At 48.9% G+C, this 57192-nt stretch carries 60 protein-coding genes, 2 tRNA genes and 1 other annotated feature (2 of these 63 running past the window's edge); of the genes, 32 read left to right on the top strand and 30 right to left on the bottom strand.

The genetic code is table 11. The annotated features are described in order from the left end of the window. Positions 1-547, top strand: partial view of a cob(I)yrinic acid a,c-diamide adenosyltransferase gene (gene cobO / locus FH968_RS00920; RefSeq protein WP_139876518.1) — the 3' portion only. The gene continues 44 nt to the left of window position 1, outside the view; only the last 547 of its 591 coding nucleotides appear in the window; its start codon lies off the left edge, out of view; the stop codon is at positions 545-547. A gap of 45 nt (positions 548-592) precedes the next feature. On the opposite strand, the gene rluB is transcribed toward cobO, so the two are convergent. The 3 genes from rluB to FH968_RS00935 form a co-directional block, all read right to left on the bottom strand. Further along, positions 593-1477 carry a 23S rRNA pseudouridine(2605) synthase RluB gene (rluB, locus tag FH968_RS00925; RefSeq protein WP_139876519.1) on the bottom strand — a complete coding sequence of 295 codons (885 nt, stop codon included), beginning with the start codon at positions 1475-1477 and terminating at the stop codon, positions 593-595. Between the two features lie 95 nt (positions 1478-1572). Continuing rightward, positions 1573-2193, bottom strand: coding sequence for an L-threonylcarbamoyladenylate synthase (locus FH968_RS00930; protein WP_139876520.1), 621 nt, complete (start codon positions 2191-2193; stop codon positions 1573-1575). Positions 2194-2201: 8 nt separating this feature from the next. Beyond that, on the bottom strand, positions 2202-3086 hold the full coding sequence (locus FH968_RS00935; protein ID WP_370451461.1) for a PHP domain-containing protein: 885 nt from the start codon (positions 3084-3086) through the stop codon (positions 2202-2204). Between the two features lie 145 nt (positions 3087-3231). After that, positions 3232-3329, top strand: a sequence feature (Trp leader region). 22 nt (positions 3330-3351) lie between these two features. Between FH968_RS00935 and FH968_RS00940 the strand changes: the two genes are divergently transcribed. Genes FH968_RS00940 through trpA form a run of 5 tightly spaced genes read left to right on the top strand, consistent with a single transcriptional unit; the run spans position 3352 to position 9884 of the window. Continuing rightward, positions 3352-4914: an anthranilate synthase component 1 gene (locus tag FH968_RS00940; RefSeq protein ID WP_139876522.1), complete on the top strand. Its 1563-nt coding sequence runs from the start codon at positions 3352-3354 to the stop codon at positions 4912-4914. Next, a complete protein-coding gene (gene trpD, locus FH968_RS00945) occupies positions 4914-6509 on the top strand; it encodes a bifunctional anthranilate synthase glutamate amidotransferase component TrpG/anthranilate phosphoribosyltransferase TrpD (protein ID WP_139876523.1) in 1596 nt (531 codons plus the stop codon). The genes FH968_RS00940 and trpD overlap by 1 nt, the downstream gene beginning before the upstream one ends. Before the next feature lie 3 nt (positions 6510-6512). Further along, the gene (gene trpCF, locus FH968_RS00950; RefSeq protein ID WP_139876524.1) at positions 6513-7874 is read left to right on the top strand and encodes a bifunctional indole-3-glycerol-phosphate synthase TrpC/phosphoribosylanthranilate isomerase TrpF; all 1362 of its coding nucleotides are present in this window, start codon (positions 6513-6515) and stop codon (positions 7872-7874) included. 7 nt (positions 7875-7881) lie between these two features. Next, entirely contained in the window at positions 7882-9075 is a 1194-nt protein-coding gene (gene trpB, locus FH968_RS00955) for a tryptophan synthase subunit beta (protein WP_139877206.1), read from the top strand. Further along, positions 9075-9884 (top strand): tryptophan synthase subunit alpha, encoded by an 810-nt coding sequence (gene trpA / locus FH968_RS00960; protein WP_139876525.1) that lies wholly within the window; start codon positions 9075-9077, stop codon positions 9882-9884. The genes trpB and trpA overlap by 1 nt, the downstream gene beginning before the upstream one ends. A 46-nt stretch (positions 9885-9930) precedes the next feature. Here the strand turns inward: trpA and FH968_RS00965 are convergent, their stop codons facing one another. The 5 genes from FH968_RS00965 to FH968_RS00995 form a co-directional block, all read right to left on the bottom strand. Next, on the bottom strand, positions 9931-10107 hold the full coding sequence (locus tag FH968_RS00965) for a hypothetical protein (RefSeq protein ID WP_189388932.1): 177 nt from the start codon (positions 10105-10107) through the stop codon (positions 9931-9933). Positions 10108-10963: 856 nt separating this feature from the next. Further along, positions 10964-11320, bottom strand: a complete 357-nt coding sequence (locus FH968_RS00970) for a hypothetical protein (RefSeq protein WP_139876526.1) — start codon at positions 11318-11320, stop codon at positions 10964-10966. Positions 11321-11577: 257 nt separating this feature from the next. Beyond that, a tRNA-Gly gene (locus tag FH968_RS00975) sits at positions 11578-11652 on the bottom strand. Between the two features lie 5 nt (positions 11653-11657). Beyond that, positions 11658-11733: transfer RNA gene (locus tag FH968_RS00980), tRNA-Thr, on the bottom strand. 420 nt (positions 11734-12153) lie between these two features. Continuing rightward, entirely contained in the window at positions 12154-12354 is a 201-nt protein-coding gene (locus FH968_RS00995) for a hypothetical protein (protein WP_139876527.1), read from the bottom strand. A 284-nt stretch (positions 12355-12638) separates the two neighbouring features. Here FH968_RS00995 and yahO point away from each other — a divergent pair, with 284 nt between their 5' ends. Continuing rightward, on the top strand, positions 12639-12914 hold the full coding sequence (gene yahO, locus FH968_RS01000) for a DUF1471 family periplasmic protein YahO (protein ID WP_139876528.1): 276 nt from the start codon (positions 12639-12641) through the stop codon (positions 12912-12914). Positions 12915-13051: 137 nt separating this feature from the next. Next, the gene (locus tag FH968_RS01005) at positions 13052-13309 is read left to right on the top strand and encodes a HigA family addiction module antitoxin (protein ID WP_139876529.1); all 258 of its coding nucleotides are present in this window, start codon (positions 13052-13054) and stop codon (positions 13307-13309) included. 14 nt (positions 13310-13323) lie between these two features. Here the strand turns inward: FH968_RS01005 and FH968_RS01010 are convergent, their stop codons facing one another. Beyond that, positions 13324-13530: a hypothetical protein gene (locus FH968_RS01010; protein ID WP_139876530.1), complete on the bottom strand. Its 207-nt coding sequence runs from the start codon at positions 13528-13530 to the stop codon at positions 13324-13326. Positions 13531-13589: 59 nt separating this feature from the next. Continuing rightward, on the bottom strand, positions 13590-14222 hold the full coding sequence (gene ompW / locus FH968_RS01015) for an outer membrane protein OmpW (RefSeq protein WP_139876531.1): 633 nt from the start codon (positions 14220-14222) through the stop codon (positions 13590-13592). 276 nt (positions 14223-14498) lie between these two features. On the opposite strand from ompW, the gene FH968_RS01020 reads away from it, so the two are divergent. From FH968_RS01020 to yciA, 4 genes are read left to right on the top strand one after another with little or no spacing between them, the layout of a single operon-like run. Next, on the top strand, positions 14499-15242 hold the full coding sequence (locus tag FH968_RS01020; protein WP_139876532.1) for a YciC family protein: 744 nt from the start codon (positions 14499-14501) through the stop codon (positions 15240-15242). A gap of 59 nt (positions 15243-15301) precedes the next feature. Next, positions 15302-15838 carry a septation protein A gene (locus tag FH968_RS01025; protein WP_139876533.1) on the top strand — a complete coding sequence of 179 codons (537 nt, stop codon included), beginning with the start codon at positions 15302-15304 and terminating at the stop codon, positions 15836-15838. Positions 15839-15871: 33 nt separating this feature from the next. Beyond that, complete coding sequence (locus tag FH968_RS23590; RefSeq protein WP_189388934.1) at positions 15872-16027, top strand: hypothetical protein; 156 nt, start codon at positions 15872-15874, stop codon at positions 16025-16027. 18 nt (positions 16028-16045) lie between these two features. Further along, on the top strand, positions 16046-16447 hold the full coding sequence (gene yciA / locus FH968_RS01030) for an acyl-CoA thioester hydrolase YciA (protein ID WP_223271255.1): 402 nt from the start codon (positions 16046-16048) through the stop codon (positions 16445-16447). Between the two features lie 50 nt (positions 16448-16497). On the opposite strand, the gene dcp is transcribed toward yciA, so the two are convergent. The 5 genes from dcp to guaD are packed head-to-tail and all read right to left on the bottom strand — an operon-like array spanning position 16498 to position 24456. Next, positions 16498-18546, bottom strand: a complete 2049-nt coding sequence (gene dcp / locus FH968_RS01035; RefSeq protein WP_139876534.1) for a peptidyl-dipeptidase Dcp — start codon at positions 18544-18546, stop codon at positions 16498-16500. A gap of 37 nt (positions 18547-18583) precedes the next feature. Continuing rightward, entirely contained in the window at positions 18584-19354 is a 771-nt protein-coding gene (gene xdhC / locus FH968_RS01040; RefSeq protein WP_139876535.1) for a xanthine dehydrogenase accessory protein XdhC, read from the bottom strand. Next, on the bottom strand, positions 19351-21696 hold the full coding sequence (gene xdhB / locus FH968_RS01045; protein ID WP_139876536.1) for a xanthine dehydrogenase molybdopterin binding subunit: 2346 nt from the start codon (positions 21694-21696) through the stop codon (positions 19351-19353). The genes xdhC and xdhB overlap by 4 nt, the downstream gene beginning before the upstream one ends. Beyond that, positions 21686-23128: a xanthine dehydrogenase small subunit gene (xdhA, locus tag FH968_RS01050; RefSeq protein WP_139876537.1), complete on the bottom strand. Its 1443-nt coding sequence runs from the start codon at positions 23126-23128 to the stop codon at positions 21686-21688. Before xdhA ends, xdhB begins: the two co-directional genes overlap by 11 nt. Then, positions 23125-24456, bottom strand: a complete 1332-nt coding sequence (gene guaD, locus FH968_RS01055) for a guanine deaminase (RefSeq protein ID WP_139876538.1) — start codon at positions 24454-24456, stop codon at positions 23125-23127. The genes xdhA and guaD overlap by 4 nt, the downstream gene beginning before the upstream one ends. 357 nt (positions 24457-24813) lie before the next feature. On the opposite strand from guaD, the gene ydfG reads away from it, so the two are divergent. Together ydfG and FH968_RS01065 are read left to right on the top strand one after the other, a co-directional pair. Next, entirely contained in the window at positions 24814-25563 is a 750-nt protein-coding gene (ydfG, locus tag FH968_RS01060; RefSeq protein WP_139876539.1) for a bifunctional NADP-dependent 3-hydroxy acid dehydrogenase/3-hydroxypropionate dehydrogenase YdfG, read from the top strand. A 92-nt stretch (positions 25564-25655) separates the two neighbouring features. After that, positions 25656-26342 carry a GntR family transcriptional regulator gene (locus tag FH968_RS01065; RefSeq protein WP_139876540.1) on the top strand — a complete coding sequence of 229 codons (687 nt, stop codon included), beginning with the start codon at positions 25656-25658 and terminating at the stop codon, positions 26340-26342. Between the two features lie 31 nt (positions 26343-26373). Here FH968_RS01065 and FH968_RS01070 read toward each other — a convergent pair whose 3' ends face one another. From FH968_RS01070 to FH968_RS01090, 5 genes are all read right to left on the bottom strand, one after another. After that, positions 26374-27825, bottom strand: a complete 1452-nt coding sequence (locus FH968_RS01070; RefSeq protein ID WP_139876541.1) for a mannitol dehydrogenase family protein — start codon at positions 27823-27825, stop codon at positions 26374-26376. A 139-nt stretch (positions 27826-27964) separates the two neighbouring features. After that, positions 27965-29365, bottom strand: a complete 1401-nt coding sequence (locus FH968_RS01075) for an MFS transporter (RefSeq protein ID WP_189388936.1) — start codon at positions 29363-29365, stop codon at positions 27965-27967. Between the two features lie 64 nt (positions 29366-29429). Next, the gene (locus FH968_RS01080; protein WP_139876542.1) at positions 29430-30443 is read right to left on the bottom strand and encodes a Zn-dependent oxidoreductase; all 1014 of its coding nucleotides are present in this window, start codon (positions 30441-30443) and stop codon (positions 29430-29432) included. 13 nt (positions 30444-30456) lie between these two features. Continuing rightward, positions 30457-31671 carry a starvation-sensing protein RspA gene (rspA, locus tag FH968_RS01085; RefSeq protein ID WP_139876543.1) on the bottom strand — a complete coding sequence of 405 codons (1215 nt, stop codon included), beginning with the start codon at positions 31669-31671 and terminating at the stop codon, positions 30457-30459. A gap of 189 nt (positions 31672-31860) precedes the next feature. After that, positions 31861-32187: a YnfA family protein gene (locus tag FH968_RS01090; RefSeq protein ID WP_139876544.1), complete on the bottom strand. Its 327-nt coding sequence runs from the start codon at positions 32185-32187 to the stop codon at positions 31861-31863. Between the two features lie 111 nt (positions 32188-32298). Here FH968_RS01090 and FH968_RS01095 point away from each other — a divergent pair, with 111 nt between their 5' ends. Together FH968_RS01095 and speG are read left to right on the top strand one after the other, a co-directional pair. After that, the gene (locus FH968_RS01095) at positions 32299-32649 is read left to right on the top strand and encodes a DUF1283 family protein (RefSeq protein ID WP_139876545.1); all 351 of its coding nucleotides are present in this window, start codon (positions 32299-32301) and stop codon (positions 32647-32649) included. Between the two features lie 52 nt (positions 32650-32701). Beyond that, positions 32702-33259, top strand: coding sequence for a spermidine N1-acetyltransferase (gene speG / locus FH968_RS01100; protein WP_139876546.1), 558 nt, complete (start codon positions 32702-32704; stop codon positions 33257-33259). 55 nt (positions 33260-33314) lie between these two features. On the opposite strand, the gene FH968_RS01105 is transcribed toward speG, so the two are convergent. After that, complete coding sequence (locus FH968_RS01105) at positions 33315-34355, bottom strand: oxidoreductase (RefSeq protein ID WP_139876547.1); 1041 nt, start codon at positions 34353-34355, stop codon at positions 33315-33317. Positions 34356-34630: 275 nt separating this feature from the next. On the opposite strand from FH968_RS01105, the gene FH968_RS01110 reads away from it, so the two are divergent. From FH968_RS01110 to gstA, 10 genes are all read left to right on the top strand, one after another. Next, positions 34631-35071, top strand: a complete 441-nt coding sequence (locus FH968_RS01110; RefSeq protein ID WP_139876548.1) for a DUF2569 domain-containing protein — start codon at positions 34631-34633, stop codon at positions 35069-35071. A gap of 78 nt (positions 35072-35149) precedes the next feature. Next, positions 35150-35731: an electron transport complex subunit RsxA gene (gene rsxA, locus FH968_RS01115; protein ID WP_139876549.1), complete on the top strand. Its 582-nt coding sequence runs from the start codon at positions 35150-35152 to the stop codon at positions 35729-35731. After that, on the top strand, positions 35731-36309 hold the full coding sequence (gene rsxB / locus FH968_RS01120; protein WP_139876550.1) for an electron transport complex subunit RsxB: 579 nt from the start codon (positions 35731-35733) through the stop codon (positions 36307-36309). The genes rsxA and rsxB overlap by 1 nt, the downstream gene beginning before the upstream one ends. Next, positions 36302-38371: an electron transport complex subunit RsxC gene (gene rsxC / locus FH968_RS01125; RefSeq protein WP_139876551.1), complete on the top strand. Its 2070-nt coding sequence runs from the start codon at positions 36302-36304 to the stop codon at positions 38369-38371. Before rsxB ends, rsxC begins: the two co-directional genes overlap by 8 nt. Further along, the gene (gene rsxD / locus FH968_RS01130) at positions 38372-39421 is read left to right on the top strand and encodes an electron transport complex subunit RsxD (RefSeq protein WP_139876552.1); all 1050 of its coding nucleotides are present in this window, start codon (positions 38372-38374) and stop codon (positions 39419-39421) included. Positions 39422-39430: 9 nt separating this feature from the next. Beyond that, positions 39431-40057 (top strand): electron transport complex subunit RsxG, encoded by a 627-nt coding sequence (rsxG, locus tag FH968_RS01135; RefSeq protein ID WP_139876553.1) that lies wholly within the window; start codon positions 39431-39433, stop codon positions 40055-40057. Continuing rightward, positions 40054-40740 carry an electron transport complex subunit E gene (locus FH968_RS01140; RefSeq protein WP_139876554.1) on the top strand — a complete coding sequence of 229 codons (687 nt, stop codon included), beginning with the start codon at positions 40054-40056 and terminating at the stop codon, positions 40738-40740. The genes rsxG and FH968_RS01140 overlap by 4 nt, the downstream gene beginning before the upstream one ends. Next, positions 40740-41375 carry an endonuclease III gene (gene nth / locus FH968_RS01145; protein WP_139876555.1) on the top strand — a complete coding sequence of 212 codons (636 nt, stop codon included), beginning with the start codon at positions 40740-40742 and terminating at the stop codon, positions 41373-41375. Before FH968_RS01140 ends, nth begins: the two co-directional genes overlap by 1 nt. 617 nt (positions 41376-41992) lie before the next feature. Continuing rightward, a complete protein-coding gene (gene dtpA, locus FH968_RS01150) occupies positions 41993-43501 on the top strand; it encodes a dipeptide/tripeptide permease DtpA (RefSeq protein ID WP_139876556.1) in 1509 nt (502 codons plus the stop codon). A 108-nt stretch (positions 43502-43609) separates the two neighbouring features. Beyond that, positions 43610-44212 (top strand): glutathione transferase GstA, encoded by a 603-nt coding sequence (gene gstA / locus FH968_RS01155; RefSeq protein WP_139876557.1) that lies wholly within the window; start codon positions 43610-43612, stop codon positions 44210-44212. A gap of 63 nt (positions 44213-44275) precedes the next feature. Here gstA and pdxY read toward each other — a convergent pair whose 3' ends face one another. From pdxY to anmK, 5 genes are all read right to left on the bottom strand, one after another. After that, positions 44276-45136 (bottom strand): pyridoxal kinase PdxY, encoded by an 861-nt coding sequence (pdxY, locus tag FH968_RS01160; protein ID WP_139876558.1) that lies wholly within the window; start codon positions 45134-45136, stop codon positions 44276-44278. A gap of 100 nt (positions 45137-45236) precedes the next feature. Next, positions 45237-46511 (bottom strand): tyrosine--tRNA ligase, encoded by a 1275-nt coding sequence (tyrS, locus tag FH968_RS01165; RefSeq protein ID WP_139876559.1) that lies wholly within the window; start codon positions 46509-46511, stop codon positions 45237-45239. Between the two features lie 142 nt (positions 46512-46653). Then, entirely contained in the window at positions 46654-47310 is a 657-nt protein-coding gene (gene pdxH, locus FH968_RS01170) for a pyridoxamine 5'-phosphate oxidase (RefSeq protein ID WP_139876560.1), read from the bottom strand. 57 nt (positions 47311-47367) lie between these two features. Continuing rightward, positions 47368-47691, bottom strand: coding sequence for a C-type lysozyme inhibitor (mliC, locus tag FH968_RS01175; protein ID WP_139876561.1), 324 nt, complete (start codon positions 47689-47691; stop codon positions 47368-47370). An 89-nt stretch (positions 47692-47780) separates the two neighbouring features. Continuing rightward, positions 47781-48905 (bottom strand): anhydro-N-acetylmuramic acid kinase, encoded by a 1125-nt coding sequence (anmK, locus tag FH968_RS01180; RefSeq protein ID WP_139876562.1) that lies wholly within the window; start codon positions 48903-48905, stop codon positions 47781-47783. A 284-nt stretch (positions 48906-49189) separates the two neighbouring features. On the opposite strand from anmK, the gene slyB reads away from it, so the two are divergent. Continuing rightward, on the top strand, positions 49190-49657 hold the full coding sequence (slyB, locus tag FH968_RS01185; protein ID WP_139876563.1) for an outer membrane lipoprotein SlyB: 468 nt from the start codon (positions 49190-49192) through the stop codon (positions 49655-49657). Between the two features lie 92 nt (positions 49658-49749). Here the strand turns inward: slyB and slyA are convergent, their stop codons facing one another. Beyond that, positions 49750-50190: a transcriptional regulator SlyA gene (gene slyA / locus FH968_RS01190; RefSeq protein ID WP_189388948.1), complete on the bottom strand. Its 441-nt coding sequence runs from the start codon at positions 50188-50190 to the stop codon at positions 49750-49752. A 190-nt stretch (positions 50191-50380) separates the two neighbouring features. On the opposite strand from slyA, the gene FH968_RS01195 reads away from it, so the two are divergent. Genes FH968_RS01195 through FH968_RS01205 form a run of 3 tightly spaced genes read left to right on the top strand, consistent with a single transcriptional unit; the run spans position 50381 to position 53494 of the window. Then, on the top strand, positions 50381-50602 hold the full coding sequence (locus tag FH968_RS01195; protein WP_139877219.1) for a DUF1656 domain-containing protein: 222 nt from the start codon (positions 50381-50383) through the stop codon (positions 50600-50602). Between the two features lie 4 nt (positions 50603-50606). After that, positions 50607-51464 carry an HlyD family secretion protein gene (locus FH968_RS01200; protein WP_139876564.1) on the top strand — a complete coding sequence of 286 codons (858 nt, stop codon included), beginning with the start codon at positions 50607-50609 and terminating at the stop codon, positions 51462-51464. Between the two features lie 8 nt (positions 51465-51472). Further along, entirely contained in the window at positions 51473-53494 is a 2022-nt protein-coding gene (locus FH968_RS01205; RefSeq protein ID WP_139876565.1) for an FUSC family protein, read from the top strand. A gap of 2 nt (positions 53495-53496) precedes the next feature. Here the strand turns inward: FH968_RS01205 and sodC are convergent, their stop codons facing one another. The 3 genes from sodC to FH968_RS01220 form a co-directional block, all read right to left on the bottom strand. Beyond that, the gene (sodC, locus tag FH968_RS01210; protein WP_139876566.1) at positions 53497-54018 is read right to left on the bottom strand and encodes a superoxide dismutase [Cu-Zn] SodC; all 522 of its coding nucleotides are present in this window, start codon (positions 54016-54018) and stop codon (positions 53497-53499) included. Between the two features lie 81 nt (positions 54019-54099). Then, entirely contained in the window at positions 54100-54996 is an 897-nt protein-coding gene (locus FH968_RS01215; protein WP_139876567.1) for an aldo/keto reductase family oxidoreductase, read from the bottom strand. A gap of 57 nt (positions 54997-55053) precedes the next feature. Beyond that, complete coding sequence (locus tag FH968_RS01220; protein WP_139876568.1) at positions 55054-55293, bottom strand: DUF1289 domain-containing protein; 240 nt, start codon at positions 55291-55293, stop codon at positions 55054-55056. A gap of 158 nt (positions 55294-55451) precedes the next feature. On the opposite strand from FH968_RS01220, the gene eptA reads away from it, so the two are divergent. Together eptA and FH968_RS01230 are read left to right on the top strand one after the other, a co-directional pair. Beyond that, positions 55452-57080 (top strand): phosphoethanolamine transferase EptA, encoded by a 1629-nt coding sequence (gene eptA / locus FH968_RS01225; protein ID WP_139877221.1) that lies wholly within the window; start codon positions 55452-55454, stop codon positions 57078-57080. 72 nt (positions 57081-57152) lie between these two features. After that, positions 57153-57192, top strand: the 5' end (the start) of a protein-coding gene (locus FH968_RS01230) for a TetR/AcrR family transcriptional regulator (protein WP_139876569.1). Its footprint extends 560 nt past the window's final position; only the first 40 of its 600 coding nucleotides appear in the window; it begins with the start codon at positions 57153-57155; the stop codon falls past the right edge of the window.

The raw sequence follows: 57192 nt of genomic DNA on the forward strand, positions 1-57192 counted from the left end.
AAAAGTTGATGCCCGTGTAGCGGCAGCCCAAGAAGAACGCGGCATTTTGATGGTCTTTACCGGAAACGGGAAAGGTAAGACTACCGCAGCGTTTGGTACCGCAACACGCGCAGTCGGACACGGCAAAAAAGTGGGTGTTATACAATTTATCAAAGGCCAGTGGCCAAATGGCGAACGTAATTTACTGGAGCCATTGGGGGTTGAATTTCAGGTGATGGCAACGGGCTTTACCTGGGATACTCAAAACCGTGAAACCGATACCGCAGCTTGCCTGGAAGTATGGCAACACGCGAAGCGGATGCTCGCAGACAGCTCGCTAGATATGGTCATCCTCGATGAAATAACCTATATGGTGGCATACGACTATTTACCGCTGAAAGAAGTGCTGGCGGTGCTTACACAACGCCCTGAGAGCCAGACTGTGATTATTACGGGCCGCGGTTGTCATCGGGATATTCTTGAAGTGGCTGATACAGTCAGTGAACTGCGGCCAGTCAAACACGCGTTTGATGCCGGTATAAAAGCGCAGATTGGTATCGACTATTAAAAAAAACCCCTCGAGCGAGGGGTTTACTGTTCCTAGTGGCTGCTTTTAGCTGCTGCGTCCACCGCGGCGGCCACCACCACCACCAGTAACTTGTGTATGGCGCTTCACCGCACGGCGAATCTGGTTCGCTTTCATACGGCGACGATCTTTTTCAACCGCCACTTTGCTTTCAGTCTCTTCTGGCAACTCTACCAATTTACGCAGGTAGTTGGTTTGCCCAAGATCCAGTTCAGTATAACCGCCACGCGGCAGGCCTTTCGGCAACTGAATATCACCGTAACGTACACGGATAAGACGACTAACCTGCACACCTACCGCTTCCCACAGGCGACGCACTTCACGGTTGCGGCCCTCAGTCAGGGTAACGTTGTACCATTGGTTAATGCCTTCACCACCGGTGAATTTAATGGTTTTAAACGCAGCAGGGCCATCTTCGAGCTGCACGCCACGGCCCAGTTGCTTCACTTTATTGTCGTCGATCTCGCCAAATACACGTACGGCATATTCGCGCTCAACTTCACGGCTTGGGTGCATCAAGCGGTTTGCCAGTTCACCATCAGTAGTGAAAAGTAACAAACCACAGGTATTCACATCCAGACGCCCCACCGCAATCCAGCGCGCACCGCGCAGTTTAGGTAAACGGTCAAATACCGTTGGACGCCCTTCTGGGTCATTACGCGTACACAATTCGCCTTCTGGCTTATAGTAAGCCAGCACGCGGCAAATCTGTTCTGCCGATTCTTTAATGGAGATCAGATGACCATCAATGCGGATTTTCAGGGCCTGCGTCACTTCAACGCGATCGCCTAATTTAGCAATTTTGCCATCCACGCTGACACGACCAGCAGAAATAATGGTTTCAATCTCACGACGGGAACCATGGCCAGCACGCGCCAATACTTTTTGTAACTTTTCGCTCTTATCGCTCATTGAGCTTCCTCGGGTGTCGCCTTCACAGGCGTCGAATTGGGATAATGGGGCCTATCAGCCCCATTTTAGGCCGGACAGTATAGCCGCAGACGAACTTATAAGAAAGGTTTAGCATCGCCCACGCCTTCACGGATAACTACCGGCGCATCATCAGTTAAATCAACCACTGTTGTCGGTTGCTGCCCGAGATAACCTCCGTGGATAACCAAATCGACAACCTTCTCGAGGCGGTCTTTGATTTCTTCCGGATCAGATTCAGTAAATTCGCTACCAGGCAGCATCAGTGAAGTTGATAACATCGGCTCATTCAGCACTTCAAGCAACGCCAGCGCAATGGGATTTGAAGGCACACGTAAACCAATGGTTTTACGTTTTTCCTGCAATAAACGACGCGGGACTTCTTTGGTACCTTTGAGAATAAAGGTGTAATTGCCTGGCGTATTATTTTTGATTAAGCGAAACGCCACGTTATCGACAAATGCATAAGTTGAAAGCTCCGACAAATCCCGGCACATCAGTGTGAAGTTGTGCCCATCGGGTAATTGACGAATACGACAAATACGCTCCATTGCCGATTTATCTTCAAGTTTACAGCCCAGTGCATAACCCGAGTCGGTTGGATAAACAATGACACCGCCCTTGCGAACAATCTCCACCGCCTGGTTAATCAAACGCTGTTGCGGGTTATCCGGGTGAATATAGAAAAATTGACTCATACTGCCCTCTATTTAACGATGTGGCTGCTGCCCCAATTCTGCCAGACAGGTTCCACTCCCGCAGGCAACCAGAGTTTGCGCCCAAGCTCAATCCACGCGCACGGCATATGGAAATCTGAACCCTGCGATGCCAGCAAATTAAACTGCTGTGCATAGCTTGCAAGCTGGGTGCGCTCATTTGGGGCTTGCTGACACTGCGCGACTTCCATGGCATCGCCACCACTTTCGGCAAACTGCGCCAGCAACCTTTTCAGCCATTTAGCCGTCAGGTCATAACGGCCTGGATGCGCCAGAACCGCTTGCCCACCAGAATGATGAATGACATCAATAGCTTGTTCTATTGTACACCACTGTGGCGGAACGTAACCGGTTTTCCCTTTTGCAAGATACTTCTTAAATACATCGGCTATCGTATTTGCCTTTCCACACTCCATCAGATAGCGGGCAAAATGGGCGCGGGTAACTTCACCGCCGTTGGCAAGACGCATTGCGCCTTCAAGCGCACCAGGGATATGCGCCTTTTCAAGCCGGTCAGCAATTAAAGCCGCTCGTTGTACGCGTCGTTCACTTTGTTCGCCCAGAAACGCCAGCAGCGCTGGGTGATTCTCATCTACGCCCAACCCAACGATATGTATTTCATGGTTTTCCCAGACAGTGGAGATCTCCACACCGCTGATTAAACGCAAAGGCAATTGTAGCCGTGATACTGCTTCCCGGGCAGGAGCAATTGCGGCGACTGTGTCATGGTCTGTAATTGCCAGAATACCCACTCGCATTTCCACAGCACGTTGCACCAACGCTTCGGGCGTTAACAGGCCATCTGACGCGGTGGTGTGGCTATGTAAGTCGTAAATCACCGCAAGTGTTGGTTCGCTCAAAATGGCTCCGAGTATGTTAATAAGAAGAAAAACGCCGCTTATGATAACGATATTCAGTGATAACTAAAAATCGCTATTGACTTTGCTTTATCGAACCAGTTAACTAGTACGCAAGTTCACACGATAAAGGTATCTGAAAATGAATGCGATAATCCTCATGCACAGCTGGTGGCGTACTTCCTGATAACGGGCAGTGTAATCGCTATGGCTGTACTTCAGCCCAGATACCAGGCCCGCCAACGAAGCGGGCTTTTTTTTGAACAAAATATGAGAGCAGAAAATGCAAACACAAAAACCAGCGCTCGAATTACTGATTAATGACGCGCCATATCGGGATAACCCAACGGCTGTATTCCACCAGTTGTGTGGCGCACGACCAGCAACCTTGCTGCTCGAATCAGCCGATATCGACAGCAAAGACGATTTGAAAAGCCTGCTGTTAGTTGACAGCGCGCTGCGTATTACCGCTTTAAATGACACCGTCACTATCCACGCACTGTCAGAAAATGGCGCATCACTGCTTCCGTTGCTGGATGCAGCCCTGCCAACTGGCGTTGAAAACCTACATTCTCCACAAGGCCGTGTATTGCGATTCCCGGCGGTGAGTTCACTGCTGGATGAAGATGCACGCCTGTGTTCCTTGTCAGTATTTGATGCATTCCGCCTGATGCAGGAACTGGTTACCGTGCCGGAAAACGAGCGCGAAGCAATGTTCTTTGGCGGTTTATTTGCTTACGACCTGGTTGCAGGCTTTGAAGACTTACCCGATCTTAAGCAAGATAATAGTTGCCCTGACTACTGTTTCTATCTGGCTGAAACGCTGCTGGTTATCGACCATCAGAAAAAAAGCACTCGTATTCAGGCCAGCTTATTTACCCCATCAGCGTCAGAAAAACAGCGTTTGATTCAGCGTGCTGCGCAACTGAGCAAGCAAATGCAGCAAGAACCTGCACCGTTACCCGTGCAAAAAGTGGAGCGCATGACATTCGAATGCAATCAAAGCGACGAAGTATTTGGCGACGTGGTTCGCAAAATGCAAAAAGCGATTCGCATCGGTGAAATTTTCCAGGTTGTCCCTTCACGCCGTTTTTCATTGCCGTGCCCTTCTCCACTTGCCGCTTACCAGACGCTGAAGAAAAGTAACCCAAGCCCGTACATGTTCTTCATGCAGGACAATGATTTCACCCTGTTTGGTGCATCCCCTGAAAGCTCGCTTAAATACGATGCGGCGTCACGCCAGATTGAAATATACCCGATTGCCGGTACTCGCCCGCGTGGCCGCCGCGCTGACGGAACGCTTGACCGTGATCTCGATAGCCGTATCGAACTGGAAATGCGTACCGATCATAAAGAGATGTCCGAACACCTGATGCTGGTTGACCTGGCGCGTAACGATCTGGCGCGCATTTGCACCCCAGGCAGCCGTTATGTTGCTGATCTGACAAAAGTCGACCGTTATTCCTTTGTTATGCACCTGGTTTCCCGTGTAGTCGGTGAATTGCGTAAAGACCTTGATGTACTGCACGCGTATCGCGCCTGCATGAATATGGGCACCCTAAGTGGCGCACCGAAAGTTCGCGCGATGCAGTTGATCGCCAAAGCAGAAGGCGTACGTCGTGGCAGTTATGGCGGTGCCGTTGGCTACTTCACCGCTCATGGTGATTTAGACACCTGTATCGTTATCCGTTCCGCCTACGTCGAAAATGGCATAGCCACCGTGCAAGCAGGCGCAGGCGTGGTACTGGATTCCGTACCGCAGTCGGAAGCCGATGAAACCCGCAACAAAGCCCGCGCTGTACTGCGCGCAATTGCCACCGCGCATCACGCACAGGAGATTTTCTAATGGCTGACATTCTGCTGCTCGATAACATCGACTCGTTCACCTACAACCTGGCCGATCAACTGCGTGCAAACGGGCACAATGTCGTCATTTATCGCAACCATGTTCCGGCGCAAACATTAATTGAACGCCTGGCAACAATGGACAACCCTGTATTAATGCTCTCACCGGGCCCTGGTGCGCCAAGTGAAGCGGGATGTATGCCAGAACTGTTGACTCGTCTGCGTGGGAAATTGCCGATTATTGGTATCTGCCTGGGCCATCAAGCGATTGTTGAAGCCTATGGCGGTTATGTTGGTCAGGCGGGCGAAATCCTGCATGGTAAAGCGTCGATCATTTCCCATGACGGCGAAGCAATGTTTGCCGGATTACCAAACCCACTTCCTGTTGCCCGTTACCACTCATTAGTGGGCAGCAATATCCCTGCGGGTTTAACCATTAACGCCCATTTTGATGGCATGGTGATGGCGGTTCGCCACGACGCGGATCGTGTTTGCGGTTTCCAGTTCCACCCGGAATCTATCCTCACCACGCATGGCGCTCGTTTACTTGAACAAACCCTCGACTGGGCGCAACTGAAGTTAAAACACATCAATACATTGCAGCCGATTTTAGACAAGCTTTACCAGGCACAGACGCTGAGCCGTGAAGAAAGCCACCAGCTTTTTGCCGCCATCGTACGGGGAGAGCTAAAACCAGAACAACTGGCAGCCGCACTGGTTAGTATGAAAGTCCGCGGTGAACATCCGAATGAAATTGCCGGAGCCGCTTCTGCTCTGCTTGAAGCCGCGGCCCCCTTCCCAAGCCCGGATTATCCTTTTGCCGATATTGTCGGGACTGGTGGGGACGGCAGCAACAGCATCAATATCTCCACCGCCAGCGCATTTGTTGCCGCAGCGGTGGGTATGAAAGTCGCAAAACATGGCAACCGCAGCGTTTCCAGCAAATCTGGTTCTTCCGATTTACTGGCGGCATTCGGTATTAATCTCGAAATGAGTGCTGAATCATCCCGTAAAGCGCTTGATGAATTGGGTGTGTGTTTCCTGTTTGCACCGAAATACCACACAGGTTTTCGCTATGCCATGCCTGTACGCCAGCAGTTAAAAACCCGCACGCTGTTTAACGTGTTAGGGCCATTGATTAACCCGGCCCATCCGCAAATGGCACTGATTGGTGTTTACAGTGCAGAACTGGTGCTCCCGATTGCTGAAACCCTGCGCGTGTTGGGTTACAAACGTGCGGCAGTCGTGCACAGCGGCGGGATGGATGAAGTTTCCCTTCATGCCACCACGCAAGTTGCAGAACTGAACGATGGTGAGATTAAAAGCTATCAACTGGAAGCCACCGACTTTGGCCTTCCTGCTTATCATCAAGACCAGCTTGCAGGCGGCACACCGGAAGAAAACCGTGACATTCTCACCCGCCTGTTACAAGGTAAAGGTGAGACAGCTCATGAGTCTGCGGTGGCCGCAAACGTCGCCATGTTAATGCGTCTGCATGGGCAAGAAGATCTTAAAGCGAACGCACAACGAGTGCTGGAAGTGCTGCGCAGCGGCGCGGCATATGACCGGGTAACAGCACTGGCAGGAAGAGGATAAGTCATGCAGGAAACCGTATTAAAGAAGATCGTCATTGATAAGGCGATTTGGGTTGAAGCACGCAAGCAACAGCAACCCCTGGCAAGTTTCCAGAATAAAATTGTACCGACGACACGTAATTTTTATCACGCTCTGCAAGGTGCCCGAACTGCATTCATTCTGGAGTGCAAAAAGGCTTCCCCCTCAAAAGGTGTGATTCGGGACGATTTTGATCCGGCGCGTATTGCCGGAGTATACAAGCACTACGCTTCCGCTATTTCCGTGCTGACAGACGAAAAGTATTTCCAGGGCAGCTTTGATTTTCTGCCGATTGTCAGCGACATCGTCACGCAACCGGTGTTGTGCAAAGACTTTATTATTGACTCGTATCAGATTCACCTGGCCCGTTTTTATCAGGCCGATGCTTGTCTGCTGATGCTCTCGGTGCTTAACGACGATCAATATCGCCAGCTTGCAGCCGTCGCACATAGCCTGAATATGGGCGTGTTGACCGAAGTGAGTAATGAAGAAGAACTGGAACGCGCAATCGCGCTGAATGCAAAAGTCGTTGGTATCAATAACCGCGACCTGCGTGATTTATCTATCGACCTGAATCGTACTCGCCAGTTAGCGCCACGTTTGGGGCATGGCGTTACGGTCATCAGTGAATCGGGTATCAGTAATTATGGCCAAATCCGCGAGCTCAGCCATTTTGCTAACGGCTTCCTGATTGGCTCAGCCTTAATGGGCGAAGACGATCTGAATGCTGCTGTTCGCCGCGTCATGCTCGGTGAAAATAAAGTATGTGGCCTGACGCGCCCTCAAGATGCACGCGCCGCATTTGAAGCCGGTGCCATTTACGGCGGTCTGATTTTTGTTCCAGAGTCACCGCGTTTTGTCAGTGATGAAACGGCTGCATTGGTTATTGCAGCCACAGCGCTGAAATATGTTGGCGTGTTCCGCAACACTCCGGTAAGCGAAGTGGTGCACAAAGCCACGCAACTCGCTCTGGTTGCCGTTCAACTACACGGCGATGAAAATCAGGCTTATATCGATGAGCTACGCGCAAAACTTCCGGCCAACGTGCAAATTTGGAAAGCCTTGAGCGTGAAAGACAGTTTGCCTGCCCGTAATTTAAACCACGTCGACAAATACCTGTTCGACAACGGCCAGGGCGGCAGCGGCCAGCGTTTTGATTGGTCACTCCTTGCAGGTCAGAATCTGGAAAACGTGATTTTGGCTGGCGGACTGGGCGCGGACAACTGTATAGACGCGGCAAAAACGGGCTGCGTAGGTTTAGATTTCAACTCGGGTGTCGAAAGTGCACCGGGTATTAAAGATGCTAACAAGCTGGCTGCTGTTTTTCAGACACTGCGGGCTTACTAAGGAAAATATCATGACTTTACTTAATCCCTATTTTGGTGAGTTTGGCGGCATGTATGTGCCACAAATTTTGATGCCTGCACTGCGTCAGTTAGAAGAGGCTTTTGTTGCTGCACAAAGCGACGCGGAGTTTCAGGCTGAATTTAACGACCTGCTGAAAAATTATGCAGGCCGCCCAACAGCACTGACCAAATGCCGTAATCTGACTGCTGGCACCAAAACCACGCTGTATTTAAAACGTGAAGATTTGCTGCACGGTGGTGCGCACAAAACTAACCAGGTTCTCGGGCAGGCATTGCTTGCCAAGAGAATGGGCAAAACCGAAATCATCGCTGAAACCGGTGCAGGCCAACACGGTGTAGCTTCCGCTTTGGCAAGTGCCCTGCTCGGCCTGAAATGCCGCATTTATATGGGTGCAAAAGACGTTGAACGCCAGTCCCCTAACGTATTCCGTATGCGTTTAATGGGTGCCGAAGTGATTCCTGTACACAGCGGTTCCGCCACGTTGAAAGATGCCTGTAATGAAGCGCTGCGCGACTGGTCTGGCAGCTACGATACTGCGCACTACATGCTCGGTACCGCGGCAGGCCCACATCCATTCCCAACTATCGTGCGTGAATTCCAGCGCATGATCGGCGAAGAAACTAAAGCACAGATTCTTGAGAAAGAAGGCCGCCTGCCAGATGCCGTGATCGCATGTGTCGGCGGTGGTTCTAACGCCATTGGTATGTTTGCTGACTTCATTAATGAAGCGAGTGTTGGCCTGATTGGTGTTGAGCCTGCCGGACACGGCATAGAGAGCGGTGAACACGGTGCGCCACTCAAACATGGCCGCGTCGGTATCTACTTCGGTATGAAATCGCCAATGATGCAAACCGATGAAGGTCAGATTGAAGAGTCTTATTCGATTTCTGCCGGTCTGGATTTCCCTTCTGTGGGGCCACAACATGCGTATCTGAACAGTATTGGCCGTGCAGATTACGTATCCATCACCGATGACGAAGCTCTGGAAGCCTTTAAAACGCTGTGTCGCAGTGAAGGGATTATCCCAGCGTTGGAATCGTCACACGCGCTGGCTCATGCTCTGAAAATGATCAAAGAAAATCCTGAGAAAGAACAATTGTTGGTGGTGAACCTCTCTGGCCGTGGCGACAAAGATATCTTCACCGTTCACGACATTCTGAAAGCGCGAGGGGAAATCTAATGGAACGTTATCAACATGCATTTGAACAGTTACAAGCTCGCAAGGAAGGCGCTTTTGTTCCCTTCGTGACCCTTGGCGACCCGTCTCCTGAACAATCACTGAAAATTATCGACACGCTAATTGAGGCCGGTGCCGACGCGCTGGAATTGGGGATCCCCTTTTCTGACCCACTGGCTGATGGCCCGACTATTCAGAATGCGGCCCTGCGTGCTTTTGCTGCTGGCGTAACGCCAACACAGTGTTTTGAAATGCTGGCAGCGATTCGCCAAAAACACCCAACGATTCCGATTGGCCTGTTGATGTACGCAAACCTGGTGTTTAATCGTGGCATTGATGAGTTCTACGCATTGTGCGCTAAAGTCGGTGTCGATTCAGTATTGATTGCCGACGTGCCGATTGAAGAGTCCGCACCATTCCGTCAGGCGGCGATGCGCCACAACGTTGCGCCAATTTTCATCTGCCCACCCAATGCTGATGACTCGCTGCTGCGTGAAATCGCAACGCATGGTCGCGGTTATACTTATCTGCTTTCACGTGCTGGCGTAACGGGTGCCGAAACACGTGCCCAGTTGCCGCTTCATCACCTGGTAGAAAAGCTAACTGAGTTTGGTGCGGCCCCTTCACTGCAAGGTTTTGGGATTTCCGAACCGTCGCAAGTTAACGATGCGATTTCAGCGGGCGCTGCGGGGGCGATTTCTGGCTCTGCCATCGTGAAGATTATTGAGAAGAATCTCGATAAGCCTGATGTGATGCTCAGTGAGTTGAAAACCTTTGTTCAGGCAATGAAAGCCGCAACTCGCACGGCTTGATCAGACAAAGGCCGGAGCAATTCCGGCCTTTTTTAATTCAAGAACGTCAGAAACGATAACCCGCCGAGAACATAAACACCCACGGAACAATACGCGTGACGCAGGTTGAAAACGACATCACGTCAACGATCACTGCGCAGTCTGCTTCTTCTGTTAAGTAATCTACAACCGATAAACCCCACCCAAGACGCACCTCCAATTTGCTCTGACTGAACCATTTCATGCAGCGCAGCGGGCAACGGGTAGGTGTGAACGGGCAGTTTTAGTAACTCGACTGCCCTGTCTAATATAATTAGCTTATCTACAAATATATAGGCACTTACAAACTGCGTATCGAACGCAGCGCCATTGCACTTGAGCCACCCCTCTGGCGGCGTTACGAGGGGGTACCGGAATCGAACTGGTGACCTACTGATTACAAGTCAGTATTGAAAGTAAAAGGCCCGCCTCTCGGGGGATTGGCGGGCATGCTTACTTGATATTATATGCGACATTACTTAGCCACAATCCTTGTGGAGCCGGATAAATATTACCAACCGCAACCACCGCAAGGAAGAGGCCATATCCAAAACATGTTTTTTATGAATCCAAATTTCTATAGGCGCATCTGTAGAATCAGCAAATCGCAGATAAGAAAAAACCCACGCGATGGTGGGTTCCTCAGGGATATTTGATTGCTGCTCTATCTACTGAGCTAAAAGGCAAAAAAAACCGCCTTCCTAAAGGAAAGGCGGAGCATATATACGCAGGACAGGTACAAACGAAAACCATACTGATAATTATTATATGCCTCAGTTGGTAGAGAGAATACTAACTGGCAGCTTGCACAATGACCATAGTAAATTCTTCCATATCGTTATTTAATAAAACGTAATGTACATACTGGCGAGGTGAAGCAGCACAACATCACGAAGGCTATCACAACTTCTGGAAGTGCTCATTCCGTCGCCCGCACTCATAGGAGAAAAAACGCTGGATTTGAATAATTGCAATGCGGTACAAATAAAAAACCCACTCGCGGCGGGCTTGTGTGTACATTCGGCTAAATAAAAAAACGAAGGTCAATTTTTGAACACCAGCTATTTTAATTTTGTTCTAATATCGAGATATGAGATTAAATCAACTTTATAAGTCTCTTTTGCATCTTTACTTATCGCCGTGAAGTAATACCCTGGCGGTTCGTTTTTATCTGTGGTTAGGAGGTATTTGAAACTTCGTTTGCTATTTTTTGCATCACACGTAATTTCCCACTCAGCATTTTTATTCTTTGCGCTCACGCAATGCTGCGGCCCGAAGGAATAAGAAATGTAAGACCCAAGCCTTTCCTGGGCTTTGGCTACCAACGACGGCGCAGGGGAGATGTTGATATAAAATATAAAACCTACTATAGCTGCAATAGTAATCCACCCGAAGGTGATAATCTTCACTTTATTCATTCTTTTCAGCCCTCAAACAGAAAAACATATTCACATGTTACTTAATCAAATGTTGCTGATTAAAATAATGAAATCTTCAACACAGGGAAATACTCAAGAATTTTCACTACAAAAAAAGACTGCACATTCGGCTGAGCGCTGGGGTCTGCGACCGACAGGTTCGAAAGTGCTATTCTGTGAATCCACCAGCGCTCATGCAAATGTGCTTTCCAGTCGCTTAGGGTCACCCCGTCTTCGCAGACTGGAAAGCATTTTTCTGGAGCGGTCAGCGGGAATCGAACCCGCATCATCAGCTTGGAAGGCTGAGGTAATAACCATTATACGATGACCGCAAATATGGTGCCGACTACCGGAATCGAACTGGTGACCTACTGATTACAAGTCAGTTGCTCTACCTACTGAGCTAAGTCGGCTTTGGTCCGTCATCGAGGCCTCGAACCCCGTACCTACAACATAAATGGTGTCGGATCTTCCTGCTGAGCTAATGGCGGTTTGCTGGCCCTTGCTGAACCTGAACCAGCGACCGGGCGATTATGAATCGCGCGATCTATCCAATAGAGCTAAAAGGAAAAAAAACCGCCGTCCTAAAGGGGAGGCGGAGCATTAAGTACACAGGAGAAAGGTACTCACGAATACCAACTGATAATTTTATCTGCCGCAGTTGGTTGAGAGAATACTAACTGGCAGTTTGCACAATGACCAGAGTGAATTTTTGCATATCATTATTTAATAAAATTAAACACATATTGAAGCAACACAACATCACGAAGGCTATAAAAATTTCTGGAAGTGCTCGTTCCGTTGCTCGCAATCATAGGAGAAAAAACGCTAGATTAACGGAGAGTAGCTCTGACTCCAGAATCATTTTTATAACCGAATTGGCGCTGGCAGATATTTAGCTCCCTGATAGTTTTCGCCAATGCTAATAGTGCGCCTTCAATACGATAGCAATCAACTTCAAGGGCGAATGTTTTGACGTTGCAGCTATCATTCTCAGCGAAAAGTGAATAGCTGTTCTTACCTGGCTGATTCATAGCCCCTCCCCTGAAACGCCAAAACCCCGCCGGAGCGAGGTTTCTGATTTGATAAGTGCTGTGTGTTTGTGACCACTCTTATCACAATAAAAGAAATTTTGCGGACCGCGTTAGTAATTTTATTGTCACATAACTCTTATCACTCAATAAGAACACAACAAAACACACACATTGACATATATTTACTTTTAATATGGAAAGTGATATTAAAGTGCATCTGGATAAATCAATGACTTACCAGATAGATAAATGAAATTCATAATTAATATAATGAGGATAGCTATATGAAAACTGGATATAAAATACTGATTGCTGCGTTGGGTTTCATGGCTTTGAATGCAAATGCAACTGAAATGCTCAAAAAAGTAGATTTTGATAAAGTTAAATCTGAATATGTCAAAATTGGTAGCATTTCAACCTCTAATACAACATCTCAGTCCGATGCCAAACAAGATTTGCTGACTCAGGCTGAGAAGAAGGGTGCTGATGTTATCGTATTAACATCTGGTAACATGAAAAAGAAAATTCATGGCACAGCTGATATGTACAAAAAGAAATAAAAAATTGTTCTAATTGAAAACATACAAATGTCAGCATTATTTTAGCGCTGGCATTTGTCCTCTCCTGACTTATCCGTACGAATAGTGTGTCCCACCTTTTAGTTTCAGGCTCTTCAATCCATTGCGTTAAGGTAAGGATGCAATCCTCGTTGATTATCAAGATTATCACTAAGGAGATAACGATCCCTGCTCACCTGGGGGCCGTACTGCGTGAATACCTTGGTGAAATATCGGTAACCCACGCGGCAGAATCTCTTGGCATTACACGAACCATGCTTTCCCGTACCCTCAACGGCAGCGCCGGTATTTCTGCTGCTATGGCTCTTCGACTGGAAGAGGCGCTGGGAACCAGTGCTGCGATGTGGACTGGAATGCAGTCACAGTATGATTTATAGGTTGCATCCCAGCATCAACGACCGGTAATCAAACCCATCGTCAGCCACTGCTGATAGCGATTGAGGTGTCGGGTTTTAGCATAACAGCGCGTTCCTGTTTCAGGCCCCCAGAAACACAAAAACCCACACTCGGCGGGTTCTTTAATCAGTAATCCCCATCGCTCGGCTGAAAGCGTCTTCGCTGATGGGGTTAATTCGATACTGCCACCAAATGCACTCATGGCACAATATCAAAATGGAAAAAAACTGGCCGTTTAAAGACCAGTTTTGCAGAAGAGTATTAGAAGCGATAGCCTGCAGAGAACATAAACACCCACGGATCAATACGCGTATTGATATTCTGTTCTTCACCACCGGCTTTAAATTTCACTTCGGTGTCGATATCCATGTACCAGACAGACATGTTCAACAGCCAGTTATCATTAACCATGTAATCCACACCAACCTGACCTGCTGCACCCCACGAATCTTTCACGCTGAGGTCAGTTAAGCCTGCATCTTTGCCAGTCTGATTGAAATCTGCATCAAAGAATGTGGTGTAGTTGATACCAGCGCCAATGTACGGACGCACTTTGCTTTTTGAATCGCCAAAATACCACTGCGCCATCAGAGTTGGCGGCAATTGGCGAACCGTTGCCAGGTCTCCGGTCGCGCCTAAACCAACACGATGACGGAATGGTGTAGCTGCCAGCAGCTCAATACCAATGTTATCTGTCACCATATAGTCAAATGTCAGTCCCAGTTGGGTATTGTTGCTGACGCTAAACCCGCCCATGCCCAGCACATTGTCGGAACCTTCCGTTGGACGCACGGTTGCAGAACCCGCACGCATGAAGAACTCACCTTGTTGATGTGCCAACGCTTCGCCCGACAAACAGGTTAATGCGAGTAACGCCACAGACAATTTTTTCATAGCCCTCTCCTTGTTATGGTTTTATAAGCGGGCTGAATATAATCATTATTAGGTACAAAGTGATCTAGTATCGATCACACTTAGCTGGCTAATTTAACATTTAATGATCTGGATTAATTTTTGGTCATTTTGCTTAACCCGATGCTTGCCCGCCCAAATCAATTTTCGTTGCTGACAGTAACTTACTAAAAGCCTTACATCTTGTCGGTGCCACCGCCCTTCAACCAGGGTACAATTGCCCGCTGATTTTTAACCGAGCAACATCAAGGAGAGTGCATGTCTATCACGGCGGGTTCTGTGTACCGTGACACGGGGAATTTTCTACGCAATCAGTTTGTTACTGTCTTACTGATCGCTTTGCTTTGTGCCTTTATTTCGGTTGTTATCGGTCACGCTTTTTCACCCAGCGATGAGCAAATGTCTATCCTTAGTGAAGGGGACAATTTATCGAACAGCGTTGGGCTGTTTGACCTTGTGCAAAACATGACGCCTGAGCAACAGCAAGTGTTACTCAAAGCCTCTGCAGCATCGACTTTTGCAGGCCTCATCGGCAATGCTATTATGGCTGCAGCCATGTTGGTTTTGATTCAGATGGTCAGTGCTGGGCAACGCGTGAGTGCGCTTCGTGCGATCGGCACGTCGGCTCCTGTATTACCAAAAATCTTTATTCTGATGTTCCTGACGACCTTCCTGGTGCAGATAGGCATCATGCTGATTGTTGTGCCGGGCGTGCTGTTAGCGATTCTGCTTTCATTTGCACCGATTATGGTTGTTCAGGATAAAGCGGGCGTTTTCCAGTCGATGCGCAGCAGTATGCGTCTTGCCTGGGCAAATATGCGCCTGGTCGCACCTGCGGTAATTAGCTGGTTGCTGGCGAAAACTGCACTCCTGATGCTCGCATCTTCATTTGCGGCGCTGTCACCGGCTATTGGTGGGGTGATAGCAAATACGATAAGCAACCTTATTTCTGCGGTGTTGCTCATCTATTTATTCCGTTTGTATATGCTGGTTCGCCAATAACATTCACCAACTCCTGAGCGGTTACGTTGATGCTCAGGAGTCTTTTAACGGAACAGATTATGAAGCAGTTTCTCGACTTCCTGCCCCTGATTGTCTTCTTCGCATTCTATAAAATGTACGACATCTATGTGGCATCAGGTGCTCTGATCGTCGCAACCGGTTTTGCTCTGGTTTATAGCTGGTACAAATTCCGCAAGCTGGAAAAAATGGCGCTGATAACCTTCCTGATGGTTGCAGTATTCGGCGGGCTGACATTGTTTTTCCATAACGATGAATTTATCAAATGGAAAGTGACCGTAATTTACGGCCTGTTTGCTGCCGCATTACTGATTAGCCAATTGGTGATGGGAAAACCGTTGATTCAACGGATGTTAGGCAAAGAAATCTCCCTTCCGCAAACGGTGTGGTCGCGCTTGAACGTTGCCTGGGCGCTGTTTTTCATCATCTGTGGCGCACTGAATATTTACGTTGCTTTTTGGCTTCCACAAAGTGTGTGGGTTAACTTTAAAGTATTCGGTCTGACGGCTGCGACACTGGTGTTCACCCTGCTGAGCGGCGTTTATATCTATCGCCATATGCCGCAGGAAGAAAAGTAATTCGCCAGTTATTGATATTATTCGGGGATTTTAATGGACCTTTTTGATGAGTCTTATGAACGCCATAAGCAATCTGTAGGTAATCAGGAAGCCCGTTGGAATGCCTGGTTAGCCAGTCACCCATTGGTGTTGGTTTTTGTGGCATCGATAACGGTTGTTATCATTATGCTTGCCATGCATTTCTCGTAGAAAATAGGCAACGATAAAGTGAGTTCAAGTATTCAGCAAAGCGCTCCCGTTGGGGAACTGGTATTACGCACACTTGCGATGCCTGCGGACACTAACGCCAACGGTGATATTTTTGGCGGCTGGTTGATGGCGCAAATGGACATGGGCGGCGCAATCCAGGCCAAAGAAATTGCCAAGGGCCGCGTGGTAACAGTCCGTGTTGATGGAATGACGTTTCTCAAGCCTGTCGCGGTGGGTGATGTGGTGTGTTGTTACGCGAATTGCGTAACACGCGGGAACAGTTCTATCACTATCAACGTGGAAGTATGGGTGAAAAAAGTCTCTTCCGAGCCTATTGGGCAGCGCTATAAAGCGACCGAAGCTATTTTCATCTATGTGGCTGTTGATACCGAGGGTAAACCGCGACCTATTCCACGCTAAATTCTGCTTCAATAAAAAATGCGCCTCCTGGCGCATTTTTTATTGCCTGATTACTCCTCGGCGAGTCCCCGATTTTTGAGCATCGGTTCGCTATAAGGTTCGTGTCCACGCCAGTCGTTGTACAGGGCTTTGAGTTCCCGACTATTCCCGCGCGATAAAATAGCCTCCCGGAAGCGCTGACCGTTTTCTGGCGTTAATCCGCCCTGCTCCACAAACCACTGATAGCCATCATCTGCCAGCATTTGCGTCCAGATATAGGCGTAATAACCCGCGGCGTAACCGCCACCAAAGATATGCGCAAAATAGCTACTACGATAACGTGGAGGAACAGCTGCAAGGTTAATGTGCTCAACCTCAAGCGCATTCGCTTCAAACTGTGCAACTTCATCAACCGCACTTCCACCAGGTAAATTGTGCCAGTTCATATCCAGAAGTGCTGCGGCGAGCAGCTCCGTCATGTCGTAACCTTTATTGAAGCCAGCTGCGCGGAACAGTTTTTCGCGCAACGCCTCAGGCATCGGTTCGCCAGTTTGATAATGACGGGCATAATTGGCAAACACTTGTGGCTGACGAGCCCAGTGTTCGTTGATTTGCGACGGAAACTCCACGAAGTCACGCGGCGTATTAGTGCCAGAAAGTGTCGCGTAACGTTGGGTGGCAAACAAGCCGTGCAAGGTATGGCCAAACTCGTGGAACAAGGTGACCACATCGTCCCATGAAATCAGCGCTGCTTCACCGCTTGCCGGTTTGTTGTAATTACAGACGTTATAAATGACCGGCGCGTTTTCAAGTAATGTCGATTGCTCAACAAAGTTACCCATCCACGCCCCACCACCTTTACTGTCACGGGCAAAAAAGTCGCCGTAGAACAGCGCCATACCGCGGCCGTCTTTATCGAAAATTTCCCACGTGCGGACATCATTGTGATAAATCGGAATATCAAAACGCTCGACAAAACTGATGCCGAAAAGCTGACTGGCCGCCCAGAACACCCCATTGGTTAATACATTATTCAACTCAAAATAGGGTTTAATTTGTGCTTCGTCGAGAAAGTACTTCGCGCGCCTGACTTGCTCGGCATAAAATGCCCAATCCCATGCTTCGGCTTTAAATCCGCCCTTCTGCGCGTCAATCATCAGCTGAATATCAACCAGCTCGCGTTGGGCGCGGGCGGTTGCAGCAGGCACTATATCGCGCATAAACTGCAATGCGGCCTGTGGTGTTTCCGCCATTTGATCGGCAATTTTCCAGGCTGCGTAGTTCTCAAAACCAAGCAGTTGCGCCTGTTCAGCACGTAGTGTGGCAAGACGAGCAACAATAGCACGCGTGTCGTTGCCGTCATTGTGTTGAGTACGTTCCCAACCTGCTTTGAAGAGTTTTTCTCGCGTTTGGCGATGGCTAAGTGACTGCAATGCCGGTTGCTGGGTAAAGTTAAGCAACGGAATTAAATATTTCCCGTCTAAACCTTTAGCGCTCGCATGTTGCTTCGCTGCGGCAATTTCCGCGGTATTTAAACCGTCAAGTTGCTGCACATCGTCAACCACCATCCCTGCTGCTTTATCTGCGCCGTGAAGGCGATTATTAAACTGGCTACTCAGCTGCGCGGCTTCTTTGTTCAGTACTTTCAGACGCGACTTTTTCTCATCATTTAATGTGGCACCAGACAGGGAAAAATTCTGCCACATCACTGCCACTAAACGCCGTGATTCTTCGTCTAAATCCAGAGAGTCGCGGTGCTGGTACAGTTCATCTATGCGCGAAAACAGCACTGGGTTAAGGCGCATTTCATCAGCAAGCTCAGCAAGCTCGGCTGCAAATTCCTCATCCAGCTGTTGCAAATAATCATTGGTATGCGCTGACGTCATGGCAAAGAAAACATTGGTGACACGGCCTAGCATTTGCCCAGTTTTTTCAAGTGCCAACAAGGTGTTTTCAAAGGTAGCTTTAGTGGGGTTATTCGCTATCGCGGCAATTTCTTCGCGTTTGATACGTTTAGCTTTATCAAAAGCTGGGCGATAGTGGCTGTCCTGGATGTCATCAAAATGAGGGGCTTGATACGGCAATAAACTGACGTGATAAAACGGATTCTCCGTTTGCATGCTGCACTCCTGCTAACCGCAAAAGATAATTTATAGCTCAACTGCCCACCTGATACACGGCAATAATCTCAGCGGCAATAGCCACGGCGATTTCCGCCGGGAGTTTACCTTTCACATCCGGCAGACCCACCGGGCAACGCAACGTACTGAGTTGCTCCTTCGTAATCCCTTTTCCCGCCAGCCGATACTCAAATCGCTGGCGTTTAGTGTGCGAGCCAATCAACCCAAAATATCGGTAATCACCACGTTTCAATATCGCCTCGGTCAGTTCCAGATCACGTGGGTGATGATGCGTCATGACGATAAAGTAACTTTGCGCGGGCGCGGCATTTACGGCATCAATAGGATCTTCTGCCTGCCAGGTTTTCACGCCTTTGGGTGTGCGGGTAAACATATCGGGCCGTTCATCCACCCAGGTTATGTGACAGGGTAACGTTTCCAGCAAGGCTACCAGCGCTTGTCCAACATGCCCTGCACCAAAAACCATAATCTGCGGTTGCGGCTGAATCAGTGGTTCGAATAATACGGTGGTCATCCCCCCGCAGCACTGACCAAGCCTTGCACCCAAATTGAAATGTTCGGTATGCGGTGAAGCAACCTGTTTTTCCAACATCTCTTGCGCCATCGCGATGCATTGATACTCGAGGTGTCCACCACCGATGGTCAGATAAGTTTGCTCACGCCCGACAATCATTTTAGTGCCGCAGTTCCTGGGCACCGATCCTTTGTCAGCCAACAGAGTTAGCAACACGCAAGGTTCGCGGCGTTCACGTAACCCCATCAGAATACTGATCCACTCATCGTTCATGGTGCCTCCTGACAACCCCAGAAAACACGCTCGGGTGTAGCTGGCGCATCAAGCAGCGGATGTTGTTGGTAATCCGTCACGCTTGCTACTGCATCTTGTAAGGCGCACCACACTGAAATCCCCAGCATAAATGGCGGTTCACCCACCGCTTTGGAACGATAAACGGTGGGTTGTGGGTTGGCATGGTTTTCCAGAAGATTTACCCGCAAATCGGCGGGCATATCGCTGATAGCAGGAATTTTGTAGCTCATTGGGCTGTCGGTCAGCAGCCGCCCTTTATCATCCCACACCAGCTCTTCACAGGTCAGCCAGCCCGCGCCTTGTACAAATCCACCTTCGATTTGCCCAATATCTAATGCTGGATTCAGAGAGTTGCCGACATCATGCAGGATGTCGGTGCGCAGTAAGCGGTACTCGCCAGTCAGCGTATCGATAATGACTTCCGAACACGCCGCGCCAAATGAGAAGTAGTAAAATGGCTGCCCGCGCCCTACTGCTCGATCGTAATGTATGCCTGGCACTTTGTAGAATCCCGTTGCAGAAAGCGGGACCTGATTTAACCAGGCCAGAGTAGCGATTTCAGTGAAACTAAAATATCGCCCTGGCACTTTCACCACGCCGTTTCGAAATTCCACTTGCTCTGGTTCACACTGATGAAGACGGCACAGCATTTCCACCAGCCGTTCTTTGATGGTCAGTGCGGCAATCTCAGCCGCTTTACCGTTCAGATCGGCACCGGAAGAAGCCGCCGTCGGAGAAGTGTTCGGCACTTTGCCCGTGTTAGTCGCCGTGACCTGAATCTGTTCCAGCGGAATTTGCAGCACTTCCGCCACCACTTGCGCCACTTTGGTATTCAGCCCTTGTCCCATTTCTGTACCGCCATGGTTTAGCTGCACAGTACCATCGGTGTAAATCAGCAGCAGCGCACCTGCCTGATTGAGAAAACTCGAGGTAAAGGAGATACCGAATTTCACTGGTGTTAGCGCCAGACCGCGCTTTAGCACTGGGCTTTGGCGGTTAAACTCGCTTATTGCAGCGCGGCGGTTTTGGTAATCGGCACTGTTCTCAAGCTGGTGAGTGATTTGCGACAGGATGTTGTGCTCAACTTTTTGATGGTAGTGCGTGATATTACGCTCGGTGTCACCATAGTAATTGCGCTTGCGCACTTCCAGCGGGTCAAGTCCTAACTCACGCGCAATGTGGTCCATTATCTGTTCGATGGCGACCATTCCCTGCGGCCCGCCAAATCCGCGATAAGCCGTATTAGACGCCAGATTAGTTCGGCATCTATAGCCCGTCACCCGCGCATCACCGAGGTAATAAGCGTTATCGGCATGGAACATGGCACGATCACATATCGATCCTGATAGATCCAGCGAATAGCCGCAGTTTGCAGCCAGATCGATAACGACACCGTTAAGCATTCCGTCGTCGGTAAAACCCACGTCATAGCGCACAAAAAATGGATGCCGTTTACCGGTAATTCGCATGTCATCCCGGCGTGAAAGCCGCATTTTTGCGGGACGTCCGGTCAGTGCTGCCACCAGTGCTGCATGGCAAGCAATCCCCGCAGCCTGTGTTTCTTTGCCGCCAAAACCGCCGCCCATTCGGCGCATATCCACGGTAACTTTATTCATGGTCACTCCCAACACCGAGGCCACCAGCTTTTGTACCTCTGTCGGATGTTGGGTAGATGACCAGACCAGGACGCTGCCATCTTCACCGGGTTGCACCACAGCAATCTGCCCTTCAAGGTAAAAGTGTTCCTGACCACCAATATGGAATTGCCCTTGAATGCGATGAGAGGCTGTGGCAAGCGCTGAATCCGCATCACCCCGTTGATGAACGTGAGGTTCCTGCACATAGATTTTGCGCCGCAGTGCATCTTCAACATCCAGCACAGGCTCAAGCACTTCGTATTCGATCACTGCTTTTAAAACCGCAATGCATGCAGCTTCTGGCGTTTCAGCGGCAACTGTTAATACAATCTGGCCGTGGTATTCAACCAAATCACGGGCAAATAAAGGATCGGCTGGTGCAAGCGGGCCAATGTCCAACTCGCCAGGGACATCCTGCCAGCCAAACACCCGCACCACTCCCGGTATGGCGTAACACGCGGTGGTGTCAATGTTGATGATTCGCGCATGGGCGTGTTGGCTTAGGACCGGGCAAAGGTACAACATGCCCGGTAAGCTTAGCTTGTCGTCAATGTATTCCGCTTTGCCGCTAACGTGTTTATCGGCGCTTTCATGTTTACGGCTTTGGCCGGCACCGCCATTCATTTCACGGGAAAACTGTTCGATCAATGCCTGTTCGGAAAGGCGCGCGGGGTTAGTTGACATAGTTATTTACCTCAAGCGCGTAGTGTTTTTCAGTGTGCAGCAGCAACAGGCGTTTAAGAAGATTTTGCGCGATCTTCAAGCGGTAGAGCCCTGAACCACGGAAATCGCTTAACGGCTGGAAGTCATCTACCAGCGCCTCGCATACCTGCTCGAGCGTCTGCTGGTTAAGTTGCGCCCCCAAAAGCCGCTGTTCTGCGCGTTTTGCCCGCGCCGGAATAGCGGCCATTCCACCGAATGCCAGATACGCACTCACCACAATCCCTTCATTCAGATGGAGATTAAACGCGCCAAATACTGTCGAAATGTCATCGTCCATGCGTTTAGAAATTTTCCATGCGGCAAACGTCGGGGAGATGGATTCCCTATTAATAAGCACGGCACTGATAAACTCGCCTGGCTGTAACGCTGTTTTGCGATAGTCCAGGAAGAATTGGTTGAGCGGCAAAAGGCGAGTGGAATCACCACAACGCAATTCGACTACAGCCCCCAGCGCCAGCAGCATTGGCGCACCATCACCGATTGGCGAGGCGTTTGCCAGGTTTCCAACAAGCGTGCCGTTATTGCGAATTTGCGGCGATGCAAAACGTTCCAACGCCTGCGAAAACGCAGGGATATACGGCAGCAATTCGTTAAGACATGCCTGTAAAGTTGCCATCGCCCCAATACGGATTTGGCTTTCGGTCACGGTAATCGTTTTTAGTTCTGTCACCTGATTCATGCCAATAATCAGCGGCAGAGTCTGGTATTGCTGGGTAATCACCAGTGCCAGATCTGTTCCACCCGCTAATAAACGCGCCTGCGGATTTTGCTGATAAAGTGCCGCAAGTTGTGCCAGAGTTTTGGGTAGCAAACAGCGGTTGGACTTGGTTAACTCCACCATCTCCGGCTGTTGAAGGGATTTTAAATGCGCCAGGGTGTGTGCTTCGGTGCGCGTAAACTTATCGGGTTGTGCAGCACAACTTTGCTGCATTGCCTCGATAATCGGCCGATAACCCGTACAACGGCAGAGATTTCCAGCCAGGCTTCTTTCAATGTCATGGCGATCCACTCCCACCGCACTGCTCGCCTTTTGCAGTGCAAACCCTGACATCACAAAACCTGGCGTACAAAACCCGCATTGCGAAGCGTGGCAATCTGCCATTGCCTGCTGGACCGGATGCAATTTGTCACCGTCTGATAAATCTTCGATGGTCAGCAATTGTTTGCCATCAAGCTGACTCATCAGCGTGATGCAACTATTGGCTGTGTCATAACATATTTCCTCACCATCAACCCGTCCGATAACCACCGTACACGCGCCGCAATCACCGGATGCACACCCTTCTTTGCTACCACAACGATGCTCACTACCACGCAGCCAGTTCAACACCGTGGTATTGGGGTCAACATTCTCGAGCATTTTTACTGTTTGATTGAGCAAAAATTGAATCATGCCGCAACCTCCTGTGTGTCGCGTTGCCACACGCATTTGCCGTTTACCCAGGTGTGCCAGATGTTACGGTCATCACCGAGCGTCATCAGCACAAACAATTTTTCGTAGATGTCCCGGCTATTGGCATAGCGCAGTTTCTGAAGTGGCGTTACCGCCAGGTCCAGCACCACGAAATCAGCCTCTTTGCCAGGTAGGAAATTGCCAATTTTGTCGTCTAAATCCAGAGCGTGCGCGCCCCCCAATGTGGCGTGATAAAACGCTTCGCAGGCAGCCAGACGATAGCCTTGCAACTGGGCAACTTTGTATGCTTCCGCCAGCGTTTGCAGCATATTGAAGGTAGTGCCAGCGCCAACGTCCGTGCCAATACCCATGCGGATCCCTCGGTCATGGCACTGTTTTAAGTTAAACAAACCGCTGCCGAGAAACAGGTTTGAAGTTGGGCAAAAAGCGATGGTTGAATCTGTACGTTGCAGGCAATCCCACTCGCATTCCTGCAAATGGATAGCATGTGCAAATACGCAGCGTTTGCCGGTCAACTGATACTGATGATAAACGCCAAGGTAGCTTTCTGATTCCGGCCACAGGCTTTTCACCCAGGCGACTTCCTCGCTGTTTTCACTCAAATGTGTATGCAACCAGGTATCCGGAAATTCATCGCGCAGTGTTTGAACCACTGCCAGTAATTCAGGCGAGGATGTTGGAGCAAAGCGTGGCGTCAGCGCATAGTTTAATCGCCCATTTTTGTGCCAGCGCAAAACCAGTTCACGGGTTTGCTGATAGCTCTGTTCAGGCGTTTCGATAAGGTAGTCCGGCGCGTTGCGGTCCATCATCACTTTACCGGCGATAATACGCATCGAAAGATGTTCTGCGGCACTGAAAAGTGCATCAACGGACTGCGGATGAACAGTCCCGAACACCAGCGCCGTAGTAGTGCCGTTACTCAGTAATTGGTTAAGAAAGAACGCCGACATTTTTGCCGCGTGTGAGCTGTCCTGATACTGGCTCTCGACCGGAAAGGTATAAGTTTGTAGCCACTCCAGCAACTGTTCGCCATAAGCACCAATCATTTCAGTTTGCGGGTAATGTAGATGGGTATCGACGAAGCCCGGAATAATCAGCTTGCCGCGATAATCGATGTAATCACTTTCAGTTTGCAGATACGTGCGCCCCTCTTCCCACGGTAACAACGCAACCACCGTACCTGCGTCAAGAAAAAGCAGCGCATCTTCATGATGACGGGCATTCGCCAGCAACTCGTGAGGGCGGGTTCCAGTCTGTGTGATATCAAAAAATTGGCCGCGTAGCGCTTGCGTGTAATTAACTGTCATCGCCCGTACCTGTAATTGGTTTGTGAAGAATGAGTTAATTGTTGCAATGTTGATGCCATGTTTAAATTTAGATTTAATCATTTTGATAACAGTAGCTTAGATTACATAGTCAGACATCGCGCAACATTTGCGTAACTTTTTAGCAAGCAAACGGTTGCCTGACGCTGCAATCGGTTGCTATTTGGCATCATGGGTTGGATTGTTCAAAATTGAGGGATTACTTGCACCAGCACGTTGCGTTTAAGAGGCTCTGCTGCACCAGCAACGCGCAGCAGCTGCCATACTAAAGTTCAATTATCACTAACAGCCTTAGCGTGCTAAGGTATTGCGACACAAAAAGCGTTGAGGAACAGTGAGATGATTATTCTGGTAACCGGCGCCACTGCCGGATTTGGTGAGAGTATCACCCGTCGTTTTGTACAGCAGGGCCATAAAGTGATTGCCACTGGCCGTCGTCAGGAACGTCTACAAGAACTCAAAGATGAGCTGGGCGAAAGCATCATTACTCTACAGCTTGACGTGCGTAACCGCGCGGCTATCGACCAAGCGATGGAGCAGTTGCCTGCCGAATGGCGCAACATTGATGTACTGGTGAACAATGCAGGCCTCGCGCTGGGTATGGAACCGGCTCATAAAGCAGACCCGGATGACTGGGAAACGATGATCGATACCAACAATAAAGGCCTGGTCTATATGACTCGAGCGGTGTTGCCGGGTATGGTCGAGCGCAACCGTGGTCACATTATCAATATCGGTTCTACTGCCGGTAACTGGCCGTATGCAGGTGGCAACGTTTACGGCGCAACTAAAGCATTCGTGCGCCAGTTCAGCCTGAACTTGCGTGCAGACCTGCACAAAACGGCAATCCGTGTAACAGATATTGAGCCAGGTCTTGTGGGCGGAACTGAGTTTTCCAATGTACGATTCAAAGGTGATGACGGTAAAGTTGAAAAAACCTATGAAAATGCCAACGCCCTGACGGCTGAAGATGTGACCGAAGCCGTCTGGTGGGTAGCTACATTGCCAAAACACGTCAATATCAACACCCTTGAAATGATGCCAGTTAGCCAGTCGTTTGCCGGACTTAGTATCCACCGCGAAGGTTAACCGCTTTGCCCATACCCTAAGGTTTTAAGGTATGGGCGTGCTTGCAAATAAATGTTAAATTTGCAGGGTACTTCAACGATAAGAAAAAATTCATGTTGCCTTCAACTTTGCTTAATCCAACTCAGCCAGTTAACCAGCAAATTTACCGCATTCTGCGCCGTGATATTGTTCGTTGCTTAATTCCGCCTGGTACTCCCCTTTCTGAAAAAGAAGTGTCGATGCGGTTTGATGTATCACGCCAACCGGTACGCGAAGCCTTTATTAAATTGGCGGAAACTGGTCTGGTGCAAATTCGCCCGCAGCGTGGCACTTACGTAAATAAGATTTCTGTCAGCCAGGTGAAGAACGGCTGTTTTGTTCGCGAAGCAATTGAACGTGCGGTTGCGAAACGCGCAGCGAGTATGGCGACGGCTGAACATCTGTATGCACTTGAACAGTTACTGAATCAGCAGCGCACAGCGATTGAACGTAACCAACTGGATGATTTTTTCCAGTTAGATGATGAGTTCCACCAGCAGTTAGCACTGGTTGCCGATTGCCGCCTGGCCTGGGATACCGTCGAGAATATCAAAGCGACAATGGATCGAGTGCGTTATATGAGCCTGGATCACGTCTCACCGCCAGAGATGTTGCTTTCACAACATTACGATATTTTTGAAGCGCTTAAGCAGCATGATGAAGAGGGTGTGGATCAGGCAATGTATCGCCATCTGCATGAGATTAGCCAGTCAATATTGTTGATTCGTAAAGAGAAACGCGATTGGTTTAGTGAGGAATGATGACTCGCCCGTTACCGGGCGAGTACAGAACTTAGAACTTAGCAACCGTAGCTTTAGCGCCGTATTCACGCAATGCCAGATAAGACTCGGTGACTTGCTTCACGAATTTCTCGTTTGCAGGCAGATCGCTACCAAAGATTGTGTTCAGTGCCAGCAGCGCTTTAACACGGTTTTCCCCTTCTTTGCTTGCGTTCACCGCTTGCTGAATCGCTGGCAGTAAAGGATCGCTTACTTCAATTGGCGCCCCCTGCTCATCCACACCACCGACATAACGCATCCAACCCGCCACACCCAGTGCCAGCAGATCAAACTTGCTGCCGTTTGCTAAATGCCAGCGAATTGAGTCTAACCAGCGTTGTGGCAATTTCTGGCTACCATCCATAGCGATTTGCCAAGTACGGTGGCGCAGCGCAGGGTTGGTATACCGCGCAATCAGTGAATCGGCATATTTCGCCAAATCAACACCCTGCACTTTTAACGTTGGCGCTTGTTCTTGCAGCATTAATGCGTGCGCAGTACGACGATAGTTTTCATCCTGCATACAGTCGGAAATGTGCTGATAACCTGCCAGATAACCAAGGTATGCAAGGAATGAGTGGCTGCCATTAAGCATGCGCAGTTTCATTTCTTCGTACGGCAGAACATCTCTAACCAATTCGGCACCCGCTTTTTCCCACTCCGGGCGGCCAGCAACGAAGTTATCTTCAATCACCCACTGACGGAACGGTTCACAAGCCACTGCGGCAGGGTCAACAACGCCTGTCGCTTGTGCAACTTGTTCCAGCGTTTCAGCCGTTACCGCTGGGACAATACGGTCAACCATGGTCGATGGGAAAGTCACATGAGTTTCAATCCACGCAGCCAGTTCTGGGTTAATCGCCTGCGCGAATGCCGTGATAACGTTGCGGGTAACATGACCGTTTTCTGGCATGTTATCGCAAGACATAACGCTAAATGCACGAAGACCTGCAGCTTTACGGCGAGCCAGCGCTTCAACAATCACGCCAGGCGCTGATTTCGGCTGCTGTGGATTTGCGAGATCGTGTGCAATTAACGGATGGTCCAGCAGGATAGTGCCCGTTGCAGGGGTATGGCAGTAACCTTTTTCCGTCACAGTTAAGGAAACAATGGCAACATCAGGCTGAGTCAAAGCGGCAAATACCGCTTCCAGGCCATCGACCTGTGCGTGAATGGCGTTTTTCACTACACCCACAACACGGCAATGCCATGCGTCAGCAGACATTTCTGCCACGCTATAAAGGTTGTCTTGCTGTTTCAAATCAGAAATTTGTTGCTCGCCGCCAATCAGGTTGACTTCGCAGTAACCCCAGTCGCTACCGTGTTCATTGGCCAGGATGTCGGCGTAAACCGCCTGATGTGCACGATGAAACGCGCCGAAACCAAGATGAACGATGCGTGATGCCAGTTTGCTACGGTCATATTGTGGGAGAATAGCTTTTGCAGATAAGAGCTTGTTTTCCATTTTAAAACTCGCTGTGTAGTAACTTGGGGACAGCTACAGACTACCTGCTATGGTAGTCTGCATATTGATTTGCATTAAACTTTAGCGCTTTTGGTATGACACAAGGCGAAAGATGTATGACAACTCACATATTGCCAGTTCAGACGTGCAGCCCCTTCACTACTCGTTGAGTTGTTGGTGCTTCAGCAGCATCTTCCAGCACGCTAAGATCACGGTCTCTCACTTCTGGCATGATGAAAGCTGAAATCAGACCGATAACCGAGTACACCACCATCATCACGGCAATTGGCCACCAGGAATCGGTCATATTGACGAATATACCTGCCAGCAGAGGGCCAAAACCAACCGCAACCAGTCCGCCCACTTCTTTCGAAATCGCCATACGGGTAAAGCGGTTACGCGAGCCAAAAATTTCCGCCATAGTGATATTTTCCAGCGCAAATAACCCCAGTACCGCCACGTTATGAATAATGATGATGGAGGCCATAATCACATTCACATGGTGACTTTTATCCATAATCATCGACAGCATCGGGTAGGCAAGAATTATCGATGAAATACTCATGATAATGTACGGAATACGACGCCCTATTTTATCTGAGAGCCAGCCAAGGAATGGAATAGTGATAAAACCAATCACTGAGCTTATCATCAGGGCATCTGTCGGAATGCTTTTCTCAAAGAGTAATGTCTGAACTAAGTATCCCGCCAGGAAGGTTTGAATTAAGCCTGAATTACCGGCCTGGCCAAAACGCAGGCCGGTTGCCAACCAGAATGATTTACTGGTGAACATTGCTCCCAACGAATGTGTTTTGTCTGCTGCTTGTTTTGCAGTGGCACGGATTTCTCCTTCGTCGTTTACTTTTTCAAATATCGGGCTTTCTTTGAGGTTCAAACGCAACCAGATAGCGAAAATCATCACGACTGCACTGGCCAGGAACGGTATGCGCCAGCCCCATGCCAGTAACTCTTCTTTAGAGAGGATGAAGAACATTACAGCCCAAATTGCGGTTGCTGATAACGTACCGCAGTTTGTTCCCATTGCGACCAGAGAAGAAATAATGCCTCGCTTACCTTTAGGCGCATATTCAGCAAGCATTGTACCCGCACCAGATATTTCAGCGCCTGCTCCCAGCCCTTGAATAATACGTAATAAGACCAGCAATAATGGAGCAAAAATACCAATTTGTGCATAGGTCGGTAATACGCCAATTAATGTGGTACATATCCCCATCATAGTAATCGTAATAAATAACACTTTCTTACGGCCGATAGTGTCACCCATTCGACCAAAGAAAAAGGCTCCGGCTATACGTGCAATATAACCCGCTCCGTACGTGCCCATCGCCAATATAAGCGCCATTGCGGCGGACTGTTCCGGGAAGAATATTTCATGGAATACCAGTGCAGCACCAAGGGAATATAACTGGAAATCCATAAACTCCAGCGCTGTCCCCAACCAGCCAGATACCGCGGCTTTAACTAAATCGCTGGTGTTTCTTACAGGTTGAATATGGTTAATTTCTGTTGTTCTATTCATTATTCTGTTCTCTGAAATTTGTCGTTTGTAGGTACAGCAAATATTCGGGTACAGAGGTTGTTGCTTAGAATTTCAATAAGACCTTACAACATTGTTTCTGGTCTTTTTCGAAGAGTTCCATCGCGTCAAGCACCTGTGTATATGTGAACTGGTGGGTAATTAATTTCTCCGGCTGAATTTTGTGTTCGATCATCCAGTTAATGACCTGCGGGAAGCGATTGCTGTTTAAACGAGAGCTGTAAATAGTGAGCTCTTTGCTGGTTATTGCCTGCTGGTTCAGTACACACGGATCTGAAGAAAATCCCATTATGCCAATTCGCGCTGCAGGTGATGCCAGACCAATGGCTTCCGGCAAAATCGACGGATGGCAGGCAGCATCAATAATCAGCGTTGGCCGAATAGCAAGTTTTTCCAGCTCTGTTTTCAAATCAAGATTGGTGTTGTTAATCACGCGGTCTGCGCCGTTAGCTTTTGCCATATCAAGACGTTCGTCGACACGGTCTACAACGATAATTTCTTTTACGCCGTATACTCCGCGTAAAGCCTGTATCGAGGTCAACCCCATCGGCCCGGCTCCATAAATCAGTGCGGTATCGAGCGGACCTGGGTTCATTTGGCTACAAATGTTTGCTGCAATGGTAAACGGCTCGACCATAGTGGCTTCGTTGTCGGGAATAGAATCCGGCACGACATGTGCATTTATAGCCGGTAGCGTGACATATTCACTAAATCCGCCATCGCGATGTACTCCAATCACCTGGAGTTCCGTACAAACATTTGGCCGCCCGACGGAACATGGATAACAGTGACCGCAACTCACTACGGGGTCACCTACTACACGTTCACCAAGACGAGACTCGTTAACGCCTTCACCTACTGCATCAATCTTGCCAAAGAACTCATGGCCTATAACGCGCGGATATTTGGCAAAAGGATTATGTCCGCGATAAATATGCACGTCAGAACCGCAGATGCCGGCACTGATTACGCGAATACGCACTTCGCCATTTTGTGGCTGTGGAACAGAACGTTCTTCTATCACCAGTTTTTCTGGCAGCTGTACCGTTACGCTTTTCATGTTTTATCTCCTGTTACCAGTTCCACAAAGTGCCATCTTCTAAGCGAGCGACCGGCAAATATGCAGGTTCATAGGGATATTTCGCCGCCAGTTTTTCATCGAACTCAATGCCGAGCCCTGGTTTATCGCCTGGGTGCATATAACCGTTATCAAACGTCCAGCTATGCGGGAAGACTTCCAGCATTTGCTCGGAATAGCCCATATATTCCTGCACCCCAAAGTTCGGCACCCATAAATCGAAGTGCAGCGCGGCAGCCATGCAGACTGGTGAAAGATCGGATGGGCCATGTGAACCGGTGCGCACCTGATATAGCGAGGCAAAATCAGCAATGCGGCGCATACCGGTTATCCCCCCTGCATGGGTGATGGTGGTGCGGATGTAATCGATAAGTTGCTCTTCAATAAGCTGCTTACAATCCCAGATGCTGTTAAACACTTCACCGACAGCAATTGGCGTGACGGTGTGCTGGCGAATCAGACGGAAACACTCCTGGTTTTCTGCTGGAGTCGGGTCTTCCATCCAGAACAGGCGATGCTCTTCAATGCTTTTACCAAAACGCGCGGCTTCGATTGGCGTCAGGCGGTGATGCATGTCATGGAGTAAATGCTCGTTAAAACCAAATTTGCTGCGCACGGCTTCAAATAATTTCGGTGTAAAATCGAGGTATTTTTCGGTCGACCAAAACTGCTCTTCCGGCCAGTCGCCTTTGGTTGCCGGTTCGTAAGACAACCCTTTTCCTTTTGCCATGCCGTAGGTTGTTTTCATTCCCGGCACACCGCATTGCACACGAATAGCTTTAAAACCCATCTCTTTATGGCGTGCATAATCTTCCAGCACATCATCAATGGATTGACCTGTGGTATGGCAATAAACCATCACACCTTCACGTGATGCCCCACCCAACAATTGGTATAACGGCATGTTGGCGGCTTTCGCTTTGATGTCCCACAACGCCATATCGACGGCAGAAATCGCCGACATGGTTACCGGGCCTCGACGCCAGTAAGCGCCTTTATAGAAGAACTGCCAGATATCTTCGATACGATGTGCATCACGGCCAATTAGCTGCGGGCAAACATGATCGTTTAGATACGATGCAACCGGTAATTCACGGCCATTTAAGGTGGCATCACCCAAGCCTGTTAACCCATCGTCGGTGGTAATTTTCAGCGTGACAAAGTTGCGCCCAGGGCATGTAACAAATACTTCCGCTTTTACAATTTTCATTCAGGTTCCCTAACAACACATCAGATCATTGGTCATCAATATGTGTGAAGTTAGCCTCGCCCTAACTACCATACAAGTATGCAAATAAAAAATTGACGGACTGAGTCACAATTATTTTGTGACTCTTGCAGGAAATTACATCAAGGGTGCGAAGGGATTAGATGATTTACAGAGGAAAAGTGGGATTAATCAAGCCCGACCCCAGCCGGCAACAATAATCATCATTCCGCAAAAAGCAACGGATGCCCCTACCCAGTCGTAAGCGCTTAACTTGACGCCATCGACCCAGCGTAACCATAGCAATGCAGTAACGACGTATACGCCACCGTAGGCCGCATAAACACGCCCGCTAGCCGCAGGATGGAGGGTTAGCAACCAGACAAACATTGCTAAAGAGCATGCTGCGGGGATGAGTAATAATGGCGAACCATCACGCTTTAACCAGAGCCACGGCAAAAAGCAGCCAACGATTTCAGCCAGCGCGGTGATAAAAAAAAGTAAGGTTGTTTTGATCATATTGAACGTTGTCTGGGATAATGAGGTCAATTAGTGGGTCGCGCGATGTACGCCGCTCACCATGAACTATTTTATTTTAACAAAAGTGCTACACCCTAAAAGGAAACTGCAATGAACACAATCCTTCGCAAACGTCTATCCGCGGCAATCATGCCGCTGGCGTTGTTGCTGAGTGCATTTGCGTTTGTTCAACCCGCTCAAGCTCAGACTGATAAACTGATTATTGAATCTGGTGACAATGCGCAGACTCGCCAGGATGCGGCAATGGACAAAGAACAATGGAACGATACCCGCAATCTGCGTCAAAAAGTGAACAAACGCGTAGAAAAAGAGTGGGATAAAACAGACACCGCTTTTGATGCCCGCGACAGTTGCCAAAAAAGTGCCAACGTCAACGCCTATTGGGAACCTAATACCCTACGTTGTCTGGACCGCCGCACTGGCCATACTGTTGCACCTTAATAATTGATAAGGCTTCTTAACTGGAGCCATATGCACTTTGAAGGGAATTCAAATGAGCCACGACCTACAAATCAAGCTTCGTCCTCTTGAACGCGAAGATCTCCGTTTCGTCCATCAGTTGGATAATAACGCAAGCGTGATGCGCTATTGGTTTGAAGAACCGTACGAGGCGTTTGTCGAGCTATCCGATCTGTATGACAAACATATTCACGACCAAAGCGAGCGCCGCTTCGTTATCGAATGTAATGGTGAAAAAGCAGGTTTGGTCGAATTAGTCGAAATTAACCATGTTCACCGTCGAGCAGAATTTCAGATAATTATTTCACCTGATTATCAAGGAAAAGGCCTCGCCACCCGTGCCGCAAAACTGGCGATGGATTACGGTTTTATGGTGCTGAATTTGTATAAGCTGTATTTGATTGTTGATAAAGAAAATGAAAAAGCCGTGCACATCTATAAGAAGCTAGGTTTTATGGTGGAAGGTGAGTTAATCCATGAGTTCTTTATTAATGGCGAATACCGCAACACTATCCGTATGTGTATTTTCCAGCATCAGTATCTGGCTGAGCACAAAGGTGCAAATAGGCTGTTAAAACCAACGGCACAGTGACCGAACACATCTCACCCTGAATTATGCCAGGGTGAGATGTTACTAAACCCGTTCGCTACGCCAGATTCAGCGTTGCGCGGTGTTTTGCAGATTCCATACCCAATTCAATCATTTCCATAACCTGAATGGCTTGCGCCGCCGGAACTGGGTTTTCACCGTGTCCCGTCAGAGCATCACGAATTCCCGCATAGTAAGCCGGATAATTACCCGGAACCGTCAGCAACGTTTGTTCGGCCATCACGTCTCCCTGCGCAAGGGTTAACACACCATCACGCATGTCATAGCCCCAATCTTCCTGCGGCAGACGCTCACCAGCTTTCAGACGGTCTTCTTGCGGGTCAAGGCCATATTTAATGTAACTCCCGCGGGTGCCATGCACGATATAGCGCGCGGTTTCTGCCGCAGCCAGTAATGTGCCATGCAGCACGACACGACGTTGTGGATACGCCAGCACCGCGTGGAAGTAGTCAGTCGCTTGCGCGCCTGGACGAAGTTGGCCGAGATCAACGGTCAGGCTTACCGGTAAGCCAAAAAGATTCAGCGCCTGGTCGATAAGATGCGGACCCAAATCGTACCAAATCCCGCTCCCCACACCGGCCTGTTCACGCCAGCGGTTACGCACCTGCGGACGATAACGGTCAAAGTGTGATTCAAAGTACGCCACTTCACCCAAGGTGCCATCTGCCAGCAATGATTTCAGGGTTAAAAAATCACTGTCCCAACGGCGGTTGTGGAATACCGAAAGCAATAAGCCGCAGCTTTTTGCTAGTGCGTCCAGTTCACGCGCTTGTGACAACGTCACGGTAAACGGTTTATCAACAACCACATGTTTGCCCGCTTCCAGGGCAGCTTTTGCCAGTGGGAAATGCGTATCGTTTGGCGTTGGGATGACAATTAAATCAATATTTGGGTCGTTGAACAGATGATGAGGGTCAGAAACTACCGGCATGTTTGGCCAATCGGCATGAACTTTCGTGGCATCGCTGCTGGATACACCGGCCAGAACCATGCCCGGCGTGCCAACAATTAAAGGTGCATGAAAGGTCTTGCTGGCATAACCATAACCGATTAATCCAACACGAATGTTATCACTCATTTGCTTTCCTCATGATTTTGGACAACCTATTGGATACTATCCTGGCGATTGTAACAACAGGTAATTATATTGTTGCGAGCTAGTTGCGCATTCACCAGGCAACCGCCCGTCAGACGGTTTCAAGTGGGCGTCTTTTGGGGTTAGGTTATGTGCCTAAATCCCTCTGGTGTTATGTGTACAAAGCTCTCTCGGGTAGCAAAGCGCTGAAAAAACCTTATAATCCTCCCGCCTTATGAATCACATAATGAAAGTCTTATTCTTTTTTGGGAGGTCACATGACTACCACGCAAGCACCACGTATTGCAGGCTGGCTTCTTGCCCCTCTCGCATGGCTATTGATGACGTTACTCAGTAGTACTATTGCGCTGGCCATTTATCTTATGATGCTTATCTCCCCAGAAAGCCATCGACTTATGAGCGCACAAGGCCCCAAAATGGTGGCGTTTTGGTACACCTCTATTGCCTGTGCGATCGCCATGTGGGGTTACACCATGTGGTTGACTATCGCCTTCTTCAAGCGTCGTATAAATGTGGTACGTCATTATATTCTTTGGTTATTGTTGTCGGTACTGTTAGCGATTAAAGCCTTCGCGTTTTCCCCTGTGAGTGACGACCTGGCATTACGTCAGCTGTTGTTCCCTCTGTTGGCTGCTGCTTTGTTGGTTCCTTACCTCAAGCGCTCAAAACGCGTGAAGCAAACATTTATCAAGCCGTAATAACCCTATGATCACTCCGTTGTCGTTATCGGCTTATTGGCCGATAATAGACCGCTTTTTTTGTTTCAGGTCTTATTCATGACAGATTATTTGCTGCTCTTTGTTGGTACGGTACTGGTCAATAACTTCGTATTAGTGAAGTTTCTTGGCCTTTGTCCGTTTATGGGCGTTTCCAAAAAACTGGAGACGGCCATCGGCATGGGGCTTGCGACCACCTTTGTACTTACGCTTGCGTCAATTTGCGCGTGGCTAGTCAATGAGTTGATCCTTATTCCTCTCGACTTAGTCTATTTGCGTACGCTGGCATTTATTCTGGTGATTGCCGTTGTAGTGCAATTCACTGAGATGGTGGTTCGCAAAACCAGTCCGGCTCTCTATCGCCTGTTGGGTATCTTTTTACCGCTTATAACCACTAACTGCGCAGTGCTCGGTGTTGCGTTGCTGAATATCAATCTGGGTCATAACTTCCTGCAATCAGCGCTTTATGGTTTCTCAGCCGCGGTAGGTTTCTCGCTGGTGATGGTGCTGTTTGCTGCAATTCGTGAGCGCCTGGCAGTCGCTGATGTGCCTGCACCATTTCGCGGTAATGCCATCGCACTTATCACCGCTGGCTTAATGTCTCTGGCCTTTATGGGCTTTACTGGCCTGGTGAAGTTCTGATGAGTACGATTTGGATTGCTGTAATTTCGCTAGGCCTGTTGGGTCTGGTCTTTGGGCTTATCCTCGGATACGCCTCGCGTCGTTTTCGCGTCGAAGAAGACCCGATAGTCGATAAGATTGATGAGCTGCTGCCTCAAAGTCAGTGTGGGCAATGTGGATATCCTGGCTGTCGCCCGTATGCCGAAGCCGTTGGAAATCAGGGTGCGAAAATCAATCTCTGCGCCCCTGGTGGCGAAGCCGTGATGCATAAAATTGCCACTCTGCTTAACGTCGACCCGCAACCGATAGAAGGCGACGCGCAAGCCATAGAGCCGGTGCGCATGCTAGCTGTTATCGACGAAGCTAACTGCATCGGCTGCACAAAGTGCATTCAGGCTTGCCCGGTGGATGCCATCGTTGGTGCAACCCGCGCAATGCATACAGTAATTAGTGACCTCTGCACCGGATGCAATTTATGTGTCGACCCGTGCCCTACGCGTTGTATTGATTTGCGCCCGGTCGAAACCACCACAGAAAGCTGGAAGTGGGATCTACAAACCATCCCGGTTCGTATCATTCCGGTGGAGCAACATGTTTAAGTTATTTACCCGTTTCAAAAAAGATAAAATCTGGGATTTTGACGGTGGCATTCATCCACCGGAAATGAAAACCCAATCAAACGGTACGCCGATACGCCAGGTTCCGTTACCACAAAAGCTGGTTATTCCGTTGAAACAGCACATTGGTGCTGAGGGTGAACTGTGCGTAAAACCTGGTGATTATGTGCTGCGTGGTCAAGCATTGACCCGTGGGCGTGGTCGCATGCTTCCCGTTCATGCGCCGACTTCCGGAACAGTAACGGCAATTGCGCCCCACTCAACTGCTCATCCTTCGGCATTGGCTGAGCTGAGCGTGATTATTGAAGCCGACGGCGAAGATAAGTGGATTGAGCGCGACGGTTGGCAAAACTATGCCTCACACAGCCCTGAAGAGTTGATTGAGCGTATACATCAGTTTGGTGTCGCAGGATTGGGTGGTGCAGGCTTCCCAACTGGCAATAAATTGCAAGGTGGCGGCGATAAAATCGACACTTTGATAATCAATGCTGCCGAATGCGAGCCTTATATTACTGCCGATGACCGCTTGATGCAGGATTGCGCGGCGCAAATCATTGAAGGTGTGCGGATTCTTGCGCATATCCTGCAACCACAGCGCGTATTAATTGGTATTGAAGACAACAAACCGCAGGCTATTTCAATGCTGCGTGCGGTGCTTTGCAATACACACGGCATTCAGCTGCGAGTGATCCCAACCAAATATCCGTCCGGTGGCGCAAAACAGCTCACGCAAATTCTGACGGGCAAACAAGTACCACAAGGTGGGCGTTCATCTGATATCGGCGTGTTAATGCAAAACGTCGGTACGGCATTCGCGGTAAAACGCGCCATTATCGACGGCGAACCATTAACCGAACGCGTGGTGACATTAACCGGCGGCGCGGTTCAGCAGCCAGGAAATGTGTGGGCACGGATGGGTACACCCGTACGCCATTTACTGGATTTTGCCGGTTTCCGTCCGGGCCACGATCAGCAAGTCATTATGGGTGGCCCGTTGATGGGGTTTAGCCTGCCGTGGTTGGATGTTCCGGTGGTCAAAATTACCAACTGTTTGCTTGCCCCTTCCGCCAATGAAATGGGCGAATCGCAGGAAGAACAGAGCTGTATCCGTTGTAGCGCCTGTGCTGATTCTTGCCCGGCGGATTTATTACCGCAGCAGCTTTATTGGTTTAGCCGTGGGCAACAACACGATAAAGCGCAGTCTCATAACCTGAAAGACTGTATCGAATGCGGCGCTTGCGCGTATGTCTGCCCAAGCAATATTCCGCTGGTACAGTATTTCCGGAAAGAAAAAGCCGAGATCCGCGAAATCGAGCTTGAAGCGAAACGTACTGCCGAAGCGAAAGTTCGCTTTGAAGCACGTCTGGCACGTCTTGAGCGTGATAAAGCGGCACGTCTTGAACGCCATAAGCAAGCTGCGGTTCAACCTACCGCCAAAGATAATGACGCAATTCAGGCAGCACTTGCACGGGTTAAAAGTAAAAAAGCACAAGGCGATGAGCCTATTGTTGTTCAGGCAGGGAGCTTGCCTGATAACCAGCAAGTGATTGCCGCACGTGAAGCCCGTAAAGCGCAGGCCCGCCTACGCCAGGCTGAAAAAGAAACCCAGGAAAACGTAACAACAACCAGGACAAGCGACCCGCGTAAAGCGGCTGTCGAAGCGGCTATTGCTCGTGCTAAAGCGCGTAAAGCTGCACTTGCCAGTGACTCTCAACCAGCGGTTGAAGCCGCTTCGGTTGATACTGTCGACCCACGCAAAGCGGCTGTCGAAGCGGCTATTGCCCGCGCTAAAGCGCGTAAAGCTGCACTTGCCAGTGACTCTCAGCCAGCAACTGAAGTCGCGGTAGTTGAAACTATCGATCCGCGTAAAGCGGCTGTTGAAGCCGCTATCGCCCGCGCTAAAGCGCGTAAAGCTGCACTTGCTGAGCAACAATCTGTCGAAGAGCCGGCCGCTGAACAAGATCCGCGCAAAGCGGCAGTTGCAGCGGCTATCGCTCGTGTTCAGGCACGTAAAGCCGCGCAACAAATGGTATCAGAGGAATAAATGGTTTTTAAGATAGCAAGCTCCCCTTATACCCATAACCAACGCAGCACTTCACAGATTATGTTGCTGGTTACCTATGCCACTTTGCCGGGAATGGTGATGCTGTGGTACTGGTTTGGTTGGGGCAGTCTGATACAAATCGCTTTAGGTATTTTGACTGCGGTTGCCGCAGAATTGCTGGTACTTAAACTTCGTAAACAACCGCTACGAATCCTGGGTGATAACTCTGCCGCGTTAACCGGATTATTACTGGGGATGAGTATTCCGCCCCTTGCCCCATGGTGGATGGTCATTCTCGGCACTGTTTTCGCCGTGATCATTGCTAAACAGTTGTATGGTGGGCTTGGCCATAATCCATTTAATCCCGCAATGGTCGGTTATGTGGTATTGCTGATTGCCTTCCCAGTGCAAATGACATCGTGGTTGCCTCCGCATTCACTGGCAGCGACCGTGCCAGGCTTCGCTGATTCACTGCATGTCATTTTCTCGGGCGCCACGTTAGCTGGCGACACTATGTCGCAGTTACGCATGGGTATTGATGGCATCAGTCAGGCCACTCCGCTGGATACTTTTAAAACAGGTTTGCGTGCAGGGCATTCGGCAAACGACCTGTTGCAAGCGCCAATCTATAACGGTGTTCTGGCGGGAATTGGCTGGCAATGGATTAACCTCGCCTTTTTAGCCGGCGGCCTGTTCCTGGTGATGAAAGGTACTATCCGCTGGCATATTCCGGTTAGTTTCCTGTTGATGCTGGCGGTGTGTTCAACTCTCGGTTGGATGTTTGCTCCGGAAAAATGCGCATCTCCGGTAATTCATCTATTTTCCGGCGCAACAATGCTGGGTGCATTTTTCATTCTGACCGACCCAGTTACCGCCTCGACGACCAATCGCGGACGCCTGATTTTTGGTGCACTGGCAGGTTTACTGGTTTGGTTGATTCGTACATACGGTGGTTATCCTGATGGTGTCGCTTTCGCCGTTTTGCTGGCAAATATCACCGTGCCGCTGATTGATTACTACACCCGCCCTCGTGCTTATGGGCATCGCTAAGGAACCATCATGCTGAAAACAATGCAAAAACATGGTGTGACTTTGGCACTGTTTGCCGCGCTGGCCACCGGGCTGACTGCGGTCGTCAATGCGTTAACCAAAGACACCATCGAACAACAGGCGGTTGCACAGCAGAAGCTATTGTTTGATCAGGTTATTTCCGCCGACAGTTACGACAACGATATTCAGGCCAGTTGCGTCGTCGTGAATAACTCGCCGTTAGGGAAAGGTGCACGCCATATTTATGTTGCCCGTAAAGGTGAACAGCCCATTGCTGTAGTGATGGAAGCTACGGCACCTGATGGTTATTCTGGTGCCATTCAGCTCCTGGTTGCGGCAGATTTTAACGGCAAAGTGCTGGGTACCCGCGTGACTGAACATCATGAGACCCCTGGTCTTGGCGATAAAATCGAGATGCGCCTGAGCAATTGGATCTCCCACTTTGCCGGGAAAATTATTCGTGGCAGTGATGATACAAGCTGGGCTGTAAAAAAAGATGGCGGTCAATTTGACCAATTTACTGGTGCCACAATCACGCCACGTGCTGTTGTAAATGCGGTAAAACGTGCGGGATTGTTCGCAGAAACTTTACCATCGCAAATTGAAAATCTACCTGTTTGTGGAGCACAACCATGAGCGAAGTAAAAAATATTGTCGTTCAGGGGCTATGGAAAAATAACTCCGCACTGGTACAACTTTTAGGGCTGTGTCCGCTACTGGCAGTAACATCCACGGCAACGAATGCCCTCGGCCTTGGCCTTGCAACAACGCTTGTACTGGTTCTGACCAATAGCGCCGTTTCTGCGCTGCGTCGCTGGGTGCCAGCTGAAATCCGTATTCCTATTTATGTAATGATCATTGCCTCGGTCGTTAGCACCGTACAAATGCTAATCAACGCTTACGCCTACGGTTTGTATCAATCGCTGGGGATCTTCATCCCGCTGATTGTGACCAACTGTATTGTTATTGGCCGAGCGGAAGCTTTTGCTGCCAAAAGCAGTGTGCCTCTTGCCGCTCTGGATGGCTTCGCCATTGGCATGGGCGCCACCAGCGCAATGTTTGTATTAGGCTCGCTACGTGAAATCATCGGTAACGGAACGCTGTTTGACGGTGCTGATGCGCTACTCGGCAGTTGGGCAAAAGTATTACGCATTGAAGTCTTTCATACCGATACACCTTTTCTGCTCGCCATGTTACCGCCGGGTGCATTTATCGGGCTGGGTTTAATGCTGGCAGTTAAGTATCTTATTGATGAGAAAATGAAAGCGCGCCGCGCGGCGAAAGCTGTTGCACCGGAAGGTAATCCAGAGAAAGCGTAATGAATAAGACCAAACGGCTTGAGATCCTCACGCGCCTGCGTGATAACAATCCTCACCCTACGACTGAGTTACAGTTCAGTTCTCCTTTTGAACTACTGATTTCCGTTTTACTTTCCGCACAGGCAACGGACGTCAGCGTCAATAAAGCGACAGCTAAGCTGTATCCGGTGGCGAATACACCGCAAGCAATGCTCGATTTGGGCGTTGACGGCGTCAAGTCGTACATCAAAACCATCGGCTTGTTTAACAGCAAGGCTGAGAACGTTATCAAGACCTGCCGGATGTTGATTGATTTGCATAACGGTGAGGTTCCGGAAGATAGAGCCGCTCTGGAAGCATTACCGGGTGTTGGGCGCAAAACGGCGAATGTCGTGCTCAATACTGCCTTTGGTTGGCCTACCATCGCCGTAGACACCCATATATTCCGTGTCTGTAACCGTACAAACTTTGCACCGGGTAAGAATGTTGAGCAGGTAGAAGAAAAACTACTGAAGGTTGTTCCGGCAGAATTTAAAGTCGATTGCCATCACTGGTTAATCTTGCATGGCCGTTATACGTGTATTGCTCGCAAACCACGCTGTGGCTCTTGCATCATCGAAGATCTATGTGAATTCAAAGAGAAAATAGACATCTAATCCCGTCGCCTGCTGCACGGGTAGCAGGCTGCTTCTTTAGTTAATCCCCCGCCTGTCTGCATCAGTAACCCATTCCATTGATTTATCCTGCTAATCATTGCCGCCTCATATACATCATCTGGTGAATAATCACCCGAACAGGTTAATCGTTTTTTTACGATAAGAATTTTCCATAACTATGTGACACAGATCACACTGATAACCCAATGTTAAATTTAGGTCATCAAAATGAAACAAATAACCTCGTATTAAGCAGAGACAACCCATTACAAGCAGTACAATAAGCCACACAAATCTTTACACCCAACCCATATCACTAGATATTTAGCTATAGAGCAGAATATATAACTAAAATGATTTTATTTTGTCATTCCTAAAGAGAATAAATGGGTAAAGCTCATTTTGATAAAATTTAACGCTGAATAACAATTTGCTTTGCGGAGCTTTATCCCGCCCAAGATAAATGTAACAGATTATTACAAACCCCTTGCCTGAATCCGCAGGATAGTGAACATTACCCGCCGTTTCCCCTTCCTTATAACTAAAAAAGCGAATGCCCACCCGGCATGACGCTTAGAAAACTCCTGTTAAAGTGGGATGTAAAAAAAGAGGTATATGTGTCGACTGCAAACAAAAAACCAGCAGAAAGCATTAGTCTGAATGCTTTCAAACAACCTAAATCGTTCTATCTGATTTTCTCTATCGAATTGTGGGAGCGTTTCGGCTACTACGGCCTGCAAGGCATTATGGCCGTTTACCTGGTCAAAATGCTCGGGATGTCCGAAGCTGACTCCATCACCCTGTTCTCCTCCTTCAGCGCGCTGGTCTACGGAATGGTCGCTATCGGTGGTTGGTTGGGTGATAAAATCCTCGGCACTAAGCGTGTCATTGTGCTTGGAACTATCGTGCTGGCTATCGGTTACGCGCTGGTAGCTTATTCTGGCCACGATGTTGCCATTGTATATATGGGTATGGCGACTATAGCTGTGGGTAATGGTCTGTTCAAGGCTAACCCATCTTCCCTGCTTTCTACTTGCTATGAAAAGGATGATCCACGTTTGGACGGTGCATTTACTATGTACTATATGTCCATCAACATTGGTTCTTTCTTCTCCATGCTGGCCACACCCTGGCTTGCAGCGAAGTATGGCTGGAGCGTTGCGTTCTCCCTGAGCTTCGTGGGTATGCTTATCACCCTCGTGAACTTTATGTTCTGTAAGAAGTGGGTAAAAAATCACGGTTCCAAGCCAGACTTCCAACCTGTTCATTTCGGCAAATTAGCTGCAACTATTGTTGGTGTGCTGGTGCTGGTTACAGCCGCAACCTGGTTGCTGCATAACCAAGGTATCGCACGAATGGTACTGGGTGTTGTCGCCCTGGGTATCGTTATTATCTTCGGTAAAGAAGCCTTTGCTATGCAGGGTGCTGCTCGTCGTAAGATGATTGTTGCATTCATCCTGATGGTTGAAGCGATTGTATTCTTTGTGCTGTATAGCCAAATGCCAACCTCATTGAACTTCTTTGCGATTCGTAACGTTGAGCACTCCATTCTGGGGCTCACGTTCGAACCTGAGCAGTTCCAGGCACTGAACCCATTCTGGATTATGATAGGCAGCCCGATTCTGGCCGCTATCTATAACAAGATGGGCGACCGTATGCCTATGCCGCATAAATTCGCCTTCGGTATGATCCTGTGCTCTCTGGCCTTCCTGGTGCTACCACTGGGTACTAAGTTTGCATCCGACGCGGGTATCGTGTCTGTAAGCTGGCTGATTCTGAGCTATGCGCTGCAAAGTATCGGTGAGTTGATGATTTCTGGTCTGGGTCTGGCTATGGTTGCACAGCTTGTTCCACAGCGTCTGATGGGCTTCATCATGGGTAGCTGGTTCCTGACTACCGCTGGTGCCGCAATCATTGCAGGTAAAGTTGCAAACCTGATGGCTGTACCAGAGAACGTAACAGACCCGCTTATCTCGCTGGAAGTTTATGGTCGTGTGTTCATGCAGATTGGTATTGCCACCGCTGTTATCGCGGTTCTGATGATGATTACTGCACCGAAACTGAGCCGTATGGCACAAAGTGATGAAAAAGCAGCTGATACCTCTAAGGAAACAGCTACCGCGTAATATAGCGGGAAACATGATATTTTCAGCCGTTAGCTCCAAGCTAACGGCTTTTTTTTTGCCTCCCTGGGCACTACCATAAGGTATCTTAGCGCCCATAGGAGTTCAGTAATGAAACTGTATTATAAAGCTGGTGCCTGTTCCCTCTCTCCCCATATCATCTTGCGTGAAACCGGTGTTGATTTCTCTTTAGTCAAAGTCGATTTAGCAGCAAAGAAAACCGAAACGGGTGATGATTACCTGGAAATAAATGCCAAAGGGCAAGTTCCTGCACTGCTGCTTGATGATGGCTCATTGCTGACAGAAGGTGTGGCAATTGTGCAATTTCTGGCAGACAAAGTGCCTGACCGTCAGTTGCTCGCACCGGCAGGCAGCATGACTCGCTACCATACGCTCGAATGGCTGAACTACATCGCAACCGAACTGCATAAAGGTTTCTCCCCGTTGTTCAACCCAGCAACACCGGACGAGTACAAAACCATTGCTCGTGCTGCTCTCGAGAAGAAATTCCAGTACGTCAACGAAGAGCTGACTGATAAACAGTGGTTGATGGGATTACGCTTTAGCGTGGCCGATGCGTATCTGTTTACTGTATTGCGCTGGGCGAATGCCGTGAAACTGAACCTGGAGGGTCTGAGCAACATTGATGCATTTATGGAACGCATGAAAGCGCGTCCAGCTGTTGCAGCGGCATTAACGGCGGAAGGGATTTAACCGGATTGGTTGCTGACGCTTTTTGTTGAGTAAGAAATGCCCTCATTTTGAGGGCATTTTACTTTAGAGTTTTACCGCAGTGAAATAATGCTTTGGCTTCGCAATACCCTCCTGGGCTGCAACCAGTTGCAATTCGTACTCACCCATTTTGTGGGTCACAACCATAATGTCATAAACCGCAGCAGTGACGTGTTCCAGTGCATCACGAAGGGTTGCACCCTGCAGCAACTTAACCAGCAGCAAACCACTAGTAACATCGCCAACACCCACTGGCTGACGATCACCAAAATCCACCAACGGACGGTGAATATGCCAGGCTTCGTCTGCTGTCACCAATAACATTTCAAAACGATCCTGCTGATAAGCCGCTCGCGCCAGGTGTTTCACCAGCACGATCTCAGGGCCTTGTGCGATAAGCTCTCTTGCTGTAGCGACCGCTTCATCAACTGTGTTGACCGCATGGCCACTGAGGATTTCAAGCTCAATCAGATTTGGTGCAATAATGTCACTGGCAGGCATCGCATAGCGCGTGTGGAATTCGGCAACACCCGGCGCGACGATGCAGCCCTTTTCAGGGTGTCCCATCACTGGGTCACAAAAGTACTTTGCCTGCGGATTGGCAGCTTTAACCTGGCGGACAATAGAAAGAATATGCTCACCTTGTTCCGCAGAGCCAAGATAACCGCTTAGCACCGCGTCACAACGCTGTAGCTGGCCAATATCTGCAATCCCCTGCACAATCTCGCTAAGGTGGCTTGCAGGCATCACGCTACCTGTCCATTTTCCATATTGGGTATGGTTAGAAAACTGTACGGTGTTCAAGGACCATACATTAGCGCCCAGGCGGCGCATCGGGAATTCAGCTGCACTGTTGCCTGCATGGCCGAAAACCACATGGGATTGAATGGCAAGAATGTTTTTCATTTCTCTACTCGGATGGAACGGTGACTGTTGGGGTTGTGTAGATGCAAACTGTGGCAAAAATAAAGGGCGTGGTTTCCCACGCCCTTCTGGTCATTCTTAATTACTTCCAGCAAACGAGGCAGTAATTTTTCTTACCTCGACGCAGTAATGTGTAGCGATTGAACAAAATATCGCTGTCAGTAAAAATATACTCCGGATCAGACTGTTTCTCACCGTTGATGGTGATAGCGTTTTGCGCGATAGTTTTACGTGCCTGACCACGAGATGGTTGCAGTTCAGAGTCTACTAACGCCTGCTGTAAGTCAGCACCGCGATCCATTTCAACCATTGGTACGCCGTCTTGAGCCAGTTGCTCAAGGTCAGCTTCGGTTAAATCGCTCAGGTTGCCGTTAAACAGGCTGCTGGTAATACGCTTAGCGGCTTCCAGACCTTCTTCACCGTGAACCAAACGAGTCACCTGCTCAGCAAGCACGTATTGCGCACGTGGTGCAGTTCCACTGTTTTTATCTTCTTCTTCCAGCGCGTCGATTTCTTCGAGACTCATGAAAGTGAAGAATTTCAGGAAACGATACACATCGGAGTCAGCAGTGTTAATCCAGAACTGGTAGAACTTGTATGGGCTGGTTTTCTTCGGATCAAGCCATACTGCGCCACCTTCCGTTTTACCGAATTTGGTGCCATCAGATTTGGTGATCAACGGAACGGTCAGACCAAAAGCTTGTTGCTGATGCAAGCGGCGAGTCAAATCGATACCAGAAGTGATATTACCCCACTGGTCAGAACCACCAATTTGTAGAACCACACCATGCAGTTTATTCAGGCAGGCAAAGTCATAACCTTGCAGCAGGTTGTAGGAGAACTCGGTAAAGGAGATACCCACATCATCACGGTTCAGACGCTGTTTTACTGCTTCTTTGTTAATCATCTGGTTAACAGAGAAGTGTTTGCCAATATCACGCAGGAAGGTCAGAACACTCATTCCGCCAAACCAGTCGTAGTTGTTAGCAGCAATGGCCGAGTTTTCACCACAGTCAAAATCGAGGAACGGAGCAACCTGGCGGCGGATTTTTTCCACCCACTCTTGCACGGTATCTTCAGTGTTAAGTTTGCGTTCAACAGCTTTGAAACTAGGGTCACCAATCAGACCTGTTGCACCACCCACCAACGCAACCGGTTTATGACCCGCTTCCTGGAAGCGCTTCAGGCACAGTAGTGGAACCAGATGGCCCAAATGCAAGCTGTCAGCGGTAGGATCAAAGCCGCAATACAGAGCGATTGGCCCTTGTGCCAGTCGCTGTGCTAGCGCTTCTTCATCCGTTACCTGGGCGACTAAGCCCCGCTCTTGCAATTGTTTTATCAAATTGATGCTCGCCATCAAATTCTCCATCTCTATACGACTGCACCTTTACCGGTACACGGCTTTTCGCCTGTTGGCGAAAGGAGTTAATTTCTTAGGGGACATAGAATAAAGCGCCAACACTCGGAGTGCCAGCGCTTAAAACAACAAATCCCCCTTGTTATGGGGCCAGACGGTCTATTTTCCAGGCATCGCCTTCGCGCTGGTATAAAAAACGATCGTGCAGACGATGTTCACCGCCCTGCCAGAATTCCATTTGTTCAATTGTTACGCGATACCCACCCCAGAAACTGGGTAATGGAATTTCGCCTTGTTGGAATTTCTGTTTCAACTCGAGGAATTTACTTTCCAGAATACCGCGCGCAGAAATGCGGCTGGATTGTTTTGAAACCCAGGCACCAATCTGGCTATCACGAGGACGGCTGTGGAAGTACTTCATCACTTCGAGTGTGGACAAACGTTCGGCAGTACCTTGCACCATCACCTGGCGGTCAAGCATATGCCATGGGAAATGTAGACTGATTCGAGGATTGTTTTCCAGATGATGCGCTTTACGTGAACCGAGGTTGGTATAAAACACCAGTCCGCGTTCATCAAAGTGTTTCAGCAAAACAATGCGCTGATAAGGCTGCCCGTTTTCATCAACAGTTGCCACCACCATTGCGGTAGGGTCGGCAAGTTTTGCTTCGCAGGCCTGAGCTAACCAGCGTTCAAAAAGCGTCAACGGTTGTTCGGTAAGATCGTTGCGGCGCAGACCACCTTTGGTGTATTCACGGCGCAAATGTGCAATTTGTTGCAAAGAGTCGTTATCAGACATGGCGTTACGTCAGGCTATCTTCAGGTGGAGCTATTGTGCGCTCCACCCTTCGAAATCTCAACGTTTGGGATTTTGTAACTTACAATTGTCCAGGACTACAGTGTCTTTGCGGTAAACAGTAGCGGTGTCACCTTTCGACCAGAACACATAAACCCCATCGGTATATCGGCTACCGGATGCAGACAAACCTTGAGTGAGTGACAAATATTCGTTGTCATAAACAAAGTTCACCATTTGTTTCTGGCTATTTTGTTTAACGGTTAGTGGTTTTTCATCGCATTGATATTGCAGAGTATCTGTCTGCATGCGCTCAACAAAAGTGTTGTAGTAGCTGCATCCGGCTAGCATAAAAGGGATAGTGGCAATCAGTAATTTTTTCATCTGCATGTCCTGAAGTTCTTCTTATTAGAGGGGATCATATCGTCCCCTATAACTTCAGTTTAGAGATTTAGTGCTCAATATTATTTCAGTTAACTCTGATTATGTAGCGGGTTGGCTGGAAAAATTGCACCAATGACGCTTGCAGCGGATGCGCCCGTCACCGAAGGCAAATTGCCGGGTAAACCTGAGAGTGTACGGTATGCAAGCCAGGCAAATGCCAACGCTTCCATATCATCTCCGCTGATGCCTGCCTCATCCGTCGTCGTGACTTCAATGCCCGGCAGCAATCCGCCTAAACGCGCCATCAATAGTGGATTGCGGCTTCCGCCACCACACACCATCAAGCGTTCGCAACCACCGCTCAGTAAGACTTGTTCAGAAATAGTTACGGCAGTCAGCTCAGTCAGCGTTGCCTGGATATCTTCCCCAGCAAGGCCTGGGAATGCGGCCAGTTGGCGCTCAAGCCAGCCATAATTAAAATATTCACGTCCAGTGCTTTTCGGTGCTGGCATCGCGAAATAAGGATCGCTCAGCATTTGCTGCAATAAAGGAATGATGACTTTACCGCTGCTCGCCCATTCGGCATCTTTGTCATACGCTTTCCCGCGCTGACGCCAGATCCACGCATCAATCAGCATATTTCCAGGCCCAGTATCGAAGCCGCGAACTGGCTGGTCAGGGATAAGCAATGATAGATTGGCTATCCCGCCAATATTAAGCACCATGCGGCGCTCAGTTGGATGAGCCAGCAAAGCATGATGAAATGCCGGAACGAGCGGGGCCCCTTGCCCTCCCAAAGCCATATCGCGGCGTCGGAAATCCCCTACTACCGTCACGCCAGTTCGCGCAACAATTTGATTGTTATCCCCAATTTGCAAGGTATGTGCCGCGTCACCTTGCGGTTCATGCCAGACGGTTTGCCCATGGCAACCGATGGCTGTGATGTCCGTATAAGTTAGCCCCTGTTGGGTCATCAATGTTTGTACGGCTTCGGCGAACAATTTCCCCAGTCGATTATCAAGCTGACCGAGTTGAGAAAGGGTTAATTGCTGCCCCTGGCAAATAGCAAGAATGGCATTTTTGATGTCTAAAGGAATGGGATGACTGTAACTTGCCTGCTGGGCAACAAGATGCTCATCAATCGCTGCCAGAACGACATCTATACCGTCCAGGCTGGTGCCTGACATCACACCGATATAACGCCCTGATTTCATCTGTTACTCCTTTTGACTTGCCAAATTGGGGAATTAACTCCCCCATAAACTAGCATTCAATGCGATGATTAATGAATAATTTTAGTAAAAATACGCCGCAAAATGCGATTAAGAATGTTGCCATCACTTAACTGTAAATGGTTTAAGCCTGGTTAAAACAAGCTTTTTTAATATGTGTGCGATAATACGTCTGAACTAATGTTAAATTCAGAACCTAAATACCATATAATTTAGCCATGAAGGATGCTCAGTTGGGCGTTTCAAAGTGTTCAGGAGAGTCACAAATGATTTCACGTATACTGGCAGTTTCGTTAGTTGGGTTAACTTTGGCTGGTTGCAGCAATACAAGTTCACTTTCAGGTGATGTGTACAACGCCTCTGATGCCAAACAAGTGCAAAGTGTAACCTACGGTACGTTGGTTTCTACTCGTCCGGTCCAAATTCAAGCTGGCGATGACTCAAACGTGATGGGTGCGATTGGTGGTGCCGTACTGGGTGGTTTCCTGGGTAACACTGTTGGTGGTGGCACAGGTCGTTCACTGGCTACAGCAGCAGGTGCAGTAGCAGGTGGCGTCGCGGGTCAGAGTGTTCAGGGCGCAATGAATAAAACTCAGGGTGTTGAGCTGGAAATCCGTAAAGACGATGGCAACACTATTCTGGTCGTACAGAAACAAGGTGACACCAAGTTCTCTGCTGGTCAGCGTGTGAGAATTGCCAGCAATGGTAGCCAAACTACCGTCTCACCAAATTAATAAATACGGGGTGACTTGTTTGCAAGATCACCCCGATTTTCGTTTGCTTTAGCTGTGCACACCGCAACAGAACGACTCTATTAAAATCTAATTTATTCTTTCGTCTGTAATTGAACGATATTCTGTTCCAGCCGGTTAATCAGGTTAAGCAGCAGCGCCTGCTCATCGGAACTGATACCCAACAAAATCTCATTACGCGTCTTTTTGATAACCGTTTCCATCTCATTGATGATGGGCTCAGCACGCTCTGTGAGTTTAATGCGCTTCGCTCTACGATCATTCGCGCAGGTTTGACGCGAAATGAGCCCTTTCTCTTCAAGCTGATCAAGCGTCCTGACCAATGACGGTTGCTCTATGCCAATCGCTTTCGCCAACTGAATCTGTGACTGTTCTGGCGGTAACTGGTGAATATTGTGCAGCGTTACCCAGTGAGTCTGTGTCAATTCCAGAGGTTTCAGGCGATGGTCAATCAGAGCACGCCAAATGCGCACCAACCGTGCCAGATCTGATCCTAATGGCGATTCCAATTTCATCTCCTTATAATTAGCTTGCTAACTTATTATACTGATTTTAAACTATTGTGCAGGCTTTAATTGAAAAAACAAAATCCTTATTTTTGCTGATGTTATGCAACCAGCTATACTTTTAGTTTACAACTAAGTCAGGGGAAACGGCAGTCATCCCCGGTATTTTAAAGGATTATCTGACGTGAGCTTCAATTTTATGACATCAGGCCTTCCTCTCCAGGACCTGGTTGTCGGTGCAACTATCTATTTCCCTCCTCTTTTTAAAGCGGTTTTCGTTGGCTTTTTTATCTGGCTCATCCTGCATCATCTGCTGCGCGACTGGATGTATTCCGGCGAAATCTGGCATCCGACATTAATGGATCTGTCATTATTTTCGCTGTCTATCAGCGCAGGGCTTGTAATTCTGGTGGTGTGGTAAAAGCATGAACATGAAAACAATAAAGTACTTTTCAACGCTACTGATATTCGTCGTGGCCATAATTGTTGCCTGGTTGTTATGGAATTATTACATGCAATCTCCCTGGACGCGAGACGGTAAAGTGCGGGCAGAGCAAGTCAGCATTACGCCACAAGTGTCGGGAACGATAACTCAGCTGAATATTGAAGATAACCAGTTTGTCAAAGCGGGCACCGTTTTGTTCACTATTGATGTAACGCCCTACCACATTGCGCAGCTCAATGCAGAAGCGCAATTAGCTCAGGCGCAATCTGAACAGGGAAAAGCCAGTAATGAAGCGAATCGCCGCAGAAATTTACCCCACAACTATATTTCTGCTGAAGATATGGATACCGCGAATATAAATGTCAAAGCGGCACAGGCTGCAGTAAAAGCAGCCGAGGCAACGCTTGAGCAAGCGAAATGGCAAATAACCCAAACCACTGTTACCGCACCAGTCGATGGTTGGGTCACCAATCTATCAACGCGTACAGGTAACTATGCCACCGTCGGGCAACCTGTATTTGCACTGGTCGACAGCCACTCTTTTTACGTGGTGGGTTACTTTGAAGAAACGAAACTTCGCCACATCCAACCCGGAGATGCCACGCAAATCGTTCTGTACAGCGGCCATCAGCCATTAACTGGCAAAGTGCAAAGTATTGGTCGTGCCATATACGACCAGAGCGTGGAAAGTGATAGCAATTTAGTCCCCGATATCAAGCCCAATGTTCCGTGGGTACGTCTTGCGCAGCGCGTACCAGTACGCATTAAGTTAGATGAAATTCCACAAGGGATTACTCTGGTTTCCGGCACCACCTGCACCGTTTCAATTAAAAACTGACGCCGCTGATGAGACTCTCTGCATTGTCATGGCGAAATACCCCCTGGGGAAAAGCAAATCCGGGACAATGGCGCTATGCACTGCGTAATGCCATTGCGATGTGTCTCGCATTAACCATTGCTTATTATCTCAATTTAGATGAGCCGTACTGGGCGATGACATCAGCGGCGGTTGTTAGTTTCCCGACTGTGGGTGGTGTAGTCAGTAAAAGCCTTGGTCGTATTGTAGGCAGCCTGATTGGCGCCATGGCTTCGCTAATTATTGCGGGAAATACCCTAAACGACCCTTGGTTATTTACCTTTGCAATGGCGTCCTGGCTGGCGCTTTGTACCTGGAGCTCCAGCCATTTTCAGAACAACGTGGCATATGCCTTTATGCTGGCGGGTTACACCGCGGCGATCATTGCTTTCCCGATGGTCAACACCATCGATACCACCCAACTGTGGGATATCACCCAAGCGCGTGTATGCGAAGTTATCGTGGGGATTTTGAGTGGTGCTTTTATGATGATGGTGCTGCCCAGCACATCCGACGGCACCGCCCTTCTTACTGCGCTTCGCAACATGCACGCCCGGTTGTTAGAACACGCTGCAATGTTGTGGAAACCTGAAACCACCGATGCGATTCGTACCGCGCATGAAGGTGTTATCGGGCAAATCTTGACAATGAACCTGTTAAGAATTCAGGCGTTCTGGAGCCACTATCGTTTTCGCCGCCAGAACAATTTGCTCAATTATTTAATTCATCAGCAACTCCGCCTGACCAGCGTGATTTCCAGCCTGCGACGTATGCTAATGAACTGGCCTAATCCGCCTGAAAATTTATGGCCTGTTCTTGATGCACTAATCAAAGAGCTTGCGCGGGAAGATACCCATAAATACACCGTCGCTAAGCTATTACAACAAATTGCACCAGGACCCGAAGATGATTACCGCCATCAGGCATTCTGGCTTCGCCTGCGCTATTTTTGCTGGTTGTATCTCAACAGTACTCGTTGGTTGCGCGAGCTGGAAAACGCCACGCCGGTGTCAGAACTGACGCCACCAAAAACTGCGCCGTTAGCACGTCATACGGATACCACAGAAGCGTTATGGAGCGCTTTGCGAACCTTTTGCGTGATAACCGTGACGGGTGCCTGGTGCATCAACACACAATGGGAAAGCGGAAGTGGTGCTTTGTCACTGGCGGCAATCAGTTGTGTGCTTTATTCGTCCGTACCTTCACCGCTGAATTCGCTTACGTTACTGATGCGTACATTGTTATGGCTATCAGTCTTCAGCTTCCTGGTTAAATTTGGCCTGATGGTACAAATTACCGATCTTTGGCAATTCCTGATTTTCTTATTACCGCTACTAGCAACAATGCAATTGCTGAAACTGCAACAGCCTAAATTTGCCTGCCTATGGGGGCAGCTAATTGTTTTCATGGGCTCATTTGTTGCAGTCACCAATCCACCCGTTTATGACTTTGCCGATTTTCTTAATGATAATCTGGCAAAAATGCTTGGCGTCGGGCTTTCCTGGGTTGCGTTTTCAGTTCTGCGCCCGGGTTCCGACAAACGAAAAAGCCGCCGTCATATCCGGGCATTGCGTCGCGGTTTCGTCGACCAATTGAGCCATAAACCTCAACACTCTGAGCACCAGTTCGAATCATTGGTTTATCACCATATTAGCCAGCTCAGTAACAGTAAAGACGAAGTGGCACGCCGTTGGCTGCTGCGGTGGGGGGTGGTGCTGCTTAACTGCTCGCATGTGGTGTGGCAATTGCGCAGTTGGGAAACTCGCTCGGACCCGCTTTCTCAGGTGCGCGATGTGTGCATTCATACCCTGAGGGATGTGATGAGTGAACGTGGTGTTCAGCAACGTTCTTTAGCGGCGACTTTGCAAGAATTGCAGCGGATGTCAGAAACACTTGCGCATCATCATAATCCGGCAGCTCGTGAACTTGCTGGGATTATCTGGCGGCTCTATTGTTCGCTTTCACAACTAGAACAAGCGCCACCTGCCGGAACACTGGCAGGCAGCCATTGAGTTTATGGAATCACACCGCAAACATAACGTGCTCCGCCACCGCCAAGCGGTTTCGGTTGATCGGACATATTATCGCCATCAACATGCACCATAAGTGCTCGACCTTTTACTTGCGCGAGCGTTTTCAGGCGCGGTGCGGTAACAGGTTCGGTGGCACTTCCGTCGTTATCGACAACCAGCACGGGCAAATCACCTAAATGCCCCACACCCATCGGCCCCATGTGTTTGCCAGTGTGCTCAGGGTCAAAATGGCCGCCAGCCGCCTCGGCCGCAGAGGGTTTACCTGCTTTCATTCCGGGTTCGCAACTGCCATTAGTATGAACATGAAAACCATGCTCACCTGGAGGAAGGGTTCGAAGATCGGGGGCAAATACTAGCCCTTTATCAGTTTCGGTGATTTTCACGGTACCAAGAGAATGACCAATCCCCTTAGGTGTGACGAGATTCATTTGAACTTCGGTACTGGCAGCCTGAACAGCCGCGCAGCTAAATAGCGTGAGAAATGCCAGACTCATTCGCTTCATATTACCTCCCGGATTCACTTTTACCCTGTTAAGCATAGGCCAGCCAGGGTAATTCCTCCGGGAGATAACCATTTTTGCTCGTTAAGGCACGTCGTAACCTAATGCGGCTCTACGAATACGGAACCACTGTTGGCGGCTCATATCAAGGCTGAGTGCATGAATCGCAGAACGTACACGTTCGATTTTACCGGAACCGATGATAGGTAATGGTTTAGATGGCAACCGCATAACCCACGCATAAACCACCTGATCGATAGTTTCAGCACCAATTTCATTTGCTACCGCTTGCAGCTCATCGCGCAGCGGCTGGAACGCCTCATCATTAAACAGACTACCGCCGCCCAGGCATGACCACGCCATTGGATGAACACGCAACTGCTGACACTGATCCAGCGTACCATCCAAAATTGTTGGCTGATGTACCGGTGATATTTCTACTTGATTGGTAGCCAGCGTGAAAGGCAGACGTGATTGCAATAACGCAAACTGCGCAGGAGTAAAGTTTGATACACCAAAGTGGCGCACTTTGCCGCTTTGGTGCAGCGTGGTAAACGCTTCAGCCACTTCGTCGGCATCCATTAACGGATCAGGGCGATGAATAAGCAGTAAATCAAGATAGTCCGTCGCCAGTTTCTGAAGCGATGCTTCCGCGCTGCTGATAATGTGTGATTTGTCGGTAATGTAATGACCCAATGCGTGGCCTGGCTTCGCAGTAGTCGCAATCCCACACTTAGTGACAATTTCCATTTTCTGGCGCATATGCGGTACCAAACGCATTGCATCGCCGAAAGCCTCTTCGCACTGATAGCCTCCATAGATATCAGCGTGGTCAGCGGTGGTAATGCCCAACTCGACATGCTCTTCAATAAAGCTGGCCAGTTGACGAGCAGACATATTCCACTCCATCAAACGCCAATACCCCATTACCAAGCGTGAAAACTCTGGTCCCTGCGGGGAAATCGTAATGCGCTGTACCATAAATGCTGTCCTCAGTAATAAACGAATTCTGCGACTGAGTATAACGGCATCAAAGAATTAAAAAAGTGAGGGTTGTTGCGGTTCTTCGGGGGGTGTTGACTTGTTCGCGCGTAATTTACGCATTAATCGCTGGCGGCATAACCGCAGCACTTCTTGTTTTTGCCCATCACTCAATTGCTGCCACTGAAAACGCTCATCGCGACTGCGCATACAGCCACGGCAAAAGCCGCGTTCATCAGACTGACAGATCCCACGGCATGGGCTTTGAATCGGGAAAAACTCTAGCTGTTCAGACACCCTCTGACCTCACTTGCAACGTTGCTTCAATTGAAGCTCGACATACCCAATGTTGCAAGCAAAACGGTCAATAATCTTAAACTTGTCTCGATAGTTAAGGTTCACCTAATCTTCAATCATTAGTCTGTACGCATTGTTAATGATTATTTATGGCTGTTATGGAAAACCTGAAAAAGTTACAGTGTAATGATTCAATGTTTAACCTTTGCTGTGCACTTTTCTTCACGTTAATCAATTCCCTGTTCATCAAACGCACCTGGGAAATCATTGCACCTAACTCATTCCATAGCTGGATTTTTGCCATTTCAGTACCGGTCGTGCTGTTCAGTGCCTGGTTGACTATCTTCAGCCTGATTAACCTGCCGTGGCTGCGCAAACCCGTGTTGGTGATATTGTTGATTGGTTGCGCGGCCAGTAACTATTTCATGTACACCTACGGTGCGGTCATCGACAAAAAAATGATGACCAACGTGTTTGAAACCAACTCTCAAGCAGCAGTTGCGTTGGTGACCCCGCAGTTGCTTATCTGGCTTGCGCTGGCCGGTATTATTCCAGCGATTATTTTGGCAACGATAAAAGTTAAACCTTCGCGTTGGTGGTATACCTTGATGACGCGCCTGGTCAGTATTTTGGCTGGCCTGCTGATCATTATTCTGGTGGCTTCGGTATTTTATAAAGATTACGCCTCGCTGTTTCGCAATAACAAAGGCGTAGTGAAGATGGTAACCCCTGCCAACTACATCAGCGCGATTAGCCGTTACAGCAAAACACGCTGGTTTGCTGGTGATCAATCGCTAATAAAAATTGGTGAAGATGCGCAAAAAGGCTCGCTAATTAGCCAGCAGCATAAGAAAACGGTTGTGGTGTTTGTCGTCGGCGAAGCCTCACGTGCTGAAAACTACTCATTGAACGGTTATGCCCGCGATACAAACCCTGAACTAAAAAAACGCGACGTTATCTATTTCCCAAACGCATCGTCTTGCGGTACCGAAACGGCTATTTCCATCCCTTGCATGTTCTCCAATATGACTCGCAGAACTTATGACGCCGACCTCGCTAGTCACCGGGAAGGGTTGCTGGATGTATTGGCACACGCTGGCATCAACCTGCTGTGGCGTGAAAACGACGGTGGTTGTAAAGGGGCTTGCGATCGTATCCCACATACCGAGATGATGCAGTGGCATCTGGATTCTCTGTGCACAAATAAATCGTGTTCAGATGAGGTGGTATTACATCGTTTTGGCAATGTGCTGGATGGTCTGCAACAAGATTCAGTCATCGTATTGCACCTTATGGGTAGCCAGGGTCCTGCTTACTATCGCCGCTATCCGGACAAATTTCGCAAATTCACCCCAACTTGTGACAGTAACCAGATTCAGTACTGTGATCGCCAGTCGCTCATCAATACTTACGACAACACCATTCTGTATACTGACGATGTTGTCAGTCGCACCATTGACGAGTTGAAATCGCATAGTGAAAAGTTGAACACCGCGCTGGTCTATCTTTCTGATCATGGTGAGTCATTGGGGGAAAATGGTATCTATCTGCATGGCACCCCTTACATGCTGTCACCTTCTCAGCAAACGCACATCCCTTTCCTATTCTGGTTGTCGAAAGATTATCAACAGAATTTTGCAGTCAACGCCGAGTGCCTGACTAACAAAGCCACCGTAGAACACGTTTCTCAGGACAATATTTTTTCAACGCTGCTAGGAATGATGGATATCAAAACCTCAGAATATCAATCTAATATGGACATTCTCGCCAGTTGCCGTAAAACCTGACAATCAGGTGGCAGGAAAAATCCTGCCACCTCCCCCTTGCGCTAGACCGACCGGTCTATTATATTATTTCCCATGAACAGACATTCTGACTATGACACTCGTGAACATCTCC

Source organism: Buttiauxella sp. B2 (genome assembly GCF_006376615.1).
Taxonomy (GTDB): Bacteria; Pseudomonadota; Gammaproteobacteria; order Enterobacterales; family Enterobacteriaceae; genus Buttiauxella.

Coding starts and splice junctions, on each gene's coding strand:
- FH968_RS00940 (WP_139876522.1), top strand. CDS start 3,352: ATGCAAACACAAAAACCAGCGCTCGAATTACTGATTAATGACGCGCCA.
- mliC (WP_139876561.1), bottom strand. CDS start 47,691: ATGAAAAAATTACTGATTGCCACTATCCCTTTTATGCTAGCCGGATGC.
- FH968_RS00930 (WP_139876520.1), bottom strand. CDS start 2,193: ATGAGTCAATTTTTCTATATTCACCCGGATAACCCGCAACAGCGTTTG.
- FH968_RS01110 (WP_139876548.1), top strand. CDS start 34,631: ATGACTACCACGCAAGCACCACGTATTGCAGGCTGGCTTCTTGCCCCT.
- FH968_RS01205 (WP_139876565.1), top strand. CDS start 51,473: ATGAGACTCTCTGCATTGTCATGGCGAAATACCCCCTGGGGAAAAGCA.
- FH968_RS01105 (WP_139876547.1), bottom strand. CDS start 34,355: ATGAGTGATAACATTCGTGTTGGATTAATCGGTTATGGTTATGCCAGC.
- FH968_RS01080 (WP_139876542.1), bottom strand. CDS start 30,443: ATGAAAAGCGTAACGGTACAGCTGCCAGAAAAACTGGTGATAGAAGAA.
- rluB (WP_139876519.1), bottom strand. CDS start 1,477: ATGAGCGATAAGAGCGAAAAGTTACAAAAAGTATTGGCGCGTGCTGGC.
- ydfG (WP_139876539.1), top strand. CDS start 24,814: ATGATTATTCTGGTAACCGGCGCCACTGCCGGATTTGGTGAGAGTATC.
- trpD (WP_139876523.1), top strand. CDS start 4,914: ATGGCTGACATTCTGCTGCTCGATAACATCGACTCGTTCACCTACAAC.
- FH968_RS00965 (WP_189388932.1), bottom strand. CDS start 10,107: ATGAAATGGTTCAGTCAGAGCAAATTGGAGGTGCGTCTTGGGTGGGGT.
- FH968_RS01140 (WP_139876554.1), top strand. CDS start 40,054: ATGAGCGAAGTAAAAAATATTGTCGTTCAGGGGCTATGGAAAAATAAC.
- sodC (WP_139876566.1), bottom strand. CDS start 54,018: ATGAAGCGAATGAGTCTGGCATTTCTCACGCTATTTAGCTGCGCGGCT.
- FH968_RS01005 (WP_139876529.1), top strand. CDS start 13,052: ATGCAATCCTCGTTGATTATCAAGATTATCACTAAGGAGATAACGATC.
- FH968_RS01070 (WP_139876541.1), bottom strand. CDS start 27,825: ATGGAAAACAAGCTCTTATCTGCAAAAGCTATTCTCCCACAATATGAC.
- rsxD (WP_139876552.1), top strand. CDS start 38,372: ATGGTTTTTAAGATAGCAAGCTCCCCTTATACCCATAACCAACGCAGC.
- rsxA (WP_139876549.1), top strand. CDS start 35,150: ATGACAGATTATTTGCTGCTCTTTGTTGGTACGGTACTGGTCAATAAC.
- rsxC (WP_139876551.1), top strand. CDS start 36,302: ATGTTTAAGTTATTTACCCGTTTCAAAAAAGATAAAATCTGGGATTTT.
- xdhA (WP_139876537.1), bottom strand. CDS start 23,128: ATGATTCAATTTTTGCTCAATCAAACAGTAAAAATGCTCGAGAATGTT.
- pdxH (WP_139876560.1), bottom strand. CDS start 47,310: ATGTCTGATAACGACTCTTTGCAACAAATTGCACATTTGCGCCGTGAA.
- FH968_RS01010 (WP_139876530.1), bottom strand. CDS start 13,530: ATGAGTGCATTTGGTGGCAGTATCGAATTAACCCCATCAGCGAAGACG.
- FH968_RS01025 (WP_139876533.1), top strand. CDS start 15,302: ATGAAGCAGTTTCTCGACTTCCTGCCCCTGATTGTCTTCTTCGCATTC.
- trpCF (WP_139876524.1), top strand. CDS start 6,513: ATGCAGGAAACCGTATTAAAGAAGATCGTCATTGATAAGGCGATTTGG.
- eptA (WP_139877221.1), top strand. CDS start 55,452: ATGGAAAACCTGAAAAAGTTACAGTGTAATGATTCAATGTTTAACCTT.
- trpA (WP_139876525.1), top strand. CDS start 9,075: ATGGAACGTTATCAACATGCATTTGAACAGTTACAAGCTCGCAAGGAA.
- FH968_RS00970 (WP_139876526.1), bottom strand. CDS start 11,320: ATGAATAAAGTGAAGATTATCACCTTCGGGTGGATTACTATTGCAGCT.
- xdhB (WP_139876536.1), bottom strand. CDS start 21,696: ATGTCAACTAACCCCGCGCGCCTTTCCGAACAGGCATTGATCGAACAG.
- gstA (WP_139876557.1), top strand. CDS start 43,610: ATGAAACTGTATTATAAAGCTGGTGCCTGTTCCCTCTCTCCCCATATC.
- guaD (WP_139876538.1), bottom strand. CDS start 24,456: ATGACAGTTAATTACACGCAAGCGCTACGCGGCCAATTTTTTGATATC.
- slyA (WP_189388948.1), bottom strand. CDS start 50,190: ATGAAATTGGAATCGCCATTAGGATCAGATCTGGCACGGTTGGTGCGC.
- FH968_RS01215 (WP_139876567.1), bottom strand. CDS start 54,996: ATGGTACAGCGCATTACGATTTCCCCGCAGGGACCAGAGTTTTCACGC.
- FH968_RS01090 (WP_139876544.1), bottom strand. CDS start 32,187: ATGATCAAAACAACCTTACTTTTTTTTATCACCGCGCTGGCTGAAATC.
- ompW (WP_139876531.1), bottom strand. CDS start 14,222: ATGAAAAAATTGTCTGTGGCGTTACTCGCATTAACCTGTTTGTCGGGC.
- yahO (WP_139876528.1), top strand. CDS start 12,639: ATGAAAACTGGATATAAAATACTGATTGCTGCGTTGGGTTTCATGGCT.
- slyB (WP_139876563.1), top strand. CDS start 49,190: ATGATTTCACGTATACTGGCAGTTTCGTTAGTTGGGTTAACTTTGGCT.
- nth (WP_139876555.1), top strand. CDS start 40,740: ATGAATAAGACCAAACGGCTTGAGATCCTCACGCGCCTGCGTGATAAC.
- FH968_RS01075 (WP_189388936.1), bottom strand. CDS start 29,365: ATGAATAGAACAACAGAAATTAACCATATTCAACCTGTAAGAAACACC.
- FH968_RS01020 (WP_139876532.1), top strand. CDS start 14,499: ATGTCTATCACGGCGGGTTCTGTGTACCGTGACACGGGGAATTTTCTA.
- FH968_RS01200 (WP_139876564.1), top strand. CDS start 50,607: ATGAACATGAAAACAATAAAGTACTTTTCAACGCTACTGATATTCGTC.
- rspA (WP_139876543.1), bottom strand. CDS start 31,671: ATGAAAATTGTAAAAGCGGAAGTATTTGTTACATGCCCTGGGCGCAAC.
- tyrS (WP_139876559.1), bottom strand. CDS start 46,511: ATGGCGAGCATCAATTTGATAAAACAATTGCAAGAGCGGGGCTTAGTC.
- dcp (WP_139876534.1), bottom strand. CDS start 18,546: ATGCAAACGGAGAATCCGTTTTATCACGTCAGTTTATTGCCGTATCAA.
- FH968_RS01195 (WP_139877219.1), top strand. CDS start 50,381: ATGACATCAGGCCTTCCTCTCCAGGACCTGGTTGTCGGTGCAACTATC.
- FH968_RS01065 (WP_139876540.1), top strand. CDS start 25,656: ATGTTGCCTTCAACTTTGCTTAATCCAACTCAGCCAGTTAACCAGCAA.
- FH968_RS01095 (WP_139876545.1), top strand. CDS start 32,299: ATGAACACAATCCTTCGCAAACGTCTATCCGCGGCAATCATGCCGCTG.
- speG (WP_139876546.1), top strand. CDS start 32,702: ATGAGCCACGACCTACAAATCAAGCTTCGTCCTCTTGAACGCGAAGAT.
- FH968_RS23590 (WP_189388934.1), top strand. CDS start 15,872: ATGGACCTTTTTGATGAGTCTTATGAACGCCATAAGCAATCTGTAGGT.
- FH968_RS00995 (WP_139876527.1), bottom strand. CDS start 12,354: ATGAATCAGCCAGGTAAGAACAGCTATTCACTTTTCGCTGAGAATGAT.
- anmK (WP_139876562.1), bottom strand. CDS start 48,905: ATGAAATCAGGGCGTTATATCGGTGTGATGTCAGGCACCAGCCTGGAC.
- rsxG (WP_139876553.1), top strand. CDS start 39,431: ATGCTGAAAACAATGCAAAAACATGGTGTGACTTTGGCACTGTTTGCC.
- rsxB (WP_139876550.1), top strand. CDS start 35,731: ATGAGTACGATTTGGATTGCTGTAATTTCGCTAGGCCTGTTGGGTCTG.
- xdhC (WP_139876535.1), bottom strand. CDS start 19,354: ATGAACGATGAGTGGATCAGTATTCTGATGGGGTTACGTGAACGCCGC.
- pdxY (WP_139876558.1), bottom strand. CDS start 45,136: ATGAAAAACATTCTTGCCATTCAATCCCATGTGGTTTTCGGCCATGCA.